The organism is Amaricoccus solimangrovi (assembly GCF_006385685.1).
Lineage (GTDB): Bacteria > Pseudomonadota > Alphaproteobacteria > Rhodobacterales > Rhodobacteraceae > Amaricoccus > Amaricoccus solimangrovi.
Genome location: NZ_VFRP01000017.1, coordinates 1 through 57,671, shown reverse-complemented (window position 1 = coordinate 57,671; position 57,671 = coordinate 1). Strand labels below are relative to the sequence as shown.

46 protein-coding genes are annotated in these 57,671 nt (G+C 68.6%); 21 read left to right on the top strand and 25 right to left on the bottom strand.

Going from position 1 to position 57,671, the window contains the following annotated elements; genetic code table 11:
• Positions 1-161: 161 nt before the first annotated feature.
• Positions 162-788, top strand: coding sequence for a sugar transferase (locus FJM51_RS15780; protein WP_438502763.1), 627 nt, complete (start codon positions 162-164; stop codon positions 786-788).
• A 218-nt stretch (positions 789-1,006) separates the two neighbouring features.
• On the opposite strand, the gene FJM51_RS15775 is transcribed toward FJM51_RS15780, so the two are convergent.
• Positions 1,007-1,636 carry an outer membrane protein gene (locus tag FJM51_RS15775; protein ID WP_140455103.1) on the bottom strand — a complete coding sequence of 210 codons (630 nt, stop codon included), beginning with the start codon at positions 1,634-1,636 and terminating at the stop codon, positions 1,007-1,009.
• Between the two features lie 663 nt (positions 1,637-2,299).
• On the opposite strand from FJM51_RS15775, the gene FJM51_RS15770 reads away from it, so the two are divergent.
• The 4 genes from FJM51_RS15770 to FJM51_RS15755 all read left to right on the top strand — a co-directional run bounded on the left by FJM51_RS15770 (position 2,300) and on the right by FJM51_RS15755 (position 6,922).
• On the top strand, positions 2,300-3,457 hold the full coding sequence (locus tag FJM51_RS15770; protein ID WP_140455102.1) for a glycosyltransferase: 1,158 nt from the start codon (positions 2,300-2,302) through the stop codon (positions 3,455-3,457).
• Positions 3,454-4,752 carry a lipopolysaccharide biosynthesis protein gene (locus FJM51_RS15765; RefSeq protein WP_140455101.1) on the top strand — a complete coding sequence of 433 codons (1,299 nt, stop codon included), beginning with the start codon at positions 3,454-3,456 and terminating at the stop codon, positions 4,750-4,752. The genes FJM51_RS15770 and FJM51_RS15765 overlap by 4 nt, the downstream gene beginning before the upstream one ends.
• An 88-nt stretch (positions 4,753-4,840) precedes the next feature.
• Positions 4,841-6,049 (top strand): glycosyltransferase, encoded by a 1,209-nt coding sequence (locus FJM51_RS15760; protein ID WP_140455100.1) that lies wholly within the window; start codon positions 4,841-4,843, stop codon positions 6,047-6,049.
• Positions 6,050-6,220: 171 nt separating this feature from the next.
• Entirely contained in the window at positions 6,221-6,922 is a 702-nt protein-coding gene (locus FJM51_RS15755; protein ID WP_233713148.1) for a metallophosphoesterase, read from the top strand.
• A 16-nt stretch (positions 6,923-6,938) separates the two neighbouring features.
• Here FJM51_RS15755 and FJM51_RS15750 read toward each other — a convergent pair whose 3' ends face one another.
• Positions 6,939-7,934: a cellulase family glycosylhydrolase gene (locus tag FJM51_RS15750; RefSeq protein ID WP_181164583.1), complete on the bottom strand. Its 996-nt coding sequence runs from the start codon at positions 7,932-7,934 to the stop codon at positions 6,939-6,941.
• Between the two features lie 253 nt (positions 7,935-8,187).
• Here FJM51_RS15750 and FJM51_RS23825 point away from each other — a divergent pair, with 253 nt between their 5' ends.
• From FJM51_RS23825 to FJM51_RS15735, 4 genes are all read left to right on the top strand, one after another.
• A complete protein-coding gene (locus FJM51_RS23825) occupies positions 8,188-8,418 on the top strand; it encodes a hypothetical protein (protein WP_181164582.1) in 231 nt (76 codons plus the stop codon).
• A gap of 331 nt (positions 8,419-8,749) precedes the next feature.
• Positions 8,750-10,858, top strand: a complete 2,109-nt coding sequence (locus FJM51_RS15745) for a GumC family protein (RefSeq protein WP_140455097.1) — start codon at positions 8,750-8,752, stop codon at positions 10,856-10,858.
• Between the two features lie 107 nt (positions 10,859-10,965).
• On the top strand, positions 10,966-12,204 hold the full coding sequence (locus tag FJM51_RS15740) for an O-antigen ligase family protein (RefSeq protein ID WP_140455096.1): 1,239 nt from the start codon (positions 10,966-10,968) through the stop codon (positions 12,202-12,204).
• Positions 12,205-12,228: 24 nt separating this feature from the next.
• Positions 12,229-13,308, top strand: coding sequence for an acyltransferase family protein (locus tag FJM51_RS15735; RefSeq protein WP_140455095.1), 1,080 nt, complete (start codon positions 12,229-12,231; stop codon positions 13,306-13,308).
• On the opposite strand, the gene FJM51_RS15730 is transcribed toward FJM51_RS15735, so the two are convergent.
• On the bottom strand, positions 13,305-14,264 hold the full coding sequence (locus tag FJM51_RS15730; protein ID WP_140455094.1) for a sulfotransferase family protein: 960 nt from the start codon (positions 14,262-14,264) through the stop codon (positions 13,305-13,307). The genes FJM51_RS15735 and FJM51_RS15730 overlap by 4 nt on opposite strands.
• A 63-nt stretch (positions 14,265-14,327) precedes the next feature.
• Positions 14,328-15,263, bottom strand: a complete 936-nt coding sequence (locus FJM51_RS15725) for a sulfotransferase family protein (RefSeq protein WP_140455093.1) — start codon at positions 15,261-15,263, stop codon at positions 14,328-14,330.
• Positions 15,264-15,790: 527 nt separating this feature from the next.
• Here FJM51_RS15725 and FJM51_RS15720 point away from each other — a divergent pair.
• The 4 genes from FJM51_RS15720 to FJM51_RS15705 all read left to right on the top strand — a co-directional run bounded on the left by FJM51_RS15720 (position 15,791) and on the right by FJM51_RS15705 (position 21,616).
• Positions 15,791-17,863, top strand: a complete 2,073-nt coding sequence (locus FJM51_RS15720; RefSeq protein ID WP_140455092.1) for a YjbH domain-containing protein — start codon at positions 15,791-15,793, stop codon at positions 17,861-17,863.
• On the top strand, positions 17,860-18,507 hold the full coding sequence (locus FJM51_RS15715) for a YjbF family lipoprotein (RefSeq protein ID WP_140455091.1): 648 nt from the start codon (positions 17,860-17,862) through the stop codon (positions 18,505-18,507). Before FJM51_RS15720 ends, FJM51_RS15715 begins: the two co-directional genes overlap by 4 nt.
• Before the next feature lie 12 nt (positions 18,508-18,519).
• Positions 18,520-19,878: a polysaccharide biosynthesis/export family protein gene (locus tag FJM51_RS15710; protein ID WP_181164581.1), complete on the top strand. Its 1,359-nt coding sequence runs from the start codon at positions 18,520-18,522 to the stop codon at positions 19,876-19,878.
• A gap of 262 nt (positions 19,879-20,140) precedes the next feature.
• Entirely contained in the window at positions 20,141-21,616 is a 1,476-nt protein-coding gene (locus FJM51_RS15705; RefSeq protein WP_140455090.1) for a GH12 family glycosyl hydrolase domain-containing protein, read from the top strand.
• Between the two features lie 24 nt (positions 21,617-21,640).
• Here FJM51_RS15705 and FJM51_RS15700 read toward each other — a convergent pair whose 3' ends face one another.
• On the bottom strand, positions 21,641-22,909 hold the full coding sequence (locus tag FJM51_RS15700) for an O-antigen ligase family protein (RefSeq protein ID WP_181164580.1): 1,269 nt from the start codon (positions 22,907-22,909) through the stop codon (positions 21,641-21,643).
• On the bottom strand, positions 22,906-24,237 hold the full coding sequence (locus tag FJM51_RS15695) for a GumC family protein (RefSeq protein WP_140455088.1): 1,332 nt from the start codon (positions 24,235-24,237) through the stop codon (positions 22,906-22,908). Before FJM51_RS15695 ends, FJM51_RS15700 begins: the two co-directional genes overlap by 4 nt.
• 362 nt (positions 24,238-24,599) lie before the next feature.
• On the opposite strand from FJM51_RS15695, the gene FJM51_RS15690 reads away from it, so the two are divergent.
• The 7 genes from FJM51_RS15690 (at position 24,600) to FJM51_RS15660 (ending at position 32,249) form a co-directional block, all read left to right on the top strand.
• Entirely contained in the window at positions 24,600-25,415 is an 816-nt protein-coding gene (locus FJM51_RS15690; RefSeq protein ID WP_210240304.1) for a WecB/TagA/CpsF family glycosyltransferase, read from the top strand.
• Between the two features lie 7 nt (positions 25,416-25,422).
• Positions 25,423-26,442, top strand: coding sequence for a glycosyltransferase (locus FJM51_RS15685; protein WP_140455087.1), 1,020 nt, complete (start codon positions 25,423-25,425; stop codon positions 26,440-26,442).
• Positions 26,439-27,809 carry an oligosaccharide flippase family protein gene (locus FJM51_RS15680; protein ID WP_140455086.1) on the top strand — a complete coding sequence of 457 codons (1,371 nt, stop codon included), beginning with the start codon at positions 26,439-26,441 and terminating at the stop codon, positions 27,807-27,809. Before FJM51_RS15685 ends, FJM51_RS15680 begins: the two co-directional genes overlap by 4 nt.
• Positions 27,810-27,817: 8 nt before the next feature.
• Entirely contained in the window at positions 27,818-28,966 is a 1,149-nt protein-coding gene (locus FJM51_RS15675; protein ID WP_181164579.1) for a glycosyltransferase, read from the top strand.
• A 106-nt stretch (positions 28,967-29,072) separates the two neighbouring features.
• Complete coding sequence (locus tag FJM51_RS15670; protein WP_140455084.1) at positions 29,073-31,379, top strand: type VI secretion system Vgr family protein; 2,307 nt, start codon at positions 29,073-29,075, stop codon at positions 31,377-31,379.
• A gap of 40 nt (positions 31,380-31,419) precedes the next feature.
• Positions 31,420-31,788 (top strand): DUF6484 domain-containing protein, encoded by a 369-nt coding sequence (locus FJM51_RS15665; protein WP_233713145.1) that lies wholly within the window; start codon positions 31,420-31,422, stop codon positions 31,786-31,788.
• A gap of 101 nt (positions 31,789-31,889) precedes the next feature.
• Positions 31,890-32,249, top strand: a complete 360-nt coding sequence (locus FJM51_RS15660) for a hypothetical protein (RefSeq protein WP_140455082.1) — start codon at positions 31,890-31,892, stop codon at positions 32,247-32,249.
• Here the strand turns inward: FJM51_RS15660 and FJM51_RS15655 are convergent.
• The 18 genes from FJM51_RS15655 to FJM51_RS15570 all read right to left on the bottom strand — a co-directional run bounded on the left by FJM51_RS15655 (position 32,242) and on the right by FJM51_RS15570 (position 54,457).
• Complete coding sequence (locus FJM51_RS15655; protein WP_140455081.1) at positions 32,242-33,168, bottom strand: hypothetical protein; 927 nt, start codon at positions 33,166-33,168, stop codon at positions 32,242-32,244. The genes FJM51_RS15660 and FJM51_RS15655 overlap by 8 nt on opposite strands.
• A 91-nt stretch (positions 33,169-33,259) precedes the next feature.
• Positions 33,260-34,219, bottom strand: a complete 960-nt coding sequence (locus tag FJM51_RS23820) for a PAAR-like domain-containing protein (RefSeq protein WP_181164578.1) — start codon at positions 34,217-34,219, stop codon at positions 33,260-33,262.
• Complete coding sequence (locus FJM51_RS15645) at positions 34,216-35,235, bottom strand: beta-ketoacyl synthase N-terminal-like domain-containing protein (protein WP_140455080.1); 1,020 nt, start codon at positions 35,233-35,235, stop codon at positions 34,216-34,218. The genes FJM51_RS23820 and FJM51_RS15645 overlap by 4 nt, the downstream gene beginning before the upstream one ends.
• Entirely contained in the window at positions 35,232-36,338 is a 1,107-nt protein-coding gene (locus FJM51_RS15640) for a DUF2169 family type VI secretion system accessory protein (protein WP_140455079.1), read from the bottom strand. Before FJM51_RS15640 ends, FJM51_RS15645 begins: the two co-directional genes overlap by 4 nt.
• Positions 36,338-36,835 (bottom strand): type VI secretion system-associated protein TagF, encoded by a 498-nt coding sequence (gene tagF / locus FJM51_RS15635; protein WP_181164577.1) that lies wholly within the window; start codon positions 36,833-36,835, stop codon positions 36,338-36,340. The genes FJM51_RS15640 and tagF overlap by 1 nt, the downstream gene beginning before the upstream one ends.
• Positions 36,817-40,341 carry a type VI secretion system membrane subunit TssM gene (gene tssM, locus FJM51_RS15630; RefSeq protein ID WP_140455077.1) on the bottom strand — a complete coding sequence of 1,175 codons (3,525 nt, stop codon included), beginning with the start codon at positions 40,339-40,341 and terminating at the stop codon, positions 36,817-36,819. Before tssM ends, tagF begins: the two co-directional genes overlap by 19 nt.
• Before the next feature lies 1 nt (position 40,342).
• On the bottom strand, positions 40,343-41,713 hold the full coding sequence (locus tag FJM51_RS24820) for a DotU/TssL family secretion system protein (protein ID WP_140455076.1): 1,371 nt from the start codon (positions 41,711-41,713) through the stop codon (positions 40,343-40,345).
• Positions 41,713-43,047, bottom strand: a complete 1,335-nt coding sequence (tssK, locus tag FJM51_RS15620) for a type VI secretion system baseplate subunit TssK (RefSeq protein WP_140455075.1) — start codon at positions 43,045-43,047, stop codon at positions 41,713-41,715. Before tssK ends, FJM51_RS24820 begins: the two co-directional genes overlap by 1 nt.
• 12 nt (positions 43,048-43,059) lie before the next feature.
• On the bottom strand, positions 43,060-43,530 hold the full coding sequence (gene tssJ, locus FJM51_RS15615; protein ID WP_181164576.1) for a type VI secretion system lipoprotein TssJ: 471 nt from the start codon (positions 43,528-43,530) through the stop codon (positions 43,060-43,062).
• Positions 43,531-43,532: 2 nt separating this feature from the next.
• The gene (gene tagH, locus FJM51_RS15610) at positions 43,533-44,885 is read right to left on the bottom strand and encodes a type VI secretion system-associated FHA domain protein TagH (RefSeq protein WP_140455073.1); all 1,353 of its coding nucleotides are present in this window, start codon (positions 44,883-44,885) and stop codon (positions 43,533-43,535) included.
• Positions 44,882-45,946 carry a type VI secretion system baseplate subunit TssG gene (gene tssG, locus FJM51_RS15605; RefSeq protein ID WP_140455072.1) on the bottom strand — a complete coding sequence of 355 codons (1,065 nt, stop codon included), beginning with the start codon at positions 45,944-45,946 and terminating at the stop codon, positions 44,882-44,884. Before tssG ends, tagH begins: the two co-directional genes overlap by 4 nt.
• The gene (tssF, locus tag FJM51_RS15600; RefSeq protein ID WP_140455071.1) at positions 45,910-47,805 is read right to left on the bottom strand and encodes a type VI secretion system baseplate subunit TssF; all 1,896 of its coding nucleotides are present in this window, start codon (positions 47,803-47,805) and stop codon (positions 45,910-45,912) included. The genes tssG and tssF overlap by 37 nt, the downstream gene beginning before the upstream one ends.
• A 1-nt stretch (position 47,806) precedes the next feature.
• Positions 47,807-48,523 carry a type VI secretion system baseplate subunit TssE gene (gene tssE / locus FJM51_RS15595; protein ID WP_140455070.1) on the bottom strand — a complete coding sequence of 239 codons (717 nt, stop codon included), beginning with the start codon at positions 48,521-48,523 and terminating at the stop codon, positions 47,807-47,809.
• Between the two features lie 23 nt (positions 48,524-48,546).
• Positions 48,547-48,996 carry an Hcp family type VI secretion system effector gene (locus FJM51_RS15590; protein ID WP_140455069.1) on the bottom strand — a complete coding sequence of 150 codons (450 nt, stop codon included), beginning with the start codon at positions 48,994-48,996 and terminating at the stop codon, positions 48,547-48,549.
• A 40-nt stretch (positions 48,997-49,036) separates the two neighbouring features.
• Positions 49,037-50,551, bottom strand: a complete 1,515-nt coding sequence (gene tssC / locus FJM51_RS15585) for a type VI secretion system contractile sheath large subunit (RefSeq protein WP_140455068.1) — start codon at positions 50,549-50,551, stop codon at positions 49,037-49,039.
• 1 nt (position 50,552) lies between these two features.
• Positions 50,553-51,083 carry a type VI secretion system contractile sheath small subunit gene (tssB, locus tag FJM51_RS15580; RefSeq protein ID WP_140455067.1) on the bottom strand — a complete coding sequence of 177 codons (531 nt, stop codon included), beginning with the start codon at positions 51,081-51,083 and terminating at the stop codon, positions 50,553-50,555.
• 6 nt (positions 51,084-51,089) lie between these two features.
• Positions 51,090-52,253, bottom strand: a complete 1,164-nt coding sequence (gene tssA, locus FJM51_RS15575; protein WP_140455066.1) for a type VI secretion system protein TssA — start codon at positions 52,251-52,253, stop codon at positions 51,090-51,092.
• Between the two features lie 101 nt (positions 52,254-52,354).
• A complete protein-coding gene (locus FJM51_RS15570) occupies positions 52,355-54,457 on the bottom strand; it encodes a serine/threonine-protein kinase (RefSeq protein ID WP_140455065.1) in 2,103 nt (700 codons plus the stop codon).
• A gap of 135 nt (positions 54,458-54,592) precedes the next feature.
• On the opposite strand from FJM51_RS15570, the gene tssH reads away from it, so the two are divergent.
• Positions 54,593-57,316 carry a type VI secretion system ATPase TssH gene (gene tssH, locus FJM51_RS15565; protein ID WP_140455064.1) on the top strand — a complete coding sequence of 908 codons (2,724 nt, stop codon included), beginning with the start codon at positions 54,593-54,595 and terminating at the stop codon, positions 57,314-57,316.
• Positions 57,317-57,328: 12 nt separating this feature from the next.
• Here tssH and FJM51_RS15560 read toward each other — a convergent pair whose 3' ends face one another.
• On the bottom strand, positions 57,329-57,571 hold the full coding sequence (locus FJM51_RS15560; protein ID WP_267901431.1) for a type II toxin-antitoxin system RelE/ParE family toxin: 243 nt from the start codon (positions 57,569-57,571) through the stop codon (positions 57,329-57,331).
• Positions 57,572-57,671: the final 100 nt, after the last annotated feature.

The window sequence follows — 57,671 nt, the reverse complement described above, 5'->3', positions numbered from 1 at the left end:
GCCTTCCGGGGGGGACTGGAAGCGCATTTTAACTAGTGCGAGGTAGTATGAGTTTTTCTCCCAACGGATCTTCTCCCCGGCATGCCCAGACCGCCGCTGCGATGGACAATTCGCCCGCCGCGTGTGAATTCTTCGAAGATCGGAGCACGGCGCAGGATTTCCTGCCCCGGTCGGGCGGCTTTTATCGCACCCGCGGCAAGCGCGTTTTCGATATCGTCGTGGCTTCGCTGATGCTCGTCGCCTTCGCGCCTCTGATGCTGGCGCTGACCGCGCTCGTGGCCATCGACGGGGGGCGGCCGTTCTACGCCCATCCCCGCGTCGGCCTGCGCGGCAGGACCTTCGGCTGCCTCAAGTTCCGCTCGATGTGCCTCGGCGCCGCCGAGATGCTGCCCCGGATCCTGGCTTCCGATCCGGTGGCCGCCGCCGAGTGGGAAGCGGACCACAAGCTCACCAACGACCCCCGGGTCACGCGGATCGGGGCCTTCCTGCGCAAGTCGAGCCTCGACGAACTGCCGCAGCTCTTCTGCGTGCTGCGCGGCGACATGAGCCTGGTGGGTCCCCGGCCGATCACGGAGCCGGAGCTGTTCCGCTACGGCCCGGCCCGCTCGGCCTATCTGGCGATGCGCCCGGGCCTCACCGGTCCCTGGCAGGTCAAGGGGCGCAACGACATCTCCTACGACAACCGGGTGACGCTCGACGTGAACTATGGTCGCAAGGTCACATTCCGCCGCGACGTCAAGATCATGGCGCTGACGGCGCTCTCGATGCTCCGCCTCACCGGCAGGTGAGCGGGGCGCGGGTTCCGGCCCGGGACCATCTGATCGAAGAGCCTTGGGAATGAGCGGATGCGCCCGTCGGGCGAATTCCGCTCATTGGTTGTGAGCGAGGAGGCCGCGCCGCTCTCTAAGTGGGGCGGCGGCCATGCCACCGCAAAGGCGGTTCCGCCGCCCTCGTTTCGCAGGAAGATCCGTGAAGGTACCCCTTCACGGATCTCTCGTCTCGGCGGTCAGAAGTTGTACTTGTAGCCGAACAGGACGTCCACGCTTTCATAGCCGGAATCGAAGCTGTAGTCGTTGTCGCCTTCGATCGTCTGGTCCGTGATGCTGAAGTAGCGGATCTCGGTATAGAGACTGGCCTGGAGCGATACATCGTATCCGACGCCGGCGATGACCTGATAGGCGAAGTTGTAGTCCGAATCCATCTCGAGATCGTCGCGATCATAAGCGAGATCTCCCACGCCGAGGCCCGCGCCGACATAGGGGTGGAGCGAACTCATCGTGCCCGAGGACGGAAATTCATAGAGCGCGTTGATCATGACGGCGTTCGAGGAACTCGAGCCGCTGTCGGTGTTGCGCGTGTTCTCGAGATACGCGTCGGCGTCGCGGTAGACATATTCGATCTCGATGTCGACGTTCGGCCTGTAGGCGAAGCCGATCGCCGCGCCCAGCCCGTAGCCGCTGTCGAAATCGAGGCCGCTCGGCCGTCCGGTTCCGTCGCGATCGAGGGTGAAGTCCTGATCCTGCGGAATGCTCCAGCCGCCGAAGAGCTTGAAATAGGTGCCCTGCGCATTGGCGATCTGCGCGGCTAGAAGGATCGAGGCGGACGCGCCGGCCGCGATGCAATGCTTCAGCTTCATGGATACGGTCTCCCAACAAGGTCGTTACGCACGGACAATCACAAACGCTGTGGTTCGGTCGTAATAGGCGGTCTCGGAATGAATTGATGCTGTGCGTGGGCTTGGTCACGCAAGCGATTTTTGAGTCGCGCGCGAACCTGTTCGGTGACGAAGCCGCTGAATCCTCGCTCGAACGCCGGTGCCCGCTGCCCGGCGGCGAATGTGAACGCCCCGATCCGTTGGTAGATCCTCCCGGCCAGTGGAATCCGCCTGCTTCAGGTCCGTGATCTGCTCGCCCTGCGAGTTCAGGCGCGCAGGGCGCCCCACTGGAATATGCGTTCAGGCGGCGGCGCCTCGCGCATAAGGTTAACGCCCGTTGACATGAATCCGCATTTGATGTCCAATCGGAATAGTATGGCGGCGTGACCGGTTGTCACGTAGGTTGTTGAGTTAGTTAGGTTTTACTGAGTGACAGGAGTTCGGTTCATGACTTTGCCATCGGATGGATCGGGATCCTCGGCCAGATGGAGCCAGATGGATCTCTGGTCGCGGGAGGCTCCTGGCGGCGCGGCGGACATGATCGCTTTGAGATCTGTCGCAGCATGAGCCTGTTCGGTTTTCGACCCCGCGGCGCGCGAGGCTGCCGCGCCGATCTTCGCGAACCCGTTATGCGGTGCATGTCCGATGAAGCTTGAGCGTTTCCACGCGGCCGCGTCGCATACGTCTTCGGAGACGCACCCGACCCGGATTCTCGCCCTGACGGTGCGCGCGGATATAGGCGGCGGGCCGGAGCACATCTTCCAGCTCTGCCGGAATATCGGGGACGGGATGGAAATATTCATCGCCTGCCCCGACGAACCTCCCTATCACGACCGCTACGCCGCTCTGCCGAACGTCGTCGAGGTCATCGACCTGCCGCATCGGCGGTTCCAGTTCGGCGCGCTGTTCCGGCTCGCGCGGATCGTAAGGGAGCGGCGGATCGATCTCATCCACTCCCACGGCAAGGGCGCGGGACTCTACGGGCGTCTCCTCGCCGCGCTCACGGGCCGGCCCGCGGCGCATACGTTCCATGGGCTGCACGTGGGCGAATACGGCCGGTTCCGGACGCGGGCCTATCTCGGGCTGGAGCGGCTGCTGAGCCGCTGGACCGAGAGGGCGATCTGCGTCTCGGAGGGCGAGCGCGAACTGATCCTGGCCGCCGGGATCGCCGCGCCGGAGAAGCTCACGGTGGTGGACAACGGCGTGGTCATCCCCGAGGAGGCTCCGCGGCAGCCCGATGCGACGACCCCGCGGATCGTCGCCGTCAGCAGATACGACTATCAGAAGAACGCGGAACTCATCGTCGACATCGCCGAGGCGCTGCGCGCAAGGCTGGGCGAGGGGTTCGACATCGAGGTCCTCGGAACCGGCGAGAGCCTGCCCGCGGTCAGGGCCGCCGTCGAGGAACGGGGACTTTCCGCCAGGGTCCGCCTCTCCGGACCGAGCGCCGCGCCGCGCGAGGTCTTCCGACGGGCGGATATTTTTCTTTCCACCTCCCGCTGGGAAGGCATGCCTCTCGCAGTGCTCGAGGCGATGTCGGAGGGACTCGCGGTCGTGGCGACGGACGTGGTGGGAAACAACGACGTGATCGCGCATGACAGGACGGGCCTGCTGTACCCCGAGGGTGACGCGCGGGCCGGCGCCGAGGCGATCCTCGCCCTGGCCTCGCCCGAACGCCGCGCCCTCCTGGGCCGCATGGCGCGCCAGGAAGTGGCGGACCGGTTTTCCGTTGCAAGAATGTGTCAAGAGACCCGGATGATCTATCAGGAAATCCTTCTTCCCAGCCCGGAGGCGGCCGAGTGACCGCCTCCGACATGACCGTCGAGCCAGCGCGGCGGCTCTGGCAGGGCGCGGGCCTCGTGATGGGCATCAAGCTTGTCGGGGCGTTCCTGACCTATGTGATGTTCGCCGCCCTCGCGCGGGCGATGACCCATACCGAATACGGCCTGTTCTCCACCGCCTTCAGCCTTGCCACCCTGACGTCGCAGATCGCGCTCCTCGGTCAGGCCCAACTTGTCCTGCGGGAAATGCCGCGCTTCGACGGGCGGCAGCTGGAAACCGAGGGACGGGCCTTCCTGCGGTTGAGCTATCTGCGGACTCTCGCGGGGACGCTGCTGATCGTGGCCGGGCTCGTGGCCGCGCGGTGGATGGGTGCGAATGTCGCGCCTCTCTCGGTCGGCGCGCTGATCCTCGCGATGACCCTGGCGGAACTGCAGCAGAACGCGCTCCGGGGTCGAGGCTATGTGCTCGCGGCCTTCGGCGCGCGAGACGTGCTCTGGCGGCTCGCCGTCGTGGTGATCGCCGGCGCCGCGGTGCTTGGCTGGCTGCCTCCGCTCTCCAGCGACGGAGCGGTCTGGATGACAGCGGTCACCCTGATCGCCCTCGTCCTGCTGTTCAGCGTCACGGATTCCCCGACCTGCGTCTGGAAGCGTGCCTGGTCGCGACTGCCCCGGGGGACGCACCTCAAGGCCTCGCTTTCCTTCTGGATCAACGCGGTCATCGGTGTCGGCCTGCCGAACATCGCAACGATCGCGGTTGGCGCGATGTTGTCGGTGGAAGACGCCGCTCTCTTCTTCGCCGCGACCAAGACCGCCCAGGCCATGCAGTTCCTGCCCACGGCGATGATCCTGGTCGGCGCGCCCCAGGTCTCGCGCGCCTTCCATCGGGGCGACATGGGCGAGATCCAGCGGATCGCCCGGATGATCTCGGTCTTCGTGCTGCTTGTCGTCGCCTGTATCACCGTGGCTCTTCTCGGTTTCGGGAGCCGTGTTCTGGAAGCTTTCGGCCCCGGCTTCGCCGCCGGGTATCCGGTGCTGCTGATCCTCGTCGCCGGCTATTCGGTTTCTTCGCTCTGCGGGCCGACGAACGCGCTCATGTCGCTGAGCGGGAACGCCGGCACGTTGAACAAGGCGCTTCTCTGCTCGAACCTGATCGCGATCGCGCTGATCCCGCTCGCGGCCTGGCTGTTCGGCGCGATCGGAGTGGCGGTCTGCTTCGCCGGATCGGTCGCGGGCTGGAACCTCTGGATCAGGTCCTGGATCCGCAAGCACATGAAGGTCGAAAGTTCGGTTTTCAGCCTGCTTGCCAGCCCGAGGTGAGCGGGCCGGAAGCCGGCGCTCGCTGCGCGCCGGCCACTAAAGCCCGGGCCCGTGCCGGGCTGAGTGAGTTGTACGAGAGAGGCGGAGTATGAAGGTTGCCATCGTCCATTACTGGCTCATCGGAATGCGCGGGGGCGAGCGCGTGCTCGAGGCGCTCTGCGCGCTCTATCCCGAGGCGGTGATCATCACCCATGTCGCCGATCGCGCCGCGCTCTCGGAGCGGATCCTGCGTCACGAGATCCGGGAGACCTTCATCGCCCGGTTGCCGGGGGCGCGAAAGCACTACCAGAAATACCTGCCCCTGATGCCGCTCGCGCTCGAGATGGTGGATCTCTCCGAGTTCGATCTCGTCATCTCGAGCGAATCCGGGCCGGCGAAGGGGGTGATCCCGCGGCCCGACGCGCTGCACGTCTGCTACTGCCATTCGCCGATGCGCTACGTCTGGGACCATTTCCACGTCTACCGGGCGCGGGCGGGGCGGCTGACCCGGTGGATGATGCCGCTCATCGCGCATCGACTGCGGATCTGGGACGTGACCAGCGCCGCGCGGGTGGACGCCTTCGTCGCCAATTCGCATTTCATCGCGCAGCGGATCGGCACCTACTACCGGCGGGAGGCCACGGTCGTCGCGCCCCCGGTCGCGGTCGATGAGTTCACCCCCGTGGCTCCCGAAGCGGTCGGCGATCATTACCTGCTGGCAGGCGAACTCGTGAGCTACAAGCGCCCCGATCTCGCCGTCGAGGCCTTCACCCGCTCGGGCCGGAAACTCCGGGTCATCGGCGACGGCGACCAGCGCCGGGCCCTCGAGGCGATGGCGGGGCCGAACGTGGAGTTTCTCGGCAAGGTGCCCTTCTCGCGGCTGAGGGAGGAATTCGCGACCTGCCGGGCGCTCGTCTTCCCCGGCGAGGAGGATTTCGGGATCATCCCGGTCGAGTTGATGGCGGCCGGCCGGCCGGTCATCGCCTACGGCCGGGGTGGCGCGCTCGACAGCGTGGTTCCGGGCGTGACCGGCCATTTCTTCGCCGAACAGACTCCCGCCGCGCTGGAGGAGGCCGTGGAGGAATTCGAGAGCGGACTTCTTCCCGAGCTCGACGGCGCCGCGATCCGCGCTCATGCCGAGAGCTTCGCGCCCGAGGTCTTCGCGCGCGGGATCCAGGCCGCGGTCGCGGCCGCCTTCGTCGCGACGGGCAAGGGCGTGCCCGTGGCGGGAACCAGTCCGGCGCGTCGACGCCGGCTCGCGGCCGCCAATGGCTCCCGGCTTGACCTGGAAGTCCCGAACAGGAAGTCTTTCGCGTAGTCCGCGCCGATCCATGCCTCCGCGCTCCCGGCGCGACGAGGAAGATCGCTCCGCGTCCGAATGGTTGGTGTCATGAGTGCCCTTGGTTTCTTCCGCCAGTTCCTAACTGCCCCCCCGCCCCCCCGCGCGGCCGCGCGGCTACCCGAAGCCGAAAGGCCGGGGCCATTTCCGATGCCCGAGGAGCCGGTCTGCCTGCTCGGCGACCTGCATGGCCGCGTCGACCTGCTCGAGCGGTTCCTGACGCTTCGACGGCGGCATTTTCCCGAGCACCGGCTGATCTCGCTCGGCGACGCGATCGACCGCGGCGAGGACAGCGCCGATGTCCTGCGGCTGCTGCGCGCCGAAAGCGACCAGGGCGCGGTCTGCCTGATGGGCAATCACGAGGAGATGCTGATCGAGTTCCTCGACGATCCCGCCGACCAAGGCCGGCGCTGGCTCGCCCATGGTGGTCTCGCGACGCTGGCGAGTCTCGGTCTGCGTGGCCTGCCGGCGGACGCGGCGGAGCGCTTGGCGACGCGGGAGGCGCTCCGCGAGCGGCTGGGCGCGGAAACGGAGGCCTGGCTGCGCGCCCTGCCCCCGCTCTGGCGGAGCGGCAATCTCCTGGCCGCGCACGCGGGCGCCGATCCCGATCTCCCGCCCGAGCGGCAGGAGCGGCGCCATCTCGTCTGGGGGCACCGCGACTTCCACAGGCACCCCCGCGGCGATGGCATCTGCGTCGCCCATGGCCATGTCGTGGTCGAGCGCGCGCATATGCGTGCCGGCCGGCTGGCGCTCGATACCGGCGCCTATGCGACGGGCAGGCTGAGCTACGCGCTGATCGACCCCGCCGCCGCCGAGGGCGAACGGCTGACCTTCGCCATCGTACCCCGCTGAGGAGGCGGGGCGGAGGTCAATTGCAGGGGGTGCGACCCGCGGCGAGCGCCTGGAAGGCCGGTTTGGGCGACCAGTCCCGCCGCAGCAGGCCGAACTGGCCCTTTCCGCTGTCGCGGAAATCATAGAGGATCATGGCGCCGATACCCAGTTCCTCGGCCTCCGACAGTCCCGCGGAGATATAATCCCACTGCCGATCCTCGCCGACCCCGCGGGCGGTGTCGTTCGTGGACGCGCCCGTCTCCGTCACCAGGATGGGCTTGTCGGCGAGGCCGGGGCGGGCACGGATGATCGCCACCGACTCGCGGAACCGCTCGACATAGGAGTCTATCGGCAGCCGTTGTCCCTCCAGCGTGGGATAGACATGGATCGAGATCGCGTCGGAATACTGCTCCGCCACCCCGGAGGCCGCGAATTCCGAAAGGGTGCTCGCCTCCCCTCCGTCCACGGCGGCGTTGGAAAAGACGCCTGCGATCACCACGGCCTCCGGGGAAGCCGCCTTGATCGCCGGATAGGTCTCCCGCAGCAGGGCGGCGTAGTCCGCCACCTCCCCGGGTCTGGTCCGCCCCGTTCGCGTATCCCACTCGTTCCAGACCTCGAAATGGCGCACCCTGCCCCTGAAATGCCCGGCGAGCGCCGCCGCGTAGCGCGCGAAGGCCGCCCGCGCCGCGGGAGAGGTCGGTTTGCGCGCGTTGGCGTATAGCGGGTTGCCGTAGTCGATGATCAGCATCGGCTCCATTCCCAGCGAGACCGCGTGATCGACCGCCCGATCCCAGGACGCGGGGAAGAGATATTCTCCGGGCCGCTTCTCGACAGCGGCCCAACGCGCATCGGTCCGGACGAGGACGAGCCCCGCCCGGCACATCGTATCGAGCGTCCGGACAGCTGTCGCCTCGTCTAGCTGGAATAGATGCGCGGCGGCTCCGAGCGGCATCTCCCCGGCGGACGAGGGAAGATCCAGGAGTGGCAGCAGGCAGAGCGTCCCGGCCACGACATTCGAGAGAGTTGTCCGCATCGGTTCCTTTCGGGTGTTCCATTGCGCCTTCCGGCGCCGCCGAACTCTGTCGGCGAGTCTCCGGTGACGCATCGTTTCGCGAGTATGGCCGCGGGCTCCCCCCGCGCGCAACCCGGGGTGCCGCGTAGGCCGATATCGGCGCCTGTGCGGAGAATCGCCATCAGGGTCAGAAGAGCCTAATCGTAGTGCGAAACGGGCGTGATCTTCGCAATGCAATATGCTAAGCAGGCGAGAAACAGTTGGAGCAATGACCATGAACCACAGGATCTTTTCCGCCTTGGCCCTGGCCATCGCCGCCAGTGCCCTTTCGCCGTTGGCCGCTTCCGCGCAGGGAACGCAGGTGGCCGGTTTCGAACCGATCGCGCGCAACTCGACCATGGGGGCGATGGCCGAGGCCCTGCTGAACAGCATCGCTACCACCTCCACGACCAATACCACGTCCTCGACCAGCAACACGGGTTCGGGCTGCGGTTGCGGAAAATGACCCTTGGCGATCGCGGATACCACGCGGTCGCGGGCCGCGTCGGCTCCCTTTCCGGGGACGGAGAGAGGCCGGCGCCATCCCTCCCTGGCTTTCAGCTACGCGGGACGGACCGGAGTTCATGACTTGCTGGTTCCCGGCAGGGCGCCCCGGCGTGTCCCGAACTGATCCTCCGGGCCAGGCCTTGGCAGACCCGGCGGAAGTCCTTCATCGCCGGTACCTCCCCTCCAAACCCCCCGGAAGCGGCGACTTGAACTCCCCCTTTCTTCATGAAAGGCAGGGGTAAAGGCGCCTGAATGCGTCGAGAGTAAAATAGTGCAAGAGTTGTGCGGTCATGGAAAGTAAGCCAAGGTATATGATTGCGTCTTCGACGGACAGCGATACGATCGATCTGTCAAAGATTTTCAATATCCTTCTTCGCAAGAAGTACTGGATCATATTCTCGGCCATAGTACTTACGGCACTTGCCTTCGCATATGTGGAGTTTTTGGCCACTCCCACCTATCGCGCCACGTCCACCGTCGTCATGGACTCCCGCGAGGCCCAGGTCACCGGGCTGGACGTGGAAAGCATTCTCGGCAGCCTTTCGAGCGACAGCACCGCGGTCAATACGGAGGTGGAGGTCTTCCAGGGCCGCATGCTGATGGGGCGGGTCGTCGACGATCTGAAGCTCGTCGAGGATCCCGAGTTCAACCAGCTGCTCAACCCTCCGGGGCTGGTGTCGCGGATCAGGACCTTCCTGCTGGGCGCGCCCCCGGCCCTGTCCGAGAACGAGATCCGCGACGGGGTGGTGACGGCGCTTCTCGATCAGGTGGTGACGACGAACATTCCGCAGAGCCTGGCCTTCCAGATCCAGGTCGAGACGGAATCCGCCGAGAAATCCGCGCGGATCGCCGACACGATCGCGCGCCTCTACATCGACGACCAGGTCCGGGTGAAGTTCGAGGCGACCAAGCGCGCGGCGGAATGGCTCACCGGGCAGGTGACGGGCCTGAAGGCGGAACTCGAGGCGGCCGAGAAGAAGATCCGCGAGTTCCAGAGCGGCATGAGCATCGCGAGCGCCGAGGAACTGGCCGCGCTCGACCGGCAGCTCAAGGACACGCGCGACCGCCGGGCGGCGAGCGAGGCGCAGGCCAATACCCTGCTCGCGCGCCAGCAGGCGCTGGAGAGCGCCTCGGGCCGGGGCGGCCAGGCGGCCGCGCTGAACGATCCGCAGCTGATCGAGCTCGCCGTCGCCGCCGACGCGGGCGATGCCGAGGCGGTCTCCGCCTTCGAGGCGCGGCGGGACCTGCTCGGCCGGCAGATGGCGCAGGATCTGCTCCGCCTGCGCGGACAGGTCGACTCCTACGCGCTCGCCGAGAAGAACCTGCTCGACACGATCAACCGGGACTCCCGGGAACTCACCCAGCTCGAGCAGATGACGCGCGAGGCGGAGGCGAGCAAGCTGCTCTACGAGCATTTCCAGACCCGGCTGAAGGAGACCATCGCGCAGCAGGGCATCCAGCAGCCCGACAGCCGCGTGCTCTCCCAGGCGGTGCGCCCGCTTCGCGCGGCGACGCCGCGGAAGGGGCTGATCCTGGTGATGGCCGCCCTCCTCGGCGCCATGCTCGGCGCGGGCCTTGCCCTGCTGCGGGAGGCCGCCTCGACGGGCCTGCGCACCGCCAACGACCTCGAGGCCCTGACCGGGCGCGTGGTCCTCGGCCAGATCCCGCTCCTGCCGGAGCGGCAGCGCGCCAAGGTTCTGAGCTACCTCGCCAGGAACCCGACCTCGGCGCTCGCGGAATCGGTGCGCAATCTGCGCACCTCGATCCTGCTCTCCAATGTCGACCGGGCGCCGCAGGTCATCGCCCTCTCCTCCTCGGTCCCGAGCGAGGGCAAGACCACGCTCACGCTCGCGCTGGCGCAGAACCTGACGCTGATGGGCAAGAAGGTGCTGGTGGTCGAGGGCGACATCCGCCGCCGCATGTTCAAGCGCTACCTCGACCTGCCGCAGGGCAGCAAGGGCCTCGTCAGCGTTCTCTCGGGCGAGGTCTCTCTCGCCCAGGCGGCCTGCCCGACGAGCGAACTCGGCGACGTGCTCCTCGGCGAGAAGACGGCGGTCAACGCCGCCGACCTCTTCTCCTCGCAGGCCTTCCCGCGCTTCCTCGCCGAGGCGCGCAAGATCTACGACGTCATCCTGATCGACACGCCGCCGGTGCTGGTCGTGCCCGACACGCGGATCATCGCGCAGCACGCCGACGCGGTCGTCTTCATCGTCCGCTGGGATCACACCCCGGAAACCCAGGTGCGCGATTCCCTGCACATGCTCGACACGACGAACGCGCGGATCGCAGGCATGGTGCTGAGCCAGATCGATCCCAAGGGCATGCGCCGCTACGGCTATGGCGAACGCTACGGCGCCTACGCGGCCTACGGGAAGAAGTACTACAACACTGCGGAGTGACGGTCGCCCTTGGGAGCCAAGGGCCGTTCGGTTGAGGTTGAATGGCGGTGAATTCTCGCCGTTCAACCTCCATGCAATCCTCCCTGCTTCGGGAACGGTAAATCGATATGGACAGCACTCAATTCCGCCGGGACCATATCCGCCCCTGGGTTCCCGATCTTCGACCGGCGCCGATTATCGTCATGTTGGCCATGATGGGGGCGTTCCGTTCAATCGGCCAGTTTCCGATATATTTGGGTTACCTTTCGGCTCTGGCCGGACTGATCTGGATCGGTGCGAGCCTCCAGATCTCCAAGTTCCTGATCCCGAGCTACCTGCTCGTGTTGTGGGGCTATCTCTCGCTCGTCTATAACGGACTGGGGCCCTACAGCTACGTGCAGCTGACGGTTGTCCTCGGCGGAATTGGTCTGGCCGAGATCGCCGCCCGCATGGAGCCCTCCAAGATAGCCGAGCTGGTGTCTCGGCGTCTTGTCTGGATCATTCTCGCCCTTACGGTCATCGAGTTCGTCCTGATCGAACTGGGAATGGGCCAGCGTACCAGAGAGCTGGACGGCGAACTCGTGGGGGGACTGTTTCCCGATCTCGGCATCGCGGTTCCCCGATTCATGGGATCCATGGGAGGATCCGGATTCAGCGGTTGCATGACCGGCGCTCTCGGGCTTCTGTGCCTCGTGGAAGGGCGCAAAAAGACCGCGCTGACCCTGTTTTTCGTCACGGTTCTAATGGTCAGCCGAGGGCCGCTTCTGGCCCTGATCATCGCATTCATGTTTCACTTTTTTCGAGATCTGAAGATAGGCAGGATTTGCGCGTTCATCCTGCTGGCCATCTCAGCGCTCTTTCCAGTTTTGATCTGGTACCTGGAGAGCGTATTGTCGAAAACGGAAATCGTATTTTTGATTAAGGTGAGTACAGAGAGATTTCTTCACTACATGTCTTTTCTTGAATTTGGACTAAGTTCACCGATATTCGGAATTGGATACAGTAATTATGAATCGGTATATACTGACTATTTTTACACTGCGGATTTCCAGCAATGGGGAACCCGGTACAATGTGGGTTTGATCCGCGAAGCCCATAACTTCATGCTCGATATATTCGGAGAGATGGGTGTGGTGGCGTGGATTCTCGCTGCCGTGCAGCTGGTCATGACAGGATGGCGGGCTCTTTCGGGTGACGCGCGCTACGGAGCGATGTTTATCTATGTGACGATCTGCTTCTTCTTTCTCTCCGGATTATCGAACTGGGTTTACTGGCTTATGATAGGCATCATAATGAGCCATTCCTCACAGATAAATCGATCAAGATCTGGCTCTCTTTCAATGACAGTAGCCCCGTATCGCGCGTAGTGATCATGTAGGAGGAGTTCCCCATTGTCTTCCGACTTCGAAAATGTGAGCAAGGTACGGCTGGATTCAATAACCGGACTACGTGGATTTGCCGTATTTATTGTATTTTTATCACATTGCGCGAATAAAAATTACCTGCCTGCCTGGTTGGGGCAAGGATTCGGTCAGATTGGAGTGATGATATTTTTCACATTAAGCGGGTTCCTGATGGCATCTCTTTATCTGCAGAGAGTTCCCGATAGATATAATTTGGAAATATATGCGCGAAGCAGGGCGGGAAGGGTTCTGCCGCTCTTCATTCTGGTGGTGCTGACGTCAGTCACGTTGAATGGCCTTGAGGGTTGGCCCTATGGAATCAATACGCTGAAATTGTTTCTGATGAACGTAATGTTCATCAAGGGAACCGCAGAACTTTGGGCTGTTCCTGTGGAGATACAGTTCTACTTTATATTCGTTGGAATATGGGTGCTATCTCATAGATCTGTTATGGAGTCCTGTCGTTTATACGTAAGGTTAATTTTTTCTTTGTCAATTATTAGCGGATTGATTTGTCTGGTGATAACGATGCGGGGAGATTTTTTCTCGGGAATACATGTATTTATACAGTATTTCCTTATAGGCCTTTTGATGCCTGTTGCTATACCTATGATCAGAAAAGCACTCGGCACCCTTCCTGCGGGTAGGTACCGGGTCGTGGTTGAGTATGGATCCTCTATATTGGTTATGTTTTTCCTTGTAGGTAACGCGCCATATCTCAAGAAATCTATGGGAATCGATATATTTATCTGGTGGGATCCGTTGGTAGCGCTGGCGGTCGCGTCAGTATTCATGATGACATTTTTTCGCTCTGGTATTTTCAGAATGATGGAGAGCCCCATATTTCTATCTATGGGAACGATTTCGTATGGGTTCTACCTCATACACCCAATTATAATTGGTCTATTTTCCACAATAATGATCGGATCTGGAGATAACTATATAATATCGTCTGTCATATTCTTCATTTCCACCGGGATAGCGATGATTTCGTACTATCTATTTGAAAGACCAATTCTCAATAAGTTCAAGACATGGGGTAAGCGGGGAACACTTCTCCCCACCTAGGTTGACGCTGACAAACCGGAAGCTTCGAGGGCTCGTTCGAGATGCGGGCCCTTCCACTTCGGCAGGGAAACCTCAAGCAGCCGCTCCAGGCGTTCGACGTCCGGCCGGAATACCTCGTAGAGTTCCGCCTCGAAGGCGGGCGACATGTCCTTCCTCCTCGACTTCACGCGAAGTCTTTCCTTGAGGAGCTCGATCGAGCGGGGCTTGTTCCGCCGGGCGTAGTTGCGGAAGGCCCAGACCGCCGGCTGGAGGGGCTTCGGTGGGCGCAGGACCAGGTTCGCCAGCCATTCGTAGCGATGGCTGTGCGATCCGTTCACGATGGGAAACTCGGCGCGTCCGTCGTCCGGAAGGCCGAGAAACGCCAGGCTTTCCCTGTAGAGGCCGAGGGGATCCGCCTTCAGCTGCTCCTGGAACAGCACGAGCCGCCGTTCCGGCGGGACCTGCGCGAAGAAGCGTTCGATCTGGCCGGCATAGGACGCCACCTCCCGATAGAGGAGGAACTGGGGCGCGAGGCAGGTGGCCGGAATGCTCTCGCCGCGCGCGCGCGCGTCCTGCAGCCGCCAGGCCCTCTCGAAATCCTCCTCGTCCTCGTTGCGCGCGAACACCTGCTCCATGTGAAAGGCATGCGCGACCTCGACCGGATCGCGGAGCAGGACGATGAACTTCGCATCCGGGCTCATCCGCAGCGCGCGCGCCACCGCGACCTCCGAGGCGAGATAATTCGTCGATCCCTCGCCGAGGGCGATATGCCGTTCCGGATCCGCGTTCGCGTAGAGGGCAAGATAGCTCGCGTCATCCGTCAGGAAGTGCTGCTTCTTCAGCTTCGGATAATCCTCGGAGAAATAGAACGGCTCCTTCGGATCCGTGAAGAAGACCGCCGGATGCTCGCTCAGATACTGGGCCAGAGCGGATGTGCCGCATTTCGGCGCGCCGATGATGAAGAAGTTCGGGATCATGAAGAAACTCCGTACACAAGACGTTCCGCCCGCGCATGAGCGCCCGAGGCGCCCGCGCCGGCGTCAGGCCGCTGCGGCGCGGGCTTGCCAGCCGGAAAGGTCGCGCCCCGTCAGGGCGGCGATCTTCCGGATCTGGGGGGCGAACACGTCATGCAGGGCCGCGAGCTGCTGCTCGGTCAGCTCGGTTCGCGGCATGTCGCGGACCAGGATCTTCTGCGCGAGACGCTGCGTCAGCGAGCCATTGCGACGGAGTGCCTTCTTGAGCACCCTGACCGTTGGCGCGAAGGCCGCGGGCGGGGACTGATAGAGCCGGGCGATCCCCTGGAACCGGTGCTGGCGCGAGGATTTCACCGCGCCGATGTCGGACAGCTCCTCCTTCCCCAGTTCGAGAAAATCCGTCAGCCGGTCATAGAATCCGCCGAAATCCCGCTGCATGTCGTCCAGGAAGCCGATGAACAGTCGCTCGGGCGGGATTCGGTTCATCGCGCGTTCCAGCTGATCCCCCAGCGCGCCCTGCCGGGCATAGAGCAGCCGGAGAGGGTCGGCGCAGGACTTCGGGATGTTCTCGCCACGCGCCCGCTTCTCCTGCAGCGTCCAGGCCGTCCAGAAATCCGGTTCATCCTCGTTCATGCTGAACAGCTGCTCCTGATGCAGGGACTGAACCTGCGCGACCGGGTTTCGCAGCATGATGATGAAGTAGGCATCCGGTTGGAATCCGAGGATATTATCGACGGCGACCTCGGAAAAGAGATGGGTCGTGGACCCATCCAGGAGATGGGTCTTCTCCTCCGGGCATTTCGCGAAAAGCGCGAGGTAATCGTCCACCGACTTCAGGTCGGTGACATCGGTCGACTTCTTCATGTCGGTCGACCAGAAGTCCGTTTCCTTGGGATAGGGCAGGAACACCTTCGAATGCTGCGCGAGCACGCGGACAATCGTCGTCGTCCCGCATTTGGGCGCGCCGAGGAGAAAGACATTGGGTTTCCGCGTCTCAGCCATCCTGGATCCTTTCACCGGCGGGTTCGTTCAGGCGGGGAAGTGGCACCCGCGGGCCTCGCGCGCGCGGCGCGCCAAAGGGCGTGGTCCGGCTGGTTTCGTACTCGTCGCGAAACGGGGTCGCGCGCGGCGAAACGCCTCCCCGCGCGAGGCTCGGTCGCGTCGCGGCCTCGGGGCCGGCGCCGGGAAAGGGCGCGCTCGAAGGGTACAGCGTCATCGGTTTGCGACAACAGAACCAGGAAATCCACACCGGTTCCATAGACCAAATCCTGGCTCGGCTCGCAAGCCGAACTCGCCTTCCGCGCGCTTTTCCTCGCGCCGGACGAGCGGAAATGCGCCAAAAAGCAGCGCCTGGCCACCCGGAGAGTTACCCTGGGGCCACAGTCCGACCGCCCGCGCCGGTCGCGGCCGCCGCCGCCGCTTTACCGCTTTGCCGATCACGGATAGGTTAACGACATAATAATAATCGTAACGAGTGGGCAGTGCGTTCAGGCAGGTATCTGATATGGGTCACGGCCGCGGGGATCCTCGTGGCCGTTGAAGCGGCTTCCGGTCAGACGGTGCCGAGCCTGTCTCACTACGGTGGGCCGGGTTACATCGAGATGCCCTCGGGCTTCTCGCTCCCGGACGGTACGCTGGCCTTCACCGCCAATACCACCGCCGACGGGGAAAGCCGCTTCGCCGCGACCTTCCAGTTCTCGGACCGGCTGCAGGGGACCTTCCGGTATTCCTATCTTCAGGATTACTTCACCTTTCCGAACGGGAACCACAATTCCCTCTACGACCGCAGCTTCGACGTCCGCTACCGGATCCTCGACGAGGATCTCGAGGGCTGGGTGCCGGCGGTTTCCGTCGGCCTGCAGGATTTCGGCGGTACGGGGGTCTTCGCTTCGGAATACATCGCCGCCTCGAAGCATATCGGTTCCTCGGTCACCTCTACCCTCGGCATCGGCTGGGGGCGCTACGGCACCCACAACGGCTTCGAGAACCCCCTCGCGATCTTTTCCGATCGTTTCAAGAACCGCGCTCCCCTCCAGGGGATCCAGAACACCGGGCGCGTCGCCTATGACCGGCTGTTCCATGGCGACGCCGCGCTCTTCTTCGCCACCGACTGGCAGCCGACGCCGAACTGGCGGCTGACCTTCGAATATTCCTCGGATTCGATGGATCCCGAGGTCGAGCAGATGGGCTACGAGTACAAGACGCCGTTCAATCTCGGCGCCCGCTATCAGTTCGACAACGGCGCGAGCCTGGGCGCCTCCTTCATGAACGGCTCCACCCTCGCGGTCAGCGCGAGCTTCATGCTCAATCCGAAGGACCCGCCGGCGCCCTCCGGGCGCGAACCGGGGCCGCCCGCGATCTCGCGCGGCTCGGACGAGTCTCTGGCGCTCTGGACGCCCCGGCCGGATCCGCAGCGCTACGAGCGGCTCCAGGCGGCGCTGAACGATCAGGGGATCACGCTCGAAGGGTTCGAACTCCAGGGAAATGTCGCCACCGTCTCGATCACCAACGAGCGCTGGCCGGCCTCGGCCCAGGCCTATGGCCGCGCCGCCGCGGTGCTGAGCGCCCAGCTGCCGGCCGATGTCTCGGCCTTCCGGATTCGCGGCCATATCCAAGGCATGGCGATCACCGAGGTCACGCTGCGCCGGAGCGACCTCGAGCAGACCGAATACGCCTTCGACGGCGCCTGGCAGAGCTATGCCCGCGCAGGCGTCGCCGACGCCGCGCTCACCGCCGGCCCGCCCGAGGCCTGGGATCCCTCCTATTCGACCTGGCTCGGCCTCTATGCGACCCCCTTCCTGTTCGATCCGGACAATCCGGTGCGCGCGGACCTGGGGCTCGAACTGGGCGGATCCTTCTCGCCGTGGCAGGGCACCTATCTGAGCGGCGCGCTCCGGCACAAGATCGTCGGCAATCTCGACGAGGCCGACCGCCCCTCGGATTCGACCCTGCCGCATGTGCGCTCCGACGCCTGGCTCTATGCGAAGGATGCCAGTGAGGTGACGGTCCCCTATCTGACCATCGGGCAGTACGAGCGGCTCGGCCAGGATCTCTACGGCCAGGCCCAGGCCGGCATCCTCGAGCCGATGTTCGGCGGCGTCTTCGGCGAGATGCTCTGGGCGCCGCCCGGCCAGCGGCTCGCCCTGGGCGGCAACCTCGCCTATGCGCGGCAGCGCGATTTCGACGGCGGATTCGGCTTCCAGGACTACGACGTCGTGACCGGCTTCCTGTCGGGCTTCTACGACTTCGGCGGCGGCTATTACGGTCAGGTCGACGTGGGGCGCTACCTGGCGAAGGACTGGGGCTCGACCCTCACGGTCAGCCGCCGTTTCGGCAACGGCTTCGAACTCGCCGCCTTCGCCACCCTGACCGATGTCAGCTTCGACGAATTCGGCGAAGGCTCCTTCGACAAGGGCTTCGCCTTCAGCGTGCCGCTCTCCTGGATGACGGGCAAGCCCTCGCTCAACCAGTTCGGTATGGTGATCCGGCCGATCCTGCGCGACGGCGGCGCGCAGCTCTGGGTGCCGAACCGGCTCTATGCGATGACCCGCCCCGGACGTCAGGAAGAGCTCGGGTCCCGCTGGGAGCGGTTCTGGCGATGAGAAATCCGTTCCGTCTCGGCGCCGTCTCCGCTCCCCTCGCCCTCTGCCTGTGGCTCGCGGGCTGCGCGCTCAGCACGCAGGCGGATCGCAACGGCCAGCAGCTCTGGCCCCCGGCCCCGGGCATCGATACCACCCAGGCCGAGCGCCTGATCGCGGCGGGCGCGCCGCGCCTGCGCATCACGCTGCTCGACCAGGGCCCCTCGGTGCTCATGGTCGAGACCGGCGCGCGGGACGGGGTGACGCGCTGGCGCACCATCGACAACGCGCAGATCTACCTGCGCGACGGGCTCATCATCGGCACGCGCGGTCTTTCCTTCGACCTGATGACGGCGGACACGGCCGAGGCGGCGGCCGCGATCCATGGCGGATACCCGGCGCGGATCACGCGCATCCACAGCTATCTCGACGGGCAGGACCGGATGCGCATCCGGTCCTATGTCTGCGACGTGACCCCCGCCGGCCAGGAGAGCATCCGGCTTCTCGACGGTCCCGAGGTTCCGACCCAGCGGATCGACGAGGCCTGCCGCGGACCGGAAGACGATTTCACCAATGTCTACTGGCTGCGCGGCGGTCGCGTCGCGCAGTCGGTCCAGTTCATCAGCGAAGGCGTGGGCCGTGCCCAGGTCCTGTTCCCGAGTCACTAGATTGGAGAGGCCATGCGGCGTCTGTATTCTCTGAGCCTTGTCCTTCTCATGAGCGGCTGCGGTATCATCTACCACAGCCCGGTCATCCAGGATGGCGTGGTGGACGGCGGCAAGGTGCGGGTGATCGACGTGACGCCCGAGACCGTCATCGCGGCCAACCGGCAGCAGGCCTACCAGCCCCGCGCCCTGCCCGCCGCCTTCTCGCAGACGGCCGGCTCCGGCGGCGGCGTCCCGCAGGTCACCGGACCCGACACCGCCTTCGAGCCCCAGACCCGGCCCGAGGAACTCGTCGCGCGGCTGCCGCCGCCGGTGCCGGCGGAGCCCTACCGGATCGGGGTCGGCGACGTGGTCCTGCTCGCGACCAAGACGCCCGGCACCTCGGTCGAGGAACTGACGGGCCTGCTCGCCGCCGAGAACCGCCGCCAGGGCTATACCGTGCAGGACGACGGCTCGATCGCGATCCCGGACGTCGGCCGTGTGCGCATCGCGGAGATGACGCTCGAGGAGGCGGAGGGCGTGCTGTTCCAGCGCCTGCTCGAACGGCAGATCGACCCGTCCTTCAGCCTCGAGATCGCCGAGTTCAATGCCCGCAAGGTGTCGATCGGCGGCGCCGTGGCGCAGCCGGGCGTGGCGCCGATCACGCTCATTCCGCTCACCCTCGACAACGCGCTCGCCGCCGTGGGCGGGATCACCGCCGCCGACCGCGACGCGGCGGTGATCCGGATCTACCGCGACGGGTCGCTCTACGAGGTGCCGGTGAAGGACTTCCTGGTCTCGCCGCGCTACCAGAAGCTCCGGCTCGTCGACGGCGATTCCGTCTATGTCGACGCGGAATTCGATCTCGGCAAGGCCCAGGCCTATTTCGCCGAGCAGATCGAGCTCGGCCAGTTCAAGCAGGCCTCGCGGCAGAGCGCGATGCAGATCCTGACGCAGGCGACCGAACTCCGGCGCGCCCAGCTCAGCGAGGAGCGGGACAACTTCTCCGCGCGCATCGAGCATGGGGCGGAACCGCAGGATTACGTCTATCTGAGCGGCGAGATGAAGAAGCAGGGCCGCTGGCCCCTGCCCTATGGCCAGGTCGCCTCCCTCGCCGACGCGCTTTACGAAAGCGGCGGCGGCGCGCCGAACATGACGGCCGACCCGCGCCAGATCTATGTGCTGCGCGCCTCCGCCGATCCCCGCGAGTTCAGCGGGATCACCGCCTGGCACGTGGACGGGAGTTCCGCGGTCGGGATGATGATGCTGACCCGGCTCGAACTGCGGCCCCGCGACATCGTCTTCATCTCCGAACAGCCCGTGACCCGCTGGGGCCGCGTGGTCGACCAGCTCTCCCCGAACTTCCTGGGGCTGCCGGGAGCCTATGTGGAGTAAGGCGCCCGCCGCCGATCGTCCGGCGGGGATCGCATAGAGGTTTCGGCGCGCGCCCGATGCGCCGGAGCCCTCCCGGGGCTGCCATCCCCGGAAGGATCGACACTCTCCTTGCGATAAGTCAGCTTGACCCCTAGTCGGATGGCGATAATAGTCCCCTGAAGGGGAGACCATTATCGCGTTTGAGCCGGTGGCGCGGCGAAGGGGTCAAGCAATCCTCGACAGGTACATCTGATCACCGGCGTTCTGGTGAGGAGGATTTCCTGTGATCTACAAGACAGCGCGCGGCGCGTCCCTTTCGACTTCGGGGGCGCCAACTTCCTGGATCGGCGCGGAAATCGGCGCCTATCTTTCGGGAACCAGCGGGAATGACGAGCTCTACGGCAACGATTCGGCGACATTGGCCGGCGGGCTCGGAGATGATACCTACATGGTCTGGGTTCCGAGCACGCATGTGCTGGAGGCCGCGAACGCGGGGATCGATACGCTCGATTCCTGGATCTGGGGCACGACCGTCCTGCCGGAGAATTTCGAGAACCTGTTCCTGAATGGTCCCGGCTCGACCGGGGGGACCGGCAACGCCTCCGCGAACATCATCGCCGCGGGCGAGGTCGGCGCCACGCTCGACGGGCTCGGCGGCGACGACGTGCTGATCGGCGGCGCGGCGGCGGACATCTTCCGGATCGAAGCCGGAAACGGGTCGGACGCGATCGTCGGCTTCACTCCGGGCAGCGACGTGATCGAGCTGATCGACTACGGGTTCTCGAACTTCGCCCAGGTCAAGGCCATCGCGACGAAGACCGGCAAGGATCTGACGCTCCACCTCGCTCAGGACGAGATCCTCGTGCTCCGCGATACCAAGCTCGCGCAGCTCGACGGCTACGATTTCGGCTTTCCCCCGCCGGCGCCCGCTCCCGGCGCGGGCCAGGGAAGCCTGAGCGGCCCGGGCGCCGTCTACACCGATCACGGCTGGTACGTGCTCAACAACGCCTGGAACGCCGGGGGGCTCACCTACGGGACCGACTACCGGCTCGACGCGATCTACGATCCGGACGATCTGACGACGGGCGTGACCTTCAGCTGGTCCTTCCCGCGCACGACCCAGGCCTATCCGCCGATCCTCGCCTATCCCGAGGTCATCTTCGGTCCCGCGCCGATGAGCGGCGGGCACAAGGTGACGGACACGGCCGATTTCTTCCCGCTCCAGGTCGGCGAGATCCAGGATCTGACGGCGGCCTATGACGTGCGCTACGACGGCAATACCGACTGGTTCAACGTCGCCTTCGATATCTGGCTGACCGACGTTCCGAACGGCGGCCCATCCAGCGTCACGAACGAGGTCATGGTCTGGGTACACCAGGGCGCCGTGAAGCCGTTCGGGGATCAGGTGGGGACCTATTCCGACGGGACGATCGCCGCGAAGATCCACAGCGACGATTCGAGCGACTGGACCTATACCGCCGTCGTCCTCGATTCCGATCACCCGGTCGGCACGATCTCGATCACGGGCATCCTGAGCGAGCTCGAGTCGCTCGGCATCGTCTCCCCGGACGAATACATCGGCTCCGTCGAACTCGGATCGGAGATCGTGGCCGGGGCGGGGCGGCTCACGATCAACGAGCTCACGCTGACCGCGCGGCTCGACGACCGGACGCTCGAATCCTCGGGGGCCGAGACGACCGTGACCCTGCTCGACGGCGCCGGCACCCAGACCCACGCGGCCGATACCGGCTGGTTCTGAAAGCCGTCGCGCGAGGCCCGGCCGTCACGCGGCGGCCGGGCCTCGGAGAGTGGAGGCGATGGTCCAGATCAGGCAGAACTGGATGATGTGATCGCGGTCGAGCATCGTCGACTCGGTCATGTTCTGGCCGACGCAGAAGACGAGGATCGCCATCAGCATCGGTCCGTCCTCCCCCGCCCGCCGTTCGGTCAGCAAGCGACCGAGCGGGTGCAGGAAGAGCGCGAAGAGCACGAGCGCGAGCCCGGGCAGGCCGATCTGCGTGGTCAGGTCGAGATAGCCGTTGTGCCCGCTCGTGATCGTGGTCAGCCAGGAGCCGGGCCGGGCATAGCTGAAGATCGGGCTCGCGGGGCCGATGTTCCAGAACGAGCCGTAGCCCGCGCCGAACATCCAGTGGTCCCCGGCGTAGCCGAGCAGCGAGGACCAGATCTGCGTCCGGCCGGTGAAGGAATCGCGGTCGTCGAGCACCGCGAGGATCCGGTCGAGATTTGCGGTGACGAGGAGCGCGGCCCCGAGGGCGAGGAGCGCGAGCAGGATCATGGCCCAGGGCCAGTATCGCGGGTCGTAGCGGCGGTAGAGGAGGCCGGCCGTGAGCGCGGCGAGCCCGATCCCCATCGAGGTCTTGGATCCGGTCTTGACCAGGAAGGCGAGCAGGGCGGCGAGCAGCAGCGCGCGGACCAGCCCCGCCTTCGGACGGCGGGCGAAGAAGAGCATCAGCGCGGTGACGGCGGTGACGGCGCCGGTGAGGTTCTTCTCCGGAAAGATGCCGCGCCAGTCGCCGATCAGGCTCGGATCGCCCCCGAATTCGTACTGATGGATGCCGACGCCCGGCACGGCCAGCACCACGGCGAGGTTGAGCGCGAAGGTCAGCACGAAGAGCGTGATCACGATGCCGCGCGCGCGGTCGCGGCCGAGGCATTCGACGGCGATGAAGACCGAGAAGATGATCACGCAGGTGAGGATCAGGCGCCGCGCGGCGACGCCGGGATCGATCGCCCAGGCAAGGCTCGCCCAGCACCAGAGGAGCAGCAGGTTGACCGGGGCCGAGGTGGTGAAGGCCGCCGTCGCCCTGCCCGTCCGGAGCGCGGCCGCGACGAGGACGAGGAAGGCGAGAATGTAGGTGACCTGGCGCAGCGGATTGCCGTCGCCCGCGAGCGCGCCGCCGAACTGGCTCAGGATCGGGCCGAGGATCACCAGCACGACGAGGAGCGCGAAACCCGCCGCGGCCCAGGTCTCGCCCTCGGCCAGCGGATAGCGCCTCGGCGCCGGCTCGTCCCCCGTCACACCCTGTGTCACGCCTGGCCCGGGCGGTTGAGGTCGTAGGTCTCCTTGCCGAAGGCGAAGGCGACGCCGAGCACGAGGCCGAAGGCCAGCCCGAAGCCGAGGTAGACGACCCCCTTCGGCGAGGCGGCGCGCAGCGGGATGGTCGCGGGCTGGATGACGCGGACATTCGAGAGCTTCGCGCCGAGCAGGTCGGATTCGATCTGCTCCTCCACCGTGCGTTTCGCGAAGGTCTCGGCATTGTAGGTCGCCGACTGGAGATCTCGTTTCAGCTTCTCGTATTCGCTCTGCTTCGCGGCGAGATGCGAGAGTTCCCCGTTGATGCTGTCGATCTCGCGCGCCTGTTGCCCGGTGAGGCTCCGGAGCCCGCTGATCTCGGAATCGGTGATCCGGTAGGATGCCATCACGTCCTGGAAGATCTTGATCATCAGGAGCGGCGGCGTGTCGTCCGGGGTCAGCGGGGTGCCCGGGGCCGGATCTTCGACGCTCTTCGGATCGAGCGCCTCGACGAAGCCGAGGGCGAAGGGCGAACGCGCCACCGGCTGCAGCAGGGCGAGCTGGCGGGCCATGGCGCCCTTCTCACCCTCCTTGCTCGCCAGCGTGCTCCGCGCCGCGCTGAGCGCGCCCTCGAGGTCGCTCTTGCGGTGGAGCAGCAGCGAGCGCTGTTCCTCGATCGAATAGATCTTCTCGCGTTCGGCGAATTCGCGGACGGCGGCGGCGCGCTTCTCGACATCCTCGTCGAAACGGTTCGTCTGGTCGCGGAAGAAGGTGACGACCCCCGGCCGCTCGAGCAGTTCGTTCTGCCGATCGATGAAGCTCATCGCGAGCGCGTTCGCCATCTCCGCCGCCCGCGCCGGGTTCTGGTCCTTGAAGCCGATCGTCAGCACGTTGGAATTGGGCTCGGTCGCGACGCTCATCCGCCGCCCCACCCCCAGCGCCGCCACGTCCAGCGGGGGAATGGGATCGGCTGATTCGGACGCGCCGCCGCTTCCGCCCCCGAGAAGCGCGCGCAGCTTGCCGCCGATCCCGCTCAGCGCCCCCTCCGGCCCCGCGGGAAAGGCGTCGAGCCCGATCCGCGAGATCGCCAGCCGGACGACCTCGCCGCTCTCGGCGATCCGCGCCTGCGAGTTCATGATCTCGGTCGAGATCGCCGATCCCGGCTCGTTGTCGACGGCGTTCGCCCGGCCGACGAGAATCGAGGTGGAGGCCTCGTAGGTCGGGGTCGTGGCCAGATAGGCAGCGACCGCGAGCCCCGTTGCCAGGACGATTCCGAGCAGGAACAGGATCTTGTGCCTCCAGATGGAAGTGACGGCGGCTTCGATGGTGGGTTCGATGAATCGCATCGGGAGTTCCAGCAGGTGGTCCTTCACCGGTCAGGTCCCGACCGGCATTGAGAGGACGGATAAGCGCCCATACGCTGTTTTCCAGGTCACGGGAAGCCGCGGGCTCGCCGCTCAGGTAATACCATGACGCGTAGCGCGATTACGGGACGTAAACCATGGTCAAACCAAGTCTTAAAAAATCACGCAGGTTGATAAATTCCTATTGATCGGAGTGTCAACTTAACTTATACGCCCGTCAGTCGCTAGGGTCCCCGAGAAAAAATCGATCAACTCGCTTAATCTCGCGGTAATTTGAATAGTCTGCACGAAAACTTGAAGAGTTCTCCCTGACGACTTCAAGAACTCACATCGGGGACCATGCCGTGGACTATAATATCATTGGCGGGCTGCGCACAGCCCGGGTCAGCCGCGCGGACCTCGCACGGGTCATGACCGAGGATTGCCGGGCCGCCCGCGGGGGCATGCTCACGACACCGAAGGTCGTGGCTTCCTCGAACGGATCGGTGATCGCGCGCTATCACGCGGATGCGACCTTCCGCGCGCAGATCGATCAGGTGGACATCCTGGACGCCGACGGCATGCCGCTCGTCTTCGCGAGCCGGCTCTTCTGCGCCGAGCCGCTGCGCGAGCGCGTCGCGACGACGGATTTCATCGACGACGCCTGCGAGGCCGCCGTCCGGGACGGGCTGAACTTCTACTTCCTCGGCGCCAAGCCCGGCGTCGCGGCGAAGGCCGCCGCCCGGCTGCGCAAGAAGCATCCGGGCCTGCGGATCGTCGGCGTGAAGCACGGCTACTTCTCCGAGGAGGAGCTCGACGGGATCTGCGCGGACATCCTCGCGCGAAAGACCGACGTGCTCTGGCTCGGCCTCGGGAGTCCGCGCCAGGAGGCCCTGGCGCTGCGGCTGCGCGGCAAGCTCGCCGGCGTCGCCTGGATCCGGGTCTGCGGCGGCCTCTTCGACCACATGTCGGGCTCCGTCCGCCGCGCGCCGGGCTGGATGCAGTCCTTCGGGCTCGAATGGCTCCACCGCCTCGCGATGGAACCCCGGCGGCTCGCGTGGCGATACCTCTGCACCAATCCGGTTGCACTCTTCTATCTTCTCACCCAGACAATGGACGCGGTCCCGTCGCTGGAAGGCGTGTCGGGCCTCGGCAAGGCCAGCATCGGACTCTGGAGCTGACGCGGGAATGGACGTCACGATCGGCATCAAGGCGCTCAACGAGGAGCGCCACATCGCCCGGGCGATCGAGGCGGCGCTCGCCGGTCTCGACGGGCTGAGCGGCGAGGTCATCCTCGCCGACAGCTGTTCGACCGACCGGACGACGGAGATCGCCGCCGGCTACCCGATTCGTGTCGTCCAGCTCGCCAATCCCGCCGAGCGCCGCTGCGGCGCCGGCGCGCAGCTCGCGTTCCAGCATGCGCGGGGCGACTATTTCTACATGCTCGACGGCGACATGGTGCTCGACCGCGACTTCGTCTCCGCCGCGAAGGCCTTTCTCGACGCGCATCCGGATGTCGCCGCCGTCGGCGGCCGGGTGCGCGAGATGAACCTCGACAACGCGGAATTCCGGATCCGCGCCAAGGCGCTCGAATCCGACCCGAACCGGCGGCCCGGCATCGTCGAATGGCTCGACGGCGGCGGGCTCTACCGGACCCGGGCGCTGCGCGAGGTCGGATGGTTCGCCGATCGCAACCTGCACGGCTGCGAGGAGCTCGAACTCGGCGCGCGGCTCCGCGCGCGGGGCTGGAAGGCGGCGCGCATCGATCGCGACGCCGTCGATCACTACGGCCACCAGGAGGAGAGCTACAGGCTTCTGCTCCGCCGCTTCCGCTCGGGCTACGCCGGGGCGGGGGGCGAGGCGCTGCGCGCCGCGCTCGGGCGCCCGCATCTCGGGATCGTCCTGCGCCGGCTGCCGCGCATCGGCGTGTCCCTCATCGTGACGCTCTGGTGGCTCGCCCTCGCCGCGACGCTCGTCGCCGGTTTCTGGACCGCGCTTCTCGTCCTGCTGGCGCTGCCCGTCGCCTTCCTCTCGTGGCGCCGCCGGTCGCTCCGGGTCGGGATCTTCTCGCTCGCCTCCTGGAACCTCGGCGCGCTGGCCTTCTGGCGCGGCCTCGTCCGCCGCCGCGTGCCCCCGGACCAGCCGCTCGCCTCGCGCGAACTGCCCTCGGCCGCGCCGCCCGCCGCCCTCGGGCGCGCGGCTGAATGATCGCGAACCACGTCCCCGGCCGCGCGGGGCGGCGCGCGCGCGATACCGAATTCCTCGGCCGGCTCTTCTGGTCCTTCGGCAGTTTCGGCGCCTCGATCGGCTTCCGCTTCGCCGCCAACCTCGTCATGACCCGGCTGCTGACGCCGGAGATCTTCGGCGTCATGGTGGTGCTGAACGTGGTGCGCTTCGGTTTCGAACTGCTGACGGACGTCGGGATCGAGCAGAACATCGTCCGGCATCCGAACGGGCTCGAGCCCCGGTTCTTCAACACCGCCTGGACCGTGCAGATCCTGCGCGGCGCCTGGCTGACCGCGCTCTTCCTCGCCGCGTCCCGGCCGCTCGCCACCTTCTACGGCATCGAACCGGCGCTCTTCGCGGCGATCGCCTTCGCCCCCTTCCTGAACGGGCTGCACTCGACCGCCGTCTTCGGCCTGGTCAAGAATCTCGACGTGAAGCAGCGCACGCTGTTCGAACTCAGGGCCGAGGGGCTCGGCTTCCTCGTCTCGGTCACGCTCGCGCTCATCCACCCGAGCGCCTGGGCGCTCGTCATCGGCGTGCTCATCTCGATCGCCGCGCGCTCGGTGATGAGCTACCGGCTGCCGGGGCCGGGGCATTTCCTGGTGATCGACCGCGCGTATTTCCTCGAGATCATCCGCTTCGGGCGCTGGATCATGATCACCTCGATCGTGATGTTCGCGGCGATGAGCCTCGACAAGCTGGTGCTCGGCCGGATCGCGCCGCTCGCGGTGCTCGGCGTCTACGGGCTCGCCCGCACCATCGCCGACATTCCCGCCCAGCTCGGCCAGCGCCTGACGCATCAGCTCATCTTCCCGATGCTCGCCGCCGCGCGCTCGGCCGAGGACGCGGCGGCGGCGCGGGGGATCGGCGCCGCGCGCCTGCGGCTCGCGCTCGCGATGGCGGCGGGGATCGGGGTGGGGATCGCCTGCGCCGACTGGGCGGTGGCGATCCTCTACGACCCGCGCTACGCCGCCGCCGGCTGGATGCTCTCGCTGCTCCTCGTCTCCTCCTTCGTCGGCGCGCTCTCGAGCTTCAACGCCGGGATCCTGCTCGGCTCGAACCGCCCCGAGTTCGAGAGCGCCGCGAATGTCCTGCGCCTCGCCCTGCTCGTGCCCGGCCTCTGGTTCGGCCATCTCTGGTTCGGCATGCCGGGCGTGATCGGCGCCGTGCTCGTCGGCGAAATCGGCCGCTACGTCGTGATCTGGATCGGCCAGCGCGCCATCGGCCTCTCCTTCGCGCGGCAGGACCTGCTCGCGACGCTGCTCCTCGCCGGCGTCGCCGGGGCGCTCATCCTGCTCCGCCTTTCGCTCGACCTCTCGACGCCCCTGCGGCTCATGAACCTGGGATGACCGGCCCCGTGGCAAAGCACGACCCTCAGGCCGCGCGGCCGCGCGTCATGTTCCTCCTCACGCATTCGGCGGCCGGCGGCGCGCCGGAGATCTGGAGCAACCTCGCCGAGGGGTTCGCGCGGCGCGGCTATCCGGTCCGGCTCGCGGCGCTCTACCCGCCGGAGGACGAGGCGCCCCAGCCGGCGGCGGGGGAGCATGACTGGCTCTACGTGCGCGCGCGCAAGCCGGGCAATCCGCTCGGCGGCGTCGGGCTCTTCCGCGATCTGGTCGGGTTCCTGCGCCGGCACGCGCCCGATGTGATCTTCACCGCCCTGCCCGCCGCCGACCTGCTCGTTCCGCTCGCCGCGCAGTTCCTGCCCGCGCGCACCCGGGTCGTCGTCTCGCACCATTCCCCGGTCGACACCTACGCGGCCCCGCTGCGCGCCGCCGAGGCGCTGACCGGACGCCTGCCGCGGGTCTCCGCGATCGTCTCGGTCTCGGAGGCGGTGGGGCGGTCGCTCGACGGCCGCTCTCCCGCCTATCGCGCCCGGACCCGCGTCATCCACAATTCGCTGCCCCCCGCGATCGAGCATCATCTCGAAACCCTCGCCGCGCGGCGGCGGGACCGGCCGGAGCGCCGGGAACTCGTCGCCGTCGGCCGGCTCGCGGCGCAGAAGAACTGCGACATCCTGCTTCTCGCCCTCGCCCGCGTCAGGGACGCGTCGCTGACCTTCGTAGGCACCGGGCCGGACGAGCCGAAGCTCCGGGCGATGGTGACGGAGCTGGGTCTCGACGGGCGCGTCCGCTTCCTCGGCCAGCGGACGCGGACGGAGGCGCTCGACCTGCTCGCCGACAGCGACGTATTTCTCCAGCCGAGCCTCTTCGAGGGGCACAGCCTCGCGCTGATCGAGGCGTCGAAGATCGGGATCCCCCTCGTCGTCTCTGACGTCCCGAGCCAGGTGGAGGGCGTGACCGGCCCCGACGGGAACCGGTGCGGGATCGTGGTCGGCGCGCGGGACGAGGTCGCGCTCGCCGCCGAGATCCAGCGCCTGCTCGACGATCCCGCCTACCGCCGGGACTGGACCGAGCGCGCGCGGCGGCTCGGCGAGAGCGTGCGCTTCGAGAAGACCGTGGCGGCCTACGAGGCGCTGGTCCCGGCCGAAGGCCGAGGCCGGTAACGCCCGCCCCCGCCGGAGTTCTGCCCCCGCCCCCGCCGATGTGCTATGCTTGGCGCGCCCGCCCGCTTCGGCCGGGTCCTTCCCGCCGCGATTGGAAGGGGTATTCGTGCCTGAGGATCGCGCCGTCACCGTCGAGTCCCCGACGGGTTCGCAACTGACCTTCACCCGTCTCGTCGGCTTCGACGGGATCGGCCTCGGCTTCGGCTTCACGGCCGGCTTCTCCAGCGCCGATCCCGATGTCGACGTGGCGGGGATGCTCGGCCGGCCAATGGCGATCGAGGCGGGGGTCGGAGACTCGGCGCGCTGGTTCCACGGGCTCGTCACCGCCTTCCGGCTCACCGGCTTCGACCGCCATCTCGCCTTCTACGAGGCGGAGCTGCGCCCCTGGCTCTGGAAGCTCGGCCTGACGCATGACTGCCGTGTGTTCCAGAACCTCACCGCCGTCGAGATCATCGAGCAGATCTTCGGCAAGTACCCGGAGGCGAAGTTCGAGAAGCGGCTCCAGAAGGTCTATCCGCCGCGCGAATACTGCGTGCAGTTCGACGAGAGCGACCTCGCCTTCGTCCGGCGGCTGATGGAGCACGAGGGGATCTTCGACTTCTTCGAATACGCAGAGGACGGCCATACGCTGATCCTGACCGACACGGTTGCGAAACTCGCCCCCCCGCCGGGCTGCGAGAGCGTACCCTTCCGCGCCGCCGACGCCTATCGCGGCGACGAGGCGCTGCTGAGCTGGGAGTTGACGGGCGCGCTTCTGCCGAAGGCCTATGCCCATACCGACTACGATTTCGAGAAGCCGGGACTGTCGCTCCTCGCGCGCTCCGAGGCCGAGCCCGTGGCCGGCGCGGTGACGGGCGAGCATTACCGCCAGCCCGGCGCGCATCTCGAGCTCGACCGGGGCGACGCGGTCGCGGCGATCCGGCTCGAGGAGCTGCAGGCGCCGAGGCTCAGGATCCGCGCGCGCGGCACGGTCCGCGCGCTCGCCTCGGGACATGTGTTCACGCTGACGGATTTCCCGCGCGAGGATCAGAATGAGAAACACCTGGTGCTCCGGGCCGAGTACCGCGTGGTCAGCCCCGGCTTCGACCCGGCCGCGACCGAGGGGGAGACGGGCGAGCCCTACCGCTGCGAACTGACCCTCGCCCCGGCGGCGGTCCCCTTCCGCCCGCCCCGCGCGACGCCGCGCCCGGTGATGCGCGGGCCGCAGACCGCGACCGTGGTCGGCCCCTCCGGCGAGGAGATCTTCACCGACCAGTATGCGCGGGTGAAGGTGCAGTTCCACTGGGACCGCCTTGGGCATCGCGACGAGAACAGCTCCTGCTTCGTGCGCGTCTCCTCGGCCTGGGCCGGTGGCGGCTGGGGCTTCATCCAGATCCCGCGCATCGGCCAGGAGGTGATCGTCGATTTCCTCGACGGCGACCCGGACCGGCCGATCATCACCGGCCGGGTCTACAACGCCGCCGAGATGCCGCCCTACGGCCTGCCCGGCAGCGCCACGCAATCGGGCTGGAAGTCGAATTCCTCGCCCGGCGGCGGCGGCTACAACGAATTCATGTTCGAGGACAAGGCGGGCTCGGAACTGGTGAACTTTCAGGCGCAGAAGGACCACGCGCTTCTCGTGAAGAACGACCGTTCGAAGCTGGTCCAGCACGACCAGTCCGACCGGATCGACAACAACGCGACCCATTCGGTGGGGGTGAACCTCGACGAGGACGTGGGGAACAACAAGACCGTGAAGGTGGGCGTCGACCAGACGACGCAAATCGGCTCGAACGACAGCGAGACGGTGGGGGCGAACCGGTCGCTCAGCGTCGGCGCCGACGAGACGATCTCGGTGGGGGCGAATTCGACCGAGACGATCGGCGCGAACCACACCCAGACCGTGGCGCTGGTGCAGACCGTGACCGTCGGCGCGGCGCGCGTCGACACGGTGGGCGCCGCCGAGGCCCGGACCGTGGGCGCCGCGCAGGTCAACACGATCGGCGCGACGCGCAGCGTCAGCGTCGGCGTGAGCCAGAGTCATGACATCGGCGCGTCGGACAGCTGGCAGATCGGGGCCGATCAGGGTGTCAAGATCGGCGGAGGGCAGAACTCCGAGATCAGCAAGACGAGGTCGGTCAAGATCGGTGAGGACGACTCGAGTGAGGTGACTGGCCAGCACGCATTGAAGATCGGCAAGGACAGCCTGATCCAGGTTGGTAAGAACGGCAGCTTCATCGTGGGCGAGAACCTCACCATCGAGGCCAAGAAGAATGTCACCATCAAGTGTGGATCGGCCGAGATCATGATGAAGGACGATGGCACCATCACGGTAAAGGGCAAGAACATCAGCGTTGACGACAAGGGCGACACCTCGATGAAGGCGTCAGGAAAGATCTCGATGAAGGGCCCGAGCGGCATCAACCAGAACTGAGGGACCGATGGACGGGAGCTTGCAGAGGATTGAGGGAGTGATGATCGGGCGGCTCGTGACGCTCGACGACGGGCGCCCGCTGGTCGCCTTCGGGGGGCCGCCGGTGTCTGCTCGGAGTTTGACGCCGCTCGACCTATCGCTGGTCGGGGCAGAGGTGGCCTTGATGTTCGAGGAGGGCGACCCGTCGCGGCCGCTGATCCTCGGCCCGCTGCTGGAGCCGGCGGGGCCGGTGGTGCTGCGCGACGGCGAGCGGGTGCGGGTGACGGCATCGGAGCGGATTGAGTTGCGCGTGGGCAAGGCTTCGCTAATTATGGAGAAGGATGGCCATATCACCATCCGCGGTACCTATCTCGTCAGCCAAGCCAGCGCCGCCAACCGAGTGCGGGGGGGATCGGTGCACCTGAACTGAGGGCATTCAAGCGTGAAGTATTAGGTAAGGCATTGATACATGGGTATTTATCGTGTTAGCGGTTGGATAGAAGTCTGGCGAACCTCCGGCGGAGACCGAATATGAGGCCGGCGCCGGTCCTCCCGGACATCGTCCGCCAGCACGCCGAGATGGCGGCTTTTCTTTGGATATCCTACGACCACCACTTACAGCATCCGGACGAGAATCCCGAGATGGACGAGGAGCGCGTCGCGCGCTTGATCGAGCGGCTTGAGGCGCATCTCGACGGTCTCCGCATCGCAGGCACCGATGGGTTGGAGATCGCCAAGGATCGCTACGCCGAGTGCTGTGAGGTTGGAGAGCTGTTTGTTCTTCGGATGCTACTTTACGATCAGTCGATTCCGGTTCGCGCCCTCAACTCGGAAAGGGTTCGCGCCTACTTGCTGGCGCAAGCGGGACTTCCTATCGACGAGCTCAGCTGAGCGTTGCCATCTCGGGAGGAATGGTCAACTCCGTCCAATTCCCATCGGCGAAACGTAGCACGCTGAGCGAGCGTATCAGGTACAACTCCTCTCCAGGTCCAGACAAGACTTCGGTATACCCAGCCGTACGCGGTGGCGAGGGCAGAAAAGGCGTGGTATCCTGCTCGCTCAACACGAAGAGGGATGTCTCGTCGGCCAAGAGCACTTGCCCTTGATAGACTCCCAGCGCCGCATAGCCAGCGTCAGAGCCACTGACGGCGACCTCAGTCACGTTCGTCAGCGTGCGTGTGGACCAGACGAACCCCTCCCGGAACCGCAAGTAGATCGTGCGTCCGTCCGCCGTGACGACGTCGTCGATGGCGCTATCGGTGGGCAGATCAATCATTTCCCATGCGTCGCCAGTAAAACTCCAGAGACACCCATAGTCCGGTCGGGTGTCCGCGAGCATGAGATCAACCATTCGGTCCACATCATCGGTCTCGTTCGCCGCATCGATATCTGCACTATCGGCTAGCGCAGTCACGATTTCTCCGCCGAGTACGAACCGATTGGGCGTGCGCTGCTGCGTTGCTGTGATAAACCGCACAGAATCGCCGTCGAGGAGCGGGACGGGAAAAGTCGTTGCCAGAGGCGACCAACCTCCCCTTTCATCAGAGGAATAGACTTGGCCACCATAGCCGAGAGCTAGGACCTGCGTGTCGAGATCGACGAGCGCTTGCATCCGCGCTTCTCCCAAGCCGGCGCCGGGTATCTGCTGGCGAGTGCCTTCCTCGAACAGGAGAATCTCTCCTTCCGCGGTCATCCCGATGAAGTCGGTCCGCGAGCGAAGAGCTGGTGGGGCTTGGCAAACATCGACGAGCTCGTCAAAAAAGTGCCAGCTCTGCCACTCAGGGCCTCCTCGTCGGTCGTACTTCAGCACAAGCGAAAAACTCTCCCTCCGCGGATCTCCGAGGATAAGGCATAGCTTACCGAGGTGGTTGGATCTTCCAGTTATTATTTCCACGACATTCTCACTGTGATTGAAGAAGATTCTGTCCCGCCGATCCTTGGCTTAGTTGTCCCTTCTTGGATCTTCCAAACTTATCTGCAATTCCCGCCGTTTGTTTCACGACTTCTTGTGCCGCCTTCTTGAAGCAGTTCGCCGAAATGGTTTTCGGAACCAGTTTTGCCAGTGCTGCGATACAAACCTTTCGGATTTTCTTGATCTGTTCGACATTTGCCGGATTGGCAGCCGTGTTGTTGAGCTGGCCCAGCGCCTCAAGCGCCTTGTCGAGGTTGGCATGGGCCGCGTCGGGATGTTTCTTCTTGCTGCCTCGGTGCTTGGAACGGGGCAGGCAAATGTTCATGCCATCGTTGTAGCTTGGGCAGCCATTGATCCTTTGCTCGGGTTGACCACTCGATTCCGTCCGGTAGACGCGGTCAGGAATGATATGATGCGCCTCGTGAGCGTTCCCATCGGCGTCTTTTCGTTCGTTGCATTTTGTGTGGATGTCCTTCCATGAGCCCACAAGGCAATCTGCGTCGGTCGCGTTGCCACCCCCGGGCTGACCGGCGAGTACATTCGGCGCGGGGTTGGGAGGGTTGCAGGCATGATTGGTAGTCGCGATATCGCTAAATCGCGCCACTCCCTTGCCTTCAACCTTTACGTCCATAGACCATTTTTGAGCATAAATGGGGCCGGTCTTATTAGAGGTAACAAGCCCCTTTTTCGGCGCGGCACCGGCCTCGTCCCCAGTGCATTTACTGTACTTGCTACTGTTCTCCTGACTGATCTCCTCGCCGCCGATCTTTACTTTCCCGCTGCCCTTGGTCAGGTCGGAGTCTTGGCCGAAGTCTGGATAGGGCACCGGGACGCCCGTGGGGGTGGGGGGCGTTTGCGGCGGGGTGAAACAAGCATCGGGGAAGGCGGCGATGACCTTGCAACCTTGGGCTTTGGCGGAGATCTCTAGGCCGTTGGCGAATACGGTCATGAGGCCATAGCCACCAGGGCGCCGCACGCCCCGCTATCAGCGGAAGCCTCGATCAGGACCGGCCGGCGAGCGACGTAGTCCTTTCGGACGGCGGTGAGAGCCCATCCAAGCATCAGCGGGGTGACCGCGGCGCCGATATTACCGAGACTCGCCGCGATCGCCCAGATCGGCTGGACGTCTGAGGGCTCGCGCTGCGTCCTTTGCATCGCGAGGGCGGTCTGCTTGAACCAGAAGCTCTCGCCGGGAAGGTCGCCGATCTTGATCGTGATGTCGGAGTGGCGGCAACCGGCCTCGGCGAAGGCCGCCTTGTAGGCGTTCGTCATGCCGTCGGCGCGGAGGGGGAGGTCAGCGTTGTTGTAGATGTAGGCGGGCTCGCGGGCGAGGCCGAGACCGATGAGGCGGAGGGCGCCGCGGGAGCCGGGGCGGGCGCAGAGGATTGCGGCGGCGGCTTCGCCGGGGATGAATCCGTTGGGGTTGTCGGGGGTCAGCAGGCGGCGCTCGGCGAGGTAGTGGGCGATTGTCAGCGTCGTCAGGTAGCTGTCCACCCCGCAGATCATCACGTAGTCGCATGTCCGGTCCGCCAGCATCCGCCGGGCCTGGTCGAGGGCGGCCATGCCCGAGGGGCGGCCGTGGGCGACGATGCGGGTGCGGTGGGGGGAGGTCAGGCCGGTAATCCCGGCGATCCGCGCCGCCAGACGCTGGGCATCGGGGGCGGGGCGGCCGGGGCGGTCCTCTCCGGCGAGGCAGAGGATCAGGGCCGCCCGGCCGCGGGCCTCCGGGAAATCGTCGATCGCCTCGAGGATGGCGGCGGCGGCCATGTGGGCTAGGCGCTTCTCGCCGATGAAGTTGCGCGGCAGCGGCACCGGGGCGCCGACGAGCCAGTCGCCGCCGGGGCCGAGGAAGCGGGTCTCCTGGAAGCCGTCGAGCCGCGCGCGCATCGCGGCGCAGGCCGAGGGGGCGTCGAGGCCGACCGCGGTCACCATGCCGGTCGAGACGATGTCGAGTTCCAGCGTCATGCCTCTTCGTCCTCCTCGTCGGGCAGCATGTCGTTGACGGCGCGGATATAGGTCCGGCCCTCGCGGCGGGCGCGCAGCATCGCGTTGGTGGGCGGGCCGACCCAGGCCTCGGAGAAGTCGAGGATCGTGCGCCGGATCCGCGCCGAGATCCGCCAGACCAGCGAGAAGCGGCGGTTCTCCGGGTCGAAGAGCACCGTGTCGGGGAAGAGCTCCGTCTCCGCCGCTATGTCGTGGCCCCGGAAGAGCGTGACCGGGAGCGCGGTCGGCGGCAGGCGGAAGGCCTCGCGGCCGCCGGGCGTGAGGTGCACCAGCATCACCTCCTCGCCGCCGCGCGGCGGCTCGGTCCACTGGTCGGCGGGCGCCATCTGGTAGTAGCGGTCGTCGAAATCGGGCGGCAGGAAGGGAAAGATGTTGTCGATCCAGTTCTGGTCGTAGGTGCCGCCCCATTCGATCCGCCCCGGCCAGCCCCGGCCCATCGGTCCGAAGGATACCGGCGTGTAGTCGCCGAAGGGCGTGGCGATCTCCTCGCCGATCGCCTGGGTCGAGGGCAGCGCGAGGCCGGGGATCAGGCGCTGGTGCCTGGTCTGCGACCAGCCGGTACCGACGGGATTTCTGGGGAAGGCGCCGGGAAGCGGGTCCTCGGGATCGAGCCGGTCGGTGCCGCCCCAGGCCACGTCGAAGGAGATCGGGCGGCGGAGGAAGGGCTCGGGCGCGGTCGCGGCGAAGAGCGGGCCCCGCGCGCGCCACTCACGATGGCCGAACACGTCGAAGGCCTTGGTCCAGCCGCCGAGCTTCAGCCCGACGCGGACCCGGGTCGCCGGGCGGCGGTCGGGGGCGTAGGCGGCGCCGTTCAGCACGATGTCGCAGCGGGGCTTGCGAAAGGCGAAATCGGTCTCCCAGAGCGGAGCGGAGAAGCCCGGCGCGCCGGTGTATTCGTCGGCCATCGTCAGCGGGACCTGGATCGCTGACTTGCGGACCGGGCCGCCCGGTTCCTCCGGAAAGTCGAAGCTGCCCTTGATGACGAGCAGGATGAATTCATGGCCGGCCGGGTCCATGGCCATGGTGAACTGGTTCACGAAGCCGGTCTGGTCGTAGACGCGCATCACGCCACCCCCGTGGTCGCGAGGAAGCGGTCGAACGCCGCCCCCGGAGCTTCCGGATCAATCGCGCGGGGTGTCTCGCCGAGGCGCCAGAGCAGCAGGCTTTGCACGCCCGCACCCTGCTTCGGGGGCGGAGGAAACGCGGCGAGGCGCGCGGCGAGGGTGTCGGCGTCGATCCCGCCTCGCGCGGCCGCTTCCCCGGCCTCGGCGAGCGCGGCGTACCAGATCGCCGGTGCAAGGCCGCCGGGCGCGGCGAGGGTGAGCGGAAAGGCGCGTCCCGCGCCGTCGCGGCTCGGCAGGACGACGCCGGTCGTGGATTCGGTGGGCAGCGCGGGATGCAGGAAGCAGAAGGCCGCGGCGGGCCCGCGGGGCGCGACATGGCGGGAGATCCAGCGGTCGAGCGCCGCGACGCGCGCCCCGGACAGGCCGCGCGACACGAAATCGCCCGTGGCGGGCAGCTTGCCGAAGAAACCGGGGGCGTTCAGAACCGGGCCGGACATGTGAAGCTCGAGAACATCTTGAGGTCGAAGGGATTGTCGACGCTGGCCGCGCGCAACTCGAAATCGGCCCATTGTCCCTGGGTGGCGAGGCGCAGCCTGAAGACCTCCGGCAAGGTCCCGGGCGTCAGCGCGCCGCGCAGCATCCGGAGCCAGGCCCAGGGGCCGCGTTCGGTCTGCATCACGTCGGGCGGGCCGTCGACCGGCTGGAAGGCGAGCGTGATGACGCCCGTGCCGTCGGTGCCCGGCCAGGTCATCTGCTGCGGCCGGGCGGCGCTGTTGAAATAGGAGAGGCGCTGGCCGTCGAGGTCGAGCGTCACCCGCGCGGCGCTGGGGGCAAGGTCCTTCGGCTCCAGCGTGAAGGCCATGGTCGGGCCGGCGCCGGCGGGAAAGAGCGCGTCGCGGATCCGGCGCGCCTGTTCGAGCGCGGCGAGCGCGCCCGCGTCGAGGCCGAGGTCGCCGCGCCATTTCCACGGGCGCGCGGTCATGTCGACGAAGGGCTTGATCTGGGTGTCGATGAAGCTGTCGATCAGCTGGCCGGGGCCGAAGACCCGGGCGAAATCCCCGACGCTGATATCGGAGGGGTTCGAGGGGTCGAGCGGATAGCGGCTCGCGACGGTGCGGCACCAGTCGAGCACGTCGGCCGCCCAGGCGGCGTTGATCTGGCTCACCACCGCCTCGCGGGTGAGGCTCGTGGTGTCGCCGGCGATGCCGTTGAGCCACGCGTCGACCGGATCGGGCAACAGCGCCGCCTCGTTCGTGACCGCGCCGGTCAGCTGCGCGAGCCCGCCCTGCTCCTTGATCGCCTGATCCGGATCGGGGCTCGCCGCGACGGTCTGGAGCGTGTTCGAAAGCGCGGTCAGCGCCGCGGCGGCGGTGTCGAGCGAGGGCGGCGCGCCGTCCACCTCGGCGATGGTGCCCTTGAGCGGCCTGAAACGGTCGGAGACCGCCTGGCCGCTGGTGTCGCGCGGCGTCCCGGAGGGCGCGGGGGCGTATTTCGCGGCGGTCTTCGCCGCCTTGCCGAGCTTGCCGAGTTTGCCGAGATATTTCGAGACGCCGGTCGGCGCCGCCGGCTCGGCGGCCGGGTCGGGCGGGCGCGCGAGGTCGGTCTCGGCCACGACGGCGGTCAGGAGCCGGCGCAGCGCCGAATCCGCGCTGGCGAGATCCTTGAGGTTCTCGCTCGCGGTGGAGAGGTCGGTGAGCGGCGCCAGCGTCAGGTCGTGGAGCAGCCCGTCCCACTGGGCGATGTAGTCGTCGTAGTAAAGCTTCAGCATGTCCTGGGCGAGGGTCTCCGGCGAGGCCTCGGCGCTCTCGACGCAGCCGCCGGTGAAGACGGCGGCGTCATGCGCCGCCTGGGCGGCCACGTCGTCGAGCCGGGGCAGCACCACCGTGTGGTAGCCCTCGTAGGTATAGATGCCGCGCACGCCGAGCCGGAGGCTCTTGCCGGAATGCCGGGCAAAGACCCGCGCCCCGTTCGGCCCGGCATAGGCGGCGGGAACCCAGTCCCGGAGCGCGGTCGCCGCCGGGTCGCTCAGGAGCGCGGCATAGGCCCGTTTCGCGAGCGGGATCGAGCAGATGCTGCGGAGCGCCGCCGTCACCAGCGCGTCGTCGGGGGCGATGAAATCGCGGTCCTCCGGCATCCGCGCGATTGCCTCGAGCTCAGCCACGCGCGCCGCGTCGTCGGGGAAGGGCGGCACCGCGGCGATCGGCGGCAGGCTCTGGGTCCACCAGGTCGAGACGAAATCCGGATCGATCGCGGTGCCGCCGGTCATCATCCGGTAGGTCTTGAGCGCGTCGAGCGTGACGTTCGGGTCGCGGATCTGGCGCCACATCGTCGATTCGAGCAGCGCGACCATGCGCGGCTCCAGCATGTCGCGCAGCGTGTCGGCATAGGCGGTCTCCTGCGCCGCCTCGACCTCGGGGGCGGCCGAGGGGCCGACGAGCCGGGCGAAGGTGCCGGGCAGCGGCGCGCGGGCGGCGTCGACCTCGGCCACCGCGTCGAGCCCGACGCTGAGATCGGCGGCGGAGAGGTCGCGCGGCACCTGCTGCGCGGCGGCGGCCGCGAGCGGGGCGCGCAGCCGCTCGAAGGCGTCGGCCTGCGCCACCACCGCGCCCCGGTTCGAGAGATAGGAGAAGGTCAGCCCCAGCGCGCCGAGCAGCAGCGCCGCCGCCGCCGCGACCGCCCCGCCGCGCCAGGCCCAGGTGCGCCGCGCCTCGGCCTTCGGATCGAGCGTGGCGAGCCCCGCCTCGGCGAAGATCACGTCGCTCATGAGCCGGCGCAGGAAGAAGCTGCGCCGTTCGACGCGGAAACTTCCGTGCGCGGGCGCGGCGGCGGGCAGGCCGAAGGAGGAGGAGAGCGTGGCGACCAGCCGGTCGATCGGCGTGCCCTCCTGCGTGGCGGAGGTGAGATAGAAGCCGCGCAGCCAGGCGCTCTCCTCGTAGCGGCTCTCGCCGAAGGTGGTCTCGACCAGCACGCGGAGCGCGGGTTCGAGCGCCGCGATCTGCGCGGGAAAGCGGAAGACCTCGGCGCGGCCGCGCAGGTCCTCGGTCCCCTCCATGCGCGGGCCGACCCGCTCCTCGAGTCTTCGGATGAGCAGGGCGAGTTCGCGCGAGAGCGCGCCCGCGTCGGCGCGCTCGCCCGGGGCGAAGGTCGCGCCCCAGACCTGTTCGCGCTCGGCGGTGCCGAGATCGGCGAAGCTCGGCTCGAACCCCGCGATCAGATCGGCCTTGGTGAGGACGAGATAGACCGGCAGCCGCGTCTCCAGCCGGTCGCGGATCTCGGCCAGGCGCTTGCGGATCTCGCGGCCATGGGCGCGGATCGAGGCCTCGCCCCCGGCGAGGAGGTCGGTCGGGATCGCGACCAGCACCCCGTTCAGCGCGCGCCGGCCGCGATGCTTGCGCAGGAGGTCGAGGAAGCCGAGCCATTCCGCCGCGTCGACTTTCGGCTGGCTCTCCTGCAGCGCGTAGCGGCCGGCGGTGTCGATCAGCACCGCCTGTTCGGTGAAGAACCAGTCGCAGTTGCGCGTGCCCCCCACCCCGCCCAGGTCGTCGCCGGGATCGAAGGGGAATTCGAGGCCCGACTGGCGCAGCGCCGTGGTCTTGCCGCCGGCGGGCGGGCCGATGATCACGTACCACGGCATCTCGCGCAGCAGCCCGCGGCCCCCGGCCTTGCGCCGCCTGAGCTCGTCCAGCACCTGCTGGAAACGCGCGCCGACCGCGGCGACGGCCTCGTCCTCCGGGGCGAGCGGCTCGGGCGCGGCCAGTTCGGCGACGAAGAGCCGGTTGGCGCGGATCGCGCGGCGCTGCGCGAGGATCATCCAGACGAGCCAGAGGATGAAGAGCACCGCGATGGCACCGAGCCGCGCCGCGGGATCCGCGAGCGGCGCGACCGACCCGAAGGAGACCAGCGCGCCGAAGAACCAGATCAGCCCGCCGATCAGGGCGAGGCCGATGAAGGTCCAGAGCCAGCGCGAGGTGAGGATCGCCTTCAGGACGCGGAAGATCACCATCTCATGGCTCCTTCCGCACCTGGATCTCGACGCGGCGGTTGAGCGCCCTGCCCTCGCGCGTCGCGTTCGAGGCGACCGGCTCGGCGGCGGCGCGGCCCTCGGCCGTCACCAGCCCGGCGGGCGCGCCGTTGGCGACCAGGATCGCGGCGACCGTCTCGGCGCGCGCCTCACTCAGGCGCTGGTTGTCGCCGAGCGGGTTCGCGGCCCCCAGCGCGACGCTGTCGGTATGGCCGACCACGGTGACGGCGCCGATCAGCGCCTCGTTGTCGGCGATCACCCGGCCGATCGAGCCGAGCAGCGGCTCGAACCCGCGGGTCAGCGTCGCGCGCGCGGACTGGAACAGCTCGGGGTTCGACCATTGCACCACGAGCGTCAGCATCGAGGGCGTCTCGGCGCCCTTGCTCAGCGCCGGGCGCAGCCCCTCGGGCGCGGCGGCGACGAAGCTCTCCCAGAGGTCGAAGACGACCGGCGCGCCACCCGCGGTCGTCGCCGCCGCCGGCCGGGGCCTTGTGTCGTCGGTCGGGCGGTAGATCCCGACGCGCGCGGCCGGCGGCAGCGCGCGGGCGAGATCGCCGAGCGCGCCGGCCTGGCCCGCGAGCCGGAGCGAGAGCATGATATAGAGCAGCGCGCAGGCCGCGAGCGCCCCGGCGAAGAGCACCCAGACCGGCACCGCGCGGCGGCGCGGACGGTCGGCGGCGACGACGCCCTGCCAGTTTGGCGACAAGGGCGCGGCGGCGGCCTCGGGATCGCGCAGCGCGCGGGCGCTGGCGGCGCGGACAGCGGCGAGCGAGGTGGCGCCGGCCCGGCCCGGCACGCGATACTTGCCCCGGAAGCCGAGTTCGAGCGCGAGCACATAGAGCCGGAGCATGTCCGGGTCCCGCCCCGGATGGCGTTCGAGCGCCTCCAGCCGTTCGAAGAAGCGCGTGCCGGCGTCGACGTCGCCGTAGAGCGTCGAGACCAGCGGCTGCCGCGGCCAGTCGCCGCTCCCACCCCAGGGGGTGTTGAGCGCGAGATCGTCGATGAGCGCGGCCACCGCCCAGGCCGCCGCGTCGGCCCGGGCGAGCGAGACGCCGCGCGCCACCGCCCCGTCGCGCGCCTCTGTCACGCCGGAGAGGAGCCGCGTGCGCAGCGTCTCGGGATCCTCGGGCGGCAACGCGGCCTCGAGCTCCGGCGCGAAGGCGAGCAGCGCGGCGAAGGCGCCGACGAGCGGGTTCGGATGCTCCCGCGGCGGCACCGCCACCGGCTCGGCCTCGCGGGACCGGCCGCGCGGGGCGCGGTGGAACGGCTCGGCGCGCGGCGGCGGGCGGATCCGGGTCCGGCCCTGGTCCCCGCCGCCCTCGCGCAGCCCGAACGGATCCTCGAACTCGGCCATCACCGGTGCACCGCGTAGCAGTCGAGCTTCGGCTCGGAGGGGAGCGCGCCGGAGACGCCGATGACGAAGCCCGGCGCGTCGCGCAGGCTGCCCCAGTGCTCACTCTTCTGGTCGAGCTCGAGGCAGAGCCGGTCGCCGTCGTAGGGGATCTCGCGCGGCTGGGAATGCAGCGGGCGGAGCGGGATGCCGGGCAGGCGGGATTTCCAGAGCGCGTCGAATTCGCCGGCGGAGCCCACCGTCGCCTGGTTGACGAAGATCCGGCGCAGCGCGTCGTCCGAAAGCTCGGAGCCGACGCGCACCACGATCCGGCTGTCGGTCAGGAGGTCGGGGCTGTCGAGGCGCACCTTCCAGATGTTGGTCGCGTGTTTCATCACCGGCAGCGCGCGCGACTTCTGCTCGACGTAGCGCAGGCTCAGGATCAGCGCGCGGAGCGTGTCGGTCAGCGCGGCGAAGGCGGGACCGGGCGCCACGTGCTCGTAGGTCGGCAGTTCGCTCAGCCGGCGCGAACCCGAGCCATAGGTCGCCATGCGCCCGGCGAGGCTCGCGAGTTCGCGGTAGAGCTCGGCCGGGTGGAACACCTGCTGCGCGAGCATGTGGACGAGGCCGGGCCGGGCGCCATTGGCAAGCTCGAGCACGAGCAGGTTCTCGACGCCCCGGCCGACGCCGCCGAGCACGACGCGGCCATGCGCCTCGGCGATCCGGTCGAGCCCGGTTATCACCTCGCGCAGCAACTGGTCGTAGAACGGCACCGCGCCGGTCGCGAGCGCGGGCGGCAGGAAGCTCTCGACCAACGCCACGCCGCCGTCGGCGCGGAGCCCCGTCACCTCGGCGACCGGCAGCGTCGCGTATCCGCCCGCGGAGGCGCCGGGCGGCAGGAGCACCGCGGCGGGGCGGGCGATCTCGATCTCCTCGGGCGCGGCCCCGCCCTGGACCGCGTCGCGCACCCGCTCGACCCGGCCGCGGTAGCGCGCGCCGCCCGGCTCGGCATGGGCGGGATCGAAGCTCGCGCCGCCCGGCGGCTCCAGCGCCAGCGCGAGCAGGACCGGCCCGGCGGGCATGTCGCGGGCGATCGTCACCGGCTCGGGCGCGTCCATCGTCTCGGGGATCGCGAAGGGCGTGCCGTCGGGCAGCAGGCCGCGCGCCTCCGCGACCGCGACCCGGCCGGTCTCCAGAAGCGCGGCGTCGAGCGTGAGCGCGCGGAAACCCCAGGGATGGAGCGCGCCGGCCTGAAGCGCGGCCCGGACCAGCGCCTCGGTATGCCGGTCCTGCTGCTGGAAATGCTGCGGGCGGAGGAAGAGCCCCTCCGACCAGAGCACCCTGTCGCAATCGCCCATCCGCGCCTCCGCTCAGGACATTTCGAGCACGATGCCGCCCGGTCCGAGCGTCACCTTCGCGGTCGTGACCTGGTGCGGCGTGACCGGCGCCACGAGCCGCCAGACCCGGCCCGCCGGATCGCGCGGGAAGGCGAGCAGGCCGAGCGCGGTCGCCTCCGGCTCGAAGGTCAGCGATTTCGCGCCCGAGCCCCCCGGCGGGATCACCAGCTGGTCCATGCCGATGAGCCCGGCCCCGGCCGCCGCCGCCGGATCGGCCTGCGCCGCGTAGAGATCGGCGGCCTCGAAGGCGGTGGTCTCCTTCAGGCGCAGCAGAAACAGCGTCAGCGGCCGGTCGGTCCCGTCGGGGCCCGGGTTCATGCCCGGGGTTCCGGTCACCATCACGTTGACGATCGTCGGCCCCGGCGGGGGTGGCGGCTCGTCGCCGCCGCAGCCGGCGAGAAGGCCGGAGGCGGCGGCGGTCACGAGGAAATCGCGGCGGCGCATGGTCATTTCTCCCCTTCGTAGGCGTCGCGGAAATCGGCGCCGACCTCGCCAAGGAACCGCGTCTCCGCGCTCTCGGCGATCGCGCGGAACCGCTTCTGGTAAAGCTCCCACAGTTTCGCGCGCCGGCCGCCGGCGAGCAGCTGCTCGAGCAGGCCGAGCTCATCGAGCTCCTTCTCGATCGCGGCCGGGTCGAACCGGTCCACCATCCGCCGGAGCGCGGCCTGCGTGCCGCGCCAGGTGCCGGCGTGATGCGCGGCGAGGTCGCGCACCGCGCCCGCGATCGCCACCTCGGCCTCGGCGAAGCCGCCGGCGCGGCCCTGGGCCATCACCGCGAGCGCGTCCTCGACGGTGGGCATGAACTTGAGCGGGTTCACCTCCGCCGATCCGACCACCGTCTGGGCGAGGCGGGCATTGCCCTTCTCCTCGGCCCGGAGCCGCAGGAGCCGCATCAGCCCCTCGGCCATCATCCGGTACTCGCGCCCGAAGGCCTCCATCCGCGCCAGCCGGTCCCCTTGTGGCGCGTCGGCCGCGTCGAGCCCGAGCCCGCGCAGGAAGGCGGCGAAGAGCGCGTCCTCGCCCGGACCCGCGGCGGCGGACGGGCGCGGCTCCGGAGTTGGCTCCCGTGCTGGCTTCGGCGCCGGCGGCGCGGCCGGTCCCCAGTCGAACCCCTCCGCGCCGAAATCCTCGGGCTGGGCGGGGGCATCGGCGGGCTCCGGTGCGGCGGGCGCGGGCTCGCCCCAGTCGAATCCACCTCCGCCGAGCCCTCCCCCCTCGCCCCCTCCTCTGGGCGGGGGCCGCTCGCGCACCCGCTCGCTCGGGAGCGGGTCGAGCGTGAACGGGTCGTCGAAGGCGGGGGGGCCGCGGCGCTCGGGGGGCGTGGTGTCGACCGGCGGCACGAAGCTCGGCGGCGGATCGAACGGGTCGGGCAGGCCGCGCGGCCGCGCCTCGCGCGGGGGCGGCGCGGCCGGGGCGGCGAAGAAGGCGTCCGCGTCGAAATCCCGCGCCGCCCCGCCCGGCGGCGGTGGCGCGGCGGGCGCGGCGTCGAGTTCCACCCGCATCACGTAGTCGCCGAGGCGCAGGCGCATCCCGTCGCGGAGCGCGAGCGGCCGGCCGGGGCCGAGCGGCCGGGAGGCGTCGTCGACGAAGAGCCCGCCGCTCGACGTGTCGGTGACCATGTAGCCGCCGCCCCGGCCCGAGACGGTGCAATGGGCGCGGGAGACGTAGTTGTCCGGATCCTCGATGCGCCAGTCGGCCCCCGCGCCCCGGCCGATCACGATCTCCTCGTCCTCCCGGAGGCTCATCCGCCGGACGATCTGGGGGCGTGGCGCCTCGACGAGGGTGAGGACGAGGCTCACGACGCCGCCCCCCGCCCTTCTGCCGCGAGCCCGACCACGGCGCGCAGACACAGGTCGTCCGCGTCCGCGGCACGGCGCGGCGCGAGCCAGGCGGTGCGCCCGAGTCGGCTCGCGCCGAGCCGGGCCGCCGGGATCTCCGCCGCGGCGAGGATCGGGCGCAGGTCGACGTCGAGGCTCTCGCCGATCCCGTGCAGCAGCGCGAGCCGGAGCGCCGCGAGCCGCCGCCCGCCGGGCAGCAGCGAGAGATAGTCGTCGAATCCGAGCGGGCCGACGCGAAGCTCGATCCGGCTCTGCCGGGTGAAGACGCGCGGCCCCAGCGCCGCGCCGCGCCCGAGCACCGCGTGGGCGCGGCCGAGCCGGGTCATCAGCCGCGCCGGAACCGCGTTCCAGCCGCCGACGAATTCGCTGATGCGGACCGGCAGGCCGAGCGCGGCCGAGACGAGGCTGGTCAGCCGCTCGGGCCCCAGCACCTGATGCGACAGCGCGGCGGCCTGGCCGAGCTTCAGCCCCGCGATGGGATCCTCGCCGCCGCCCGCGAGCGCGCGGAGCATGACGCGGAGCCGGTCCGCCGCGCCGCGCTCGGCCTGCGCCGCCGGGTTCTGGTCGGCCCAGGCGCGCCAGTAGAGCGCCAGCGCGCGGTGCTGGGTCATGTTCAGGAAATCGAGGAAGGTCGTGTCGCTGGTCGCGCCCGCCCCTTCCGGACCGCCGCCGGTGAACCAGCGGTTCGCCAGCCGGTCGAGCACCCAGCGCGCGATGTGCAGCGGCAGCGGCCCCTCCGGCCCGATGAGGCCGATCACGGCGACGCCCACCGTCGCCGGCCGGTCGCCCCGGGCCGGGTGCCAGGCCGCGACGTCGCGCACCGCGAAGCCGAGCCGCGCCTCCTGGCCGAGCCGCGCCGGCTCCTGCTCGGGGCGCCCGCCCCGGCCGAAGCGCCGCCCCTCCATCCGGTCCTCCGCCTCGAGCCGGCGCAGCAGCTCGAAGAAATCCATCTGATCGGCCGGCGCGGGAAGCGTCCCGCCCCCGCTCAGATCAGGCCGCGGTTGCCGAGCGTCATTGGCCATGACACCTCCTCGTGCCCGCGGGCTAATCTGGTCCGCGTCCGCGCGAAGGCGTTGACGGCGGCGTAGCGTGCGAAGAGCCGGGCGAGCAGCGCCGGCAGGAGCAGCGCGGCGTGGCCGGCGAACCGTGTCTCGTCGATCTCGAGCGTGATTTCGGTGCCCCGCCCGAAGCACATCGGTCCCGCGACCGGCAGGCGCTCGATGACCGGGCGCGCGGTGACGGCGGTCAGCCCCCGGACATGGCGCGCCAGCGCCGGGTCGCCCCGGTCGGCGTAGAGCTCCAGCGTCGCGCGGAGCGGCTCCAGCGCCTGCCCCTCGACCGCGAGGCCGAGATGGTTGAGCGAGAGCTGAGCCACCAGCCGCCAGGCGAGCTCGTCCGCCCGGCTCTCGCCCGCGCGCGTCTCCGGTCCCGGCGCGAGCGCGGGCCGCGGCGGGCGCAGCGAGCCGATGAGCGTCACGCCCTGCACCGGGTCGCCGCTCTCGAGCGTCAGCGCCGGCTGGTCGTCGATCAGCGCGAGGTCGCGGTTGGTACAGAGCGCGCGCGGGTCGAGCCGCGCGACCGGCTTCGCCGGCGCCTCCGCGGCCGGGTGCGACAGCGACACGAAGACGTCGTCCCCCGCGTAGGAGGTGCGGAGCCGCCCCCGACGCCGCTCGTCCTCGCCGGCGCGGCGCGGCCGGCGCTCGGCCCACCAGACCGGGCCGCCGGAATTCTGGTCGAAGTCGAAGAGCGCGGGGATCCGCGCCTCCGGCCCGTCGCGGTCGGCATCCTCGAGCCGGATGATCCGGTAGATCTCGAAATCCCTCGGCCGGGCGCGGTCGGCGTGCAGTACCTGGCGCGGGCGGCGCGGATCGACCTCGACCATGTCGCATTCGCGCTCGAAGAGGTTGACGATCGGCGTCGTGAAGAGCCCGAGATCGGCGGGCTTGAGATCGGCGAGCACGGGCGCCGGGCGGCGGAGCAGGAAGACCACCTCCAGATCGCCATCGCAGCGGGCGACGACGGGCCGCAGCCCCTCGATCCGGACGAAGTGGAACCGCTCGGGCATCATGAAATATTCGCGCAGCAGCCGGTAGCCCTCGAAGCCGGGCCGGGTCCGGGGCATCAGCGCCTCGTCGTCGCGGAGCCCGATCATCGACGGCCCCTCGACGGGGAAGAGCGCGGATCCGGGCTTGCCCGGCGGCGCGGCCGGCCGGGCGCCGACCGCCGCCACCGCGCCGAAGAGCGTGTCGAACAGCGCCGGCGCCCGGCTCCGGTCGTGGAAATGCAGGTCCAGCCGGTCGAGCGCGAGTTCGGCGAGCGGGCCCCCGCTCCGGCGCAGCGTGAGGCGGAGCGCGGCCTCTCCCGTCTCGCCCCCACCCCCGCTCATCCCGACCGCGGCGCCGATCCCGGCGGCGGCGAGCGCGGCGCGGTCCTGGTGATAGGCCGCGCCCGCGATCTCGATCGGCCAGAGCGTCACGTCCTGCGCGGTCGTGTAGGTCGCCCGCGTCGAGAGCCCCGGCCTCAGCCCCGCGACGAGCCTTGTCCCGCGCGGCACGACATGGCCCGCGCGCATGGTCCGGACCTGCTGCGCCGGGCGCAGCGCCACCATGCCGGTGGCGGGTGTCGGCGCGATCAGGTCGGGATAGAGCGCGTCGAGCACCGCGCGGGCGAAGCGGCCGCCCTCGGCGTCGAGCTTCAGCCGCGTGCGCGCGGAGAGGAAGGCCACCCCTTCTAGCAGCCGTTCGACGTAAGGATCGGGACAGGGCACCGTGTCGAGCGCGAGGTTGCGCGCGATCGCCGGATGGAGCGCGGCGAATTCGCCGGCGAGGCCCCGGACATGGGCGAGCTCTTCCTCGTAATATTCGAGGAAGGCCCGGTCCATCTCAGGCCTCGCGCAGGCTGGTGCGCGCCCAGCCGGTCTCGAGATCGACCAGCGTGCGCAGGATGAGCCGTTCGGGCACCGGCGACATGACGAGCAGGCCGTCGATCTCGATCGTGATGCCGGTCTTGTCGCCGGTCGAGACCGTGACGCGGGTGGCGCTCTCGCGGAGCCTCGGCTCGAAGGTGGCAAGCACCGCCTTGATCTCGCGCGCCAGCGTCTCCTGGTCGAAATCCTTCGCGGCGCGCCCGGCGAAGGCGGGGACGCCGTAGTTCACGACGCTGCGCCGGACCTCGGGGAAATCGGCGAGCGAGGGCGGGTCGTCCGGGCGCGCCACCGCCTCGGCCGGGGTCCGGAGCGGCGTGCTCTCGAAACGCTCGGTGTTGAAGAGCGCCTCGATGTCGCGGCGCACCGCCTCGCGCAGCACGCGGCCCGAGACGACGATGCCGCGCGTCTCGATCTCGGCGCGCCGCGCGAGACCCGCGCAGAGCCGGGCGAGCTGTTCGCGGACCGCCGGCGCCAGATCCGCCTCGGCCTCGATCGCGCGCGGCCCGCCCGCGACCAGCGCCTCGACCCGCTCCGCGCCGAGCGTGACGTCGAGCATCCCGCGCAGCCCCTCGATCTCGGAGGCGATCCCCGGCAGGTCGTTGATCAGCCGGTCCCAGAGCGAGGGCTGCGCGGCCTCGCGCGTCGACCGGGGGGAATCGCCCGTCTCGATCATTCCTTCGCGCCTCCCGCCCGTCGTCACTTGCCGACGCGGACGTCCATCTCGATCTCGTGGTCCTTGTCGTAGACGAACTTGATCTTGTGATAGGCGAAGCCGACCTCCTCCTCGATCACGTCCGGCTCCTCGGCGGAGGGGTGCAGGCGGTAGCTCATCACCGAGGCGTCGGTCAGCGTCACCACGAGATAGTCGCTCGTCTCGCCGCCGATTGTGCGCCGCGCGGCGAAGACCACCTCGTCGAGCGGCGTGTTCTCGAACAGCGCCTTCTTCAGATAGGGCGAGGCCATGTCGTAGTGCTTGGTGAAGACGATCTGGTCGAGCGCCACCCGCCCGCGGCGCGACAGGCTGTTCGGGTCGTAGGGCGCGTGCATGTTGAAATCGACGCGGTGCACCTCGATCTCGTCGGCGTGGCCGTCCCGCTCGCTCGGGCCGGGAATGTCGGGAACCTTGAGAAAGCCGTCGATCTTCATTCCGTATTCCCCCCTTTGAAATGGTCCCGGCGCGGGACCCTCATTGCTTCACGGACGGCAGTTCGGAGACCAGCCGGAGCGAGGCGTTGATGCCTTCGAGCTGGTAATGCGGGCGGAGGTAGAAACGCGCGGCGTAGTAGCCGGGCCGGCCTTCGACGCTGTCGACCTGCACCTCGGCCGCGGCGAGCGGCCTTCGCGCGCGGGCCGCGTCGTCGGCGAAGGCGGGATTGGCGAGGACGTAGCGGTTGATCCACTCGGTGAGCCAGATCTGCATGTCCGCCCGCTCCTTGAAGGAGCCGATCTTGTCGCGCGCGATCGCCTTCAGGTAATGCGCGAAGCGCGAGACCGGGAAGAGATAGGGCAGGTTCGCCGAGAGCCGCTCGTTCGCCTGCGCGTCGGAATCGACGAGCCGGCCGGCGCGCGCCTCGTCGTCCTGCAGCGAATGCGCGCCGATGAAGGCGGCGATGTCGGTGTTCTTGCGGTGCAGGATCGGCATCAGCCCGAGCTTCGCGAGCTCCGCCTCGCGCCGGTCGTCGATCGCGACCTCGGTCGGGCATTTCATCGCGACCGAACCGTCGTCGGTCGGGAAGGTATGCACCGGCAGGTTCAGCACCGCGCCGCCATTCTCGACGCCCCGGATCTGGCTGCCCCAGCCGAAGAGCTTGTGGCTGCGGTTGATGTTGACGCCCATCGGGAAGGCCGCGTTCATCCAGACGTATTTCTCGTGGTCGCCGACCACCTCCTCCTCGAAGGCGAACCCTTTGACCGGCACCGTCTCCGCGCCATAGGGGAGCCGGGCCAGCACGCGCGGCATGGTGAGGCCGATGTAGCGGCTGTCCTCGCTCTCCCGGAGCGACTGCCAGGAGGCGTAGCGCGGATTCGAGACGATCTGCTGGAGATCCTGCGGATTGGGCAGTTCCTGCCAGCTCTCCATCCGGAAGAGCGTGGGCGAGGCGGCGGCGATGAAGGGCGTGTGCGCCGAGGCGCAGATCCCCGACATGTTGCGCAGGAGACCCACGTCCTTCGGGTGGTTCGAAAATTCGTAGCCGCCGACGAGGCAGCCGAAGGGCTCGCCGCCGAACATCGAGTATTCGTCGGTATAGACCTTGCGGAACACCGGGCTCTGGTCCCAGAGCTGGCCCTCGTAATCCTCGAGCGTGTCGGCGAGCTCGCCCTTGGTGATGTTCATCACCCGGATCTTCAACTTCTGGTCGGTCTCGGTGTTGTTGACGAGATACCACAGGCCGCGCCAGGTGCCCTCGATCTCGCGCACCTCGGGGGCGTGCATCACCTCGTTCATCTGCTCGGTCAGCATCGCGTCGATGCCCGCGATCAGCGACTTCACGGACTTGATCGCATTCGACGAGATCGCCGTCGTCTCGGAACGCGCCTGCGCGGCGAGCGCCAATGTGCGCACGAGCTCGCGGAGCCGCGCGCCGTCGTCCTCCCTGACGCGGAAATCCTTCTCGAGATGGCCCATGTATTCGCCGAGATCGACCGCCTCGGCCTCGGCCACGCCTGGAGCGGCGACCTGTTCCTGTTCCGGCTCGCCCATCTCAGCCTTCCTTCTCGCCCGAGACGGCCTCGTTCGCGATCTTCGCGAGCAGGGGCTCGTTGTTGAGGAGCGCCGCGATCCGCTTCTCGGCGTCCACCCGCCCGTCCATGAAGCCCAGGAGTTCCTCGAGCTGGCGGCGCATCCTGAGAAGCTCGGCGAGCTGGGGCACCTGCTCGGCGATCCTGTCGGGGGCGAAGTCGCCCATCGAGCGGAAGCTGAGATCGACCGCGAGTTCCTCCTCGCCTTCCGCGCCCTCGGCCTTTGGCAGCGTGTTCCGCACCCGCGCCTTCACCCGGGGTGCCAGCGCCTCCATGAACTTCGGGAACCGCCCGGCGTCGACGTCGACGAAGGCGCGGTCGGTGACCGGCTTCGCCGCCTCCGGCGTCTCGGAGGCGCCGGCGAGGCCCGCCATCACGCCCATCACGAACGGAAGTTCGATCGTCGTCGGGCTGCCATAATGCTCGACATCATACGCGATCTGCACGCGGGGCGCGCGGTTGCGTTCGATGACCTTCGCCTTGCTTTCCGCCATGTCCTGTCACCCCGAGTTGCGAGAAGCCTTCTTGTCGTCCGCGAGTCCGGCGAGGGAGCGGAATTCCTTGAGACCGGAGGGGGCGAGATCCTCCATGAGTTCGAGGAAATCCATCGGCACCATCCGGCGCATCCGGCGTGCGAGAAAAGGAACCGGGCTGGCCGGTTCCACGCGGTCGTAGAATTCGATGATCCGGTCGAGGCAGGCGATCACGTCCTGCCGCGTGGCGAGCCGCCCGGGCGGGACCGGGCTGGCGGCGGCCGGCGCGAGGCTCGCCCCCCCGCCGAGCGGGGCGGGCGCCGCGGCCGCCGGCGCCGGGTCCTGGGGCGCGGCGGCGGTGTTCCCGGCGGCCGCGGCCTTCAGGCTCCGCTCCAGCGGCGTCCGCATCCGGGCGAGGCTCCGGCCGAGATCGGCGAGCGGCACCGCGGTCCCGAGCCGTTCGGCGAGCACGCGTTCGAGCATCGTCAGCGCGTCGCAGGCGGCGCCGGCCCGGGCGGCGAGCGCCGCCATCTCCGCCGGCGCCTGGTCGGCCTGGGCGGCGCAGGCGGTGGCGACGGCGCTGACCAGCCGTTCGTGCTCGGCGACGAAGGCCGCGCGCTCCTGCTCGCCCATGCCCGGCGCCGCCTCGCCGAGCGCGGCGCGGCTGTCGAGCGCGGCGCGTTCGAGCCCGCGCCCGGTCACCGGGTCGAGCGCCGGCGAGGCGAAGGCGACGCGGCCGCGCAGATCGGCGAGCAGCCCCTCGCCGTCGCGGTCCATCTGCAGCGTGAGCAGCGTGCTCACCCGCCGCTGCGCCGCCTCGCGCGGGGTCGCTCCCGAGCCGAGGCGCGGATAAAGCGTGTCCCAGTGTTCCTCGAGCGTGCGGGCGATCAGGGTCAACCCGTCGGCCAGCCCCTCGAAGCCGCGCTCATTCGCGAGCGCGCGGGCGACGACGACGAGGAGCCGCAGGTCGCGCCCCTCGCCGCGCAGCGCCTCGGCCTCGGTGAGCACCGCGGACCAGTCGACCGGCTCGACCACGCGCGACACCGGATTGTTGTTGCGCGGATCGCGTACCACCTCGACCGTCGGGCGCGTCATGCGGAGGAGCGCGTCGAAACGAGGCTCGCCGTTCAGTTCCTTGCCGGATGGGTTCGGCTCGCCGATCGGCGCGAGCCAGGGCTCGAAATCGAACACGTCCCGTTTCTCCAAGGAATTCCCGGGCGCAATGATCCCAGTGTACCCGCGAAACCCCCTTCCGCGCAAGTTTCCGGGAGCGGCGGCGCCGGAACCCCGTCTTATTCCCGCGTGTCGAGCAGCTGCGTGGCGACCGCGAGGATCGTCACCCGCCCCTCGCGGAGCACGGCGTCGAGATCCGCCGCGAAGGAGGCGATGGTCTCCGTCGTGGGCCTGAGCGTGTCGAAGAGCGGCCGGTCGGTGCGAAAGACGATGACGAGGCTCTTGCCGAAGGTGTCGTCGACCCGGAAGGACAGCCGGGAGGCGGGATCCGCGCGCGCCTCCGCCTCGCCATAGGCGACGCGCACGCGCCGCACGCCGCCCGCGACGGTGCCGAGATCCGCCACGGCGGTGGCGGGCTGGCTCAGCCGGGGCAGCAGGTTGTAGAGATTGCCGGTCACGTCGGCGATCACCACCCAGAGATGGCCGTCGCCGGGCTCGGCGGGCAGGAGCACGTCGATGACGGGATTGTCGCCGGTCGCGTAGATCCCGGTCAGGTTCTTCTCGTCGCGCCCGCCGAAGCCGAGCCCGACCGAGATCGACCCCGTTCCCGCCGACACCGCCGGCAGCAGGCCGGCGACGCCGCAGATCGCAGGGTTGAGCACCACCGGCTCGGCGCGCGCCACACGGTCGCCGATCGCCCCGGCGAGGGCGGCGCCGAGTTTCCGCCGGGTCTCGTCGGAGGCGACACTCCCCCGCACCGCGACCTCCGCGCCCATCGGATAGACGTCGCCGCCCGAGGGCGGCGCGGCAATGAGCGGACCGCAATCGGCGAGCGGCTTCACCGCCGCCTCGACCATCGCCGGTGTCAGCCGGAGCGGCCCGGTCGCGATCCGCGCGTGGGGGACCAGCCCGGCCCCGGTCGCCGCGGAGGCGAAGCCCGCCTCCACCGCCGCCCGCCCGGTCGCGTCCGGCGCCACGCCGACGAGGCCCGCGTCGCGGTCCGAGACGTCGAGCCGCCATTCCTCGAGCGGCGCGGCGGCGGTGATGAGCGCCGCGACCGCCGCGCCCCAGTCCGCCACCGGCTGCCCGGAGGCCAGGGTGAGCGCGTCGGGCTCGGGCGTGGCGCCGGTCGCGGCGGCGAAGGCCTCGGCCACCGCCTTGCCCGCCGCCGCGTCGGGCACGTCGCCCGAGAGCCGCGCCGCGCCGTCGCCGGTCCGCTCGGCGGTGAAGACATAGGGCCGCGCGACCGGCGGAACCCCGGGCCGCGCGAGCCACCAGCCGAGCCCCGCGAGCGCGGCCACGAGCAGGACCGCCGCCGCCAGCGGCCAGCGGGACCGCCGCCCCTTCTCCGGCGCGGGCTTTCCCCGCTCCGGTTTCCCCCGCTCCGGCGAAGGCTTGCCGAGCGCGTCGATCTCCGAGAGGACCGCCGCCGCGCTCGGCGGCCGCCGGGCCGGATCGGGGTCGGCCAGCCGCTCGATCAGCCCGCGCAGCGGCTCCGGCACGCCGCCCGTGTCGAGCGGGCGCTGCTTCGAGGCGACGATCGCGCCGGGCGAGCCGCCAGCGTCCGGCACCTGGCCCCGGAAGGTGGCGAGCAGCAGCGCGCCGAGCGCGTAGAGGTCCGAGCGCGGCTCGGCGTGGCCGTTCATCTGCTCGGGCGCGGCGTATTCGTACTTGCCGGCGAAACCGTCGCCCACGATCGTGCGCGCGCCCGCGTTGGCATCCTTGGCGATGCCGAAGTCGATGATCACCGCCTGGCCCGGATCGCCGCCGCGCAGGATGATGTTGTCGGGCGAGAGGTCGCGGTGGACGATGTTGCGGGCATGGGTCGCGACGAGCCCCTCGGAGACCCGGCGGGCGACGGTCATCAGGTCGCCCGGATCGGCCCCGCCCGCCTCCAGCCAGTCCGAGAGCGGCGTGCCGTCGACATAGTCCATCACCAGATAGACATGCCCCTCGGCGCTGCGGCTGCAGTCGGTGTAGCGCACCACCGCGTCGGAGGCGATCGCGCGCATCTCCTCCTCGCGCTTCATCAGTTCGATATAGGCGTCGTTGGCGGAAAAGGCGCGGTTCAGGGCCTTGAGCGCGACCACGCGGCCGGTGATCTGGTTGCGTGCGCGATAGACCTCGCCGGTGCCGCCACGCCCGAGCACGCCCTCGATCTCGTAGGTGTTGTTGAGCACCTGCCCCTTGCGAAAGATGTCGCCCGGCAACGGTTCGATCATCCGGTGCTCCCCCCTCCCGCTGGCCCCTCTTCCCGACGGAGCATTTTGAAATCGGAGCGGATTGTGGCAGGCTGTCGGTCATCAGCTAATGCCATTTCGTGCCTCCGATCAACCGGATTGGAAAGGACTACACCGGTGGCCGAGCGCTCGTCGTCGCAGGTGTTCAAGCGCAAGGAACTGGTGGCGCGGCTCGACCCGGCCTGTCAGCGCGCGTTCAAGGCGGCGGCCGACACCGCGAAGCTGCGCGGCAACCCTTACGTCGAACTCGCCCATTTCATCGAGCAGCTGGCGCTCATCGACCGGGGCGACGTGGCGCTGATCCTCGCGGAATCCGGCGTGGACGCGGGCCGGCTCGCGGCGGACATGACCGGGGCGCTCGACCGGCTCCCCTATGGTGCGACCTCGATCCAGGATTTCTCCGACCACGTGTTCCACGCGATCCAGGAGGGGATGAGCTACGGCGCGCTCCACGCCCGCGACGAGACGGTGCGCTCGGCCTACATCCTGCTCGCCGCGCTCAGGGTGCCGGTGCTCGAGGGGCTGCTTGGGCGCATCAGCGGCGAATTCGACCGGATCGACACGGAGGCGATCGGCGCGCGGCTCGACGAGGTGCTCGCGGGCTCGATCGAGGGCGGCCCGGCCCCCTCCGCGGAAGCCGCGCCCGCGCCGCGCCGCGCTTCCGGGGCCGAGTCCGCCCTCGCGCGCTACGCGACCGATCTGACCGAGCGGGCGCGGGCGGGCAGGATCGACCCGGTGATCGGCCGCGATCCCGAGATCCGCCAGATCATCGACGTGCTGACGCGGCGGCGGCAGAACAACCCGATCCTGACCGGCGAGGCCGGCGTGGGCAAGACCGCCGTCGTGGAGGGCTTCGCGCTCCGGATCGCGGAAGGGGACGTGCCGCCCGGCCTCGAAGGCGTGAGCCTCCGCGCGCTCGACATCGGGCTCATGCAGGCCGGCGCGAGCGTCAAGGGCGAGTTCGAGAAGCGGCTCCGCGCCGTGATCGACGAGGTGCAGTCCTCGGAGACGCCCATCATCCTCTTCATCGACGAGGCGCATACGCTGATCGGCGCCGGCGGCGCGGCCGGGACCGGGGACGCGGCGAACCTGCTGAAACCCGCGCTGGCGCGCGGCGAACTGCGCACCATCGCCGCGACCACCTGGGCCGAATACAAGCAGCATATCGAGTCCGACGCGGCGCTCACCCGCCGCTTCCAGGTGGTGAAGGTCGAGGAACCCGACGAGGCCTCGGCGGCGCGGATGCTGCGCGGCGTGGCGGGCGTGCTGGAGGCGCATCACGAGGTCCAGATCCTCGACGAGGCGATCGAGGCGGCGGTTTCGCTCTCGCACCGCTACATCCCGGCGCGGCAGCTGCCCGACAAGGCGGTGAGCCTCATCGACACCGCCTGCGCCCGCGTCGCGGTCTCGCAGCACGCCACCCCGGCCGAGGTCGAGGACCTGCGCCACCGCCGGGCGATGCTCGAGGTGGAGCGCGGCATCCTCGGGCGCGAGGCGGCGATCGGGCTCGACACCGAGGCGCGGCGGGACAGGCTCGAGGCGGAATTCGCCACGCTCGAAGGCGAGATCGCGGAAGCGGAGGCGCGCTGGGAGAAGGAGCGCGACCTCGTCGCCCGCGTCCTCGCGCTCCGCGCCCGGCTGCGCGGCGCGGGCGCGCCGCTCGATCCCGTCGCCGGCGACGAAGCCTCCGAGGGGGCGCCCCTCGAGGAAGCGGCGGGGGAGCAGGTTTCAGGCGACGAGGCCCCGCCCGACCGCGAGGCCGTTCTCGCCGAGCTCAAGGGGCTGATGACCGAGCTCGCCGGAGTCCAGGGCGAGTCCCCGCTGATCCTGCCCTCGGTCGACCGCGACGCGGTGGCGGCGGTGGTGCGCGACTGGACCGGCATCCCGACGGGCCGGATGCTGACGAGCCAGACCGAAAAGGCGCTCGGCCTCGCCGCGATCCTCGGTGAGCGCGTCGTCGGCCAGGACCATGCGATGGAGATGATCGCTTCCCGCGTGCAGACCAGCCGCGCCGGCCTCGGCCCGCCGGAGAAGCCGGTCGGCGTCTTCCTGCTCTGCGGCCCCTCGGGCGTCGGCAAGACCGAGACCGCGCTCGCGCTCGCCGAAACGCTCTACGGCGGCGAGCAGAACCTGATCACGATCAACATGTCCGAATTCCAGGAGGCGCACACCGTCTCGCTGCTGAAGGGCGCGCCGCCCGGCTATGTCGGCTACGGCAAGGGCGGCGTGCTGACCGAGGCGGTGCGGCGCAGGCCCTATTCCGTCGTGCTGCTCGACGAGGTCGAGAAGGCGCATCCGGACGTGCACGAGATCTTCTTCCAGGTGTTCGACAAGGGGATGATGGACGACAGCGAGGGGCGGCGGATCGACTTCAAGAACTGCCTGATCCTGCTCACCTCCAACGTCGGCTCCGAGGTCATCATGCGCGCGACGGAGAACGGCCGCCGTCGCGAGGGGGTCGAGGGGCTCGACAAGGCACTCCGCCCGCCGCTGCTCGAGGTGTTCCCGCCGGCCTTCCTCGGCCGCGTCGTGACGATCCCCTACTATCCGCTCGACGACGACATGATCGACCGGATCGCCACCGCCCGCTTCGCCCGGATCCGCCGGCAGCTGATGGAGCGCCACGAGGCGGAACTGGTGATCGGGGAGGGCGTGCTCGGCCTGGTGCGCGCGCGCTGCGTGGAGGTGGAATCCGGCGGACGGATGATCGACGCGATCCTGACCAACACGCTGCTGCCGGAACTGAGCCGGGGCGTGCTGCGCCGGGCGCTGGAGGGGGGAAAACTCTCGCGCGTGACCGTGGGCGCGGGGGCGGAGGGGTTCACCTACGATTTCGAGTGAGGGACCTCGGGACTATTCAAGCCGCGGCGACTTCCGGCTCGTATGCGCCACGGTGATGATTTCCACGACGCCGGCGCGTTCATTGATCCTGTAGTGAACGCGGTAGGGCAGGCCAGAGACGACCAGCGCGCGGGTATGCCCGTCCCACTCCCGCCCCAGCATCGGGTGGTCCGCGAGCATCTCGGTGCTCTGCCGAATGCGGTTCGCCACCTTCGCGGCGGCCATTATATCGTCATAGGCGATGTAGGACTGGATTTCCCTCAGAGCCGGACTCGAAACTCTACGCGCCGTGCCAATACCTTGCGAGGCGCCTGGTCAGGACGCGGATATGGGCGATGAATATCCACGCCTCGGC

Bases quoted from the DNA above. Each gene is read 5' to 3' on its own strand.
- FJM51_RS15775 (WP_140455103.1), bottom strand. From the start codon at position 1,636: ATGAAGCTGAAGCATTGCATCGCGGCCGGCGCGTCCGCCTCGATCCTT.
- FJM51_RS15770 (WP_140455102.1), top strand. From the start codon at position 2,300: ATGAAGCTTGAGCGTTTCCACGCGGCCGCGTCGCATACGTCTTCGGAG.
- FJM51_RS15760 (WP_140455100.1), top strand. From the start codon at position 4,841: ATGAAGGTTGCCATCGTCCATTACTGGCTCATCGGAATGCGCGGGGGC.
- FJM51_RS15755 (WP_233713148.1), top strand. From the start codon at position 6,221: ATGCCCGAGGAGCCGGTCTGCCTGCTCGGCGACCTGCATGGCCGCGTC.
- FJM51_RS15750 (WP_181164583.1), bottom strand. From the start codon at position 7,934: ATGCGGACAACTCTCTCGAATGTCGTGGCCGGGACGCTCTGCCTGCTG.
- FJM51_RS23825 (WP_181164582.1), top strand. From the start codon at position 8,188: ATGAACCACAGGATCTTTTCCGCCTTGGCCCTGGCCATCGCCGCCAGT.
- FJM51_RS15745 (WP_140455097.1), top strand. From the start codon at position 8,750: ATGGAAAGTAAGCCAAGGTATATGATTGCGTCTTCGACGGACAGCGAT.
- FJM51_RS15740 (WP_140455096.1), top strand. From the start codon at position 10,966: ATGGACAGCACTCAATTCCGCCGGGACCATATCCGCCCCTGGGTTCCC.
- FJM51_RS15730 (WP_140455094.1), bottom strand. From the start codon at position 14,264: ATGATCCCGAACTTCTTCATCATCGGCGCGCCGAAATGCGGCACATCC.
- FJM51_RS15725 (WP_140455093.1), bottom strand. From the start codon at position 15,263: ATGGCTGAGACGCGGAAACCCAATGTCTTTCTCCTCGGCGCGCCCAAA.
- FJM51_RS15715 (WP_140455091.1), top strand. From the start codon at position 17,860: ATGAGAAATCCGTTCCGTCTCGGCGCCGTCTCCGCTCCCCTCGCCCTC.
- FJM51_RS15710 (WP_181164581.1), top strand. From the start codon at position 18,520: ATGCGGCGTCTGTATTCTCTGAGCCTTGTCCTTCTCATGAGCGGCTGC.
- FJM51_RS15695 (WP_140455088.1), bottom strand. From the start codon at position 24,237: ATGCGATTCATCGAACCCACCATCGAAGCCGCCGTCACTTCCATCTGG.
- FJM51_RS15685 (WP_140455087.1), top strand. From the start codon at position 25,423: ATGGACGTCACGATCGGCATCAAGGCGCTCAACGAGGAGCGCCACATC.
- FJM51_RS15680 (WP_140455086.1), top strand. From the start codon at position 26,439: ATGATCGCGAACCACGTCCCCGGCCGCGCGGGGCGGCGCGCGCGCGAT.
- FJM51_RS15665 (WP_233713145.1), top strand. From the start codon at position 31,420: ATGATCGGGCGGCTCGTGACGCTCGACGACGGGCGCCCGCTGGTCGCC.
- FJM51_RS15660 (WP_140455082.1), top strand. From the start codon at position 31,890: ATGAGGCCGGCGCCGGTCCTCCCGGACATCGTCCGCCAGCACGCCGAG.
- FJM51_RS23820 (WP_181164578.1), bottom strand. From the start codon at position 34,219: ATGACCGTATTCGCCAACGGCCTAGAGATCTCCGCCAAAGCCCAAGGT.
- FJM51_RS15645 (WP_140455080.1), bottom strand. From the start codon at position 35,235: ATGACGCTGGAACTCGACATCGTCTCGACCGGCATGGTGACCGCGGTC.
- FJM51_RS15640 (WP_140455079.1), bottom strand. From the start codon at position 36,338: ATGCGCGTCTACGACCAGACCGGCTTCGTGAACCAGTTCACCATGGCC.
- tagF (WP_181164577.1), bottom strand. From the start codon at position 36,835: ATGTCCGGCCCGGTTCTGAACGCCCCCGGTTTCTTCGGCAAGCTGCCC.
- tssM (WP_140455077.1), bottom strand. From the start codon at position 40,341: ATGGTGATCTTCCGCGTCCTGAAGGCGATCCTCACCTCGCGCTGGCTC.
- FJM51_RS24820 (WP_140455076.1), bottom strand. From the start codon at position 41,713: ATGGCCGAGTTCGAGGATCCGTTCGGGCTGCGCGAGGGCGGCGGGGAC.
- tssK (WP_140455075.1), bottom strand. From the start codon at position 43,047: ATGGGCGATTGCGACAGGGTGCTCTGGTCGGAGGGGCTCTTCCTCCGC.
- tssJ (WP_181164576.1), bottom strand. From the start codon at position 43,530: ATGCGCCGCCGCGATTTCCTCGTGACCGCCGCCGCCTCCGGCCTTCTC.
- tssG (WP_140455072.1), bottom strand. From the start codon at position 45,946: ATGGCCAATGACGCTCGGCAACCGCGGCCTGATCTGAGCGGGGGCGGG.
- tssF (WP_140455071.1), bottom strand. From the start codon at position 47,805: ATGGACCGGGCCTTCCTCGAATATTACGAGGAAGAGCTCGCCCATGTC.
- tssE (WP_140455070.1), bottom strand. From the start codon at position 48,523: ATGATCGAGACGGGCGATTCCCCCCGGTCGACGCGCGAGGCCGCGCAG.
- FJM51_RS15590 (WP_140455069.1), bottom strand. From the start codon at position 48,996: ATGAAGATCGACGGCTTTCTCAAGGTTCCCGACATTCCCGGCCCGAGC.
- tssC (WP_140455068.1), bottom strand. From the start codon at position 50,551: ATGGGCGAGCCGGAACAGGAACAGGTCGCCGCTCCAGGCGTGGCCGAG.
- tssB (WP_140455067.1), bottom strand. From the start codon at position 51,083: ATGGCGGAAAGCAAGGCGAAGGTCATCGAACGCAACCGCGCGCCCCGC.
- FJM51_RS15570 (WP_140455065.1), bottom strand. From the start codon at position 54,457: ATGATCGAACCGTTGCCGGGCGACATCTTTCGCAAGGGGCAGGTGCTC.